Consider the following 56821-nt stretch of genomic DNA (forward strand, 5'->3'; position numbering starts at 1 on the left):
CGGCCGCAAAAGACAGCTGGCCGAGCAAAAGCCCGGCCAGCAGGACGACAGTGGAAAAAAATCTTGCCCGCATGGAAAACACCGAAACGCAGAACCCCAGTAGAGCGCGAGTCTGATGAACTTCGATGATTCGCGCTGCCACAGTTGCGTGACAGTTTGATGAAGTTTGCCCAGCGGTCGTGATCCAGTCGATCGCGCTCCCGGCCCTCAGCAGGAGATCAGTGGGGCTGGATGATCGACAGGCCGGCCAACATGAGACAAACTCAACACTTTTATGCCGATCACAAAATTCATTCATGGAGAGCCTGGTGCTAGAGATCCGTCACCTGAAGACCCTGCACGCCTTGCGCGAAGCCGACAGCCTGGTGGAAGCCGCCGAACGCCTGCACCTGACCCAGTCCGCCCTGTCTCACCAGTTCAAGGAACTCGAAGAGCGCCTGGGCATGCCCTTGTTCGTGCGCAAGACCAAGCCGGTGCGCTTCACCAGCGCCGGCCTGCGCCTGCTGCAACTGGCGGACGCGGCCCTGCCGCTGCTGCGGGGCGCCGAGCGCGACATCGCCCGGCTGGCCGGCGGCACCGCCGGGCGCCTGCACATGGCCATCGAGTGCCACAGCTGCTTTCAGTGGCTGATGCCCACCATCGACCAATTCCGTGACGCCTGGCCAGAAGTGGAGCTGGACCTGGCCTCGGGCTTCTCGTTTGCCCCCTTGCCGGCCCTGGCGCGGGGTGACCTGGACCTGGTGGTGACCTCCGATCCCCTGGAATTGGCAGGCATCACCTATGTACCGCTGTTCACCTACGAGGCGATGCTCGCGGTGGCCAACCAGCACGCCCTGGCCAACAAACCCTACATAGCCCCGGAAGACCTGCTCAGCGAAACCCTGATCACCTACCCGGTGGAACGAGACCGCCTGGACATCTTCACCCGTTTCCTCGAGCCCGCGGACATCGAGCCGGCCCAGGTGCGCACCTCGGAACTGACGGTGATGATGATGCAACTGGTAGCCAGTGGTCGTGGCGTCTGCGGCATGCCCCACTGGGCCCTGCACGAATACAGCTCGCGGGGTTATGTGAAGGCCAAGCGGCTGGGGGAAAAGGGGCTGTTCGCCACCCTGTATGCGGCAATTCGCGCCGACATGCTGGATGCGCCCTACATGCGCGACTTCCTGCTGACGGCCAAGGACACTTCATTCTCGACCCTGGACGGCGTCAGCGCGGTGCGTTGAAGCCGACACCCGGCCGCCCTATCGGCGGCCAGTGCAGGGCCTGGGCGCCGGCGACCACCGCCCCGGAGCGGGTCGAGCCTGGGGCGAATACACCCCATAGCCGTGGCGGCAACAGTCAGTTGATGGGCGATGCTGCTCAGGTTTCAACAGGCACTTCGCGCCACATGTGGATCTTGTCGAAGTAGTCCTCGCCCACCCTCACTGCCTGGGGTTCAAGACCGAACTGGACAAAGCCGCAGCGCTGGTACAGCGACAGTGCCGCGTCGTTGCCTGCGGTCACGGTCAGTTGCACCAGGCGCAGCCCTTCGCAGCGGCCGGCATGCACCAGCAATTCCTGCAGCAGTCGATAGCCCACCCCGCTGTTGCGCTGCCCGCCGGTGACGTAGAGCCCGAAGAGGGTTGCCTTGTGCCGGGCCTTTTCCCGCAGCTCGAAGGCCAGGCCGACGATGCCCAGCAGGCGCCCCTCGGAAAATGCCCCCAGCAGCAGGTCCAGTTCGCCATCCAGGCGCGAAGCCCACCAGGCCAGGGGTAGTTTTTCCCGCTCGGTGACACTGGAAGTGAACGCCTGGGGATGGCGGTCATAGGCTTCGAGCATCAAGGCCCGGTACTGCTCCACGTCGTCAGGGGTCAAGCGTTGGATCTGCATGTTCAGTCGAGGGTCTTCTGTCCGGTGATGAATGAGGCGGACTGGATCTTGCCCGCCTGCACTTCATAGATAGCCACGGTTTCCAGGGTCCCGCTGCCTTCCGCGAAGGTCCGGCTGATCAGCTCATGATCGACCACCACATTGCCCATCACGCTGCGCTGCAGCAGCCGGGCATGCAGGTTGGGCTCGCGAAAGCGTACCTGCGCTCGGGCGCCAAGTTCCTCATGGCCCTTGGCCAAGAGCGTTGCCGGGTGCTCGTATTGCCGGGCATCCGGCGCATAAGTCGCCAGCCAGGCCGACAGGTCCTTGCGGTTATAGGCCTGCAATTGCTCCTCGACCACCGCTTCGGGACTGGGAAAACCAGACATGGGATGACTCCTCGATCAATTGACTCGGCGCTGTTCGAACATCAGCCGTACAGCCAGCGCCGCCAGCACGAACCCCATGAAATAGCGCTGCACCGACAGCCAGGTGGGGTTGCTGGCGAACCAGGAAGCGATACCCGCGGCAAACAGCGCGATCAGCAGGTTGACCGAGAAGCTCACGCTGATCTGGGTCAGGCCGAGGATGATGCTCTGGGTAAACACCGAGCCGTGCTCAGGCTGGATGAACTGTGGAAACACCGAGAGGTAGAACACCGCGATCTTGGGGTTCAGCGCACTGGTGAGAAAGCCCATGGTCACCAGCTTGCGCGGCGAGTCCGCAGGCAGCTGCTGGGCCTCGAAAGGCGAGCGGGCACCCGGCTTGAGCGCTTGCCAGGCCAGCCACAACAGGTACAGGGCACCGGCCCACTTGAGCACTTCATAGGCCATGGGCACCGCCATGAACACCGCGGTCAGGCCCAGCGCAGCGGCGAACAGGTGAACGAAGAACCCCGCCACCACCCCCAGCAACGACGTCACTCCAGCCTTGCGCCCCTGGCAGATCGAACGGGAAATCAGGTAGATCATGTTCGGCCCCGGGGTCAGCACCATCAGCAAGGAAGCGGCGGCGAAGATCAGGTAGTCGTGGAGTGGGATCATGGCAGTCCTTGGCGGTGCGGGCAGTCAGGCTGGGGTGGTTGGCAAAGTGCGATAGAACGGCAAGATCAGATCCCGTGTCAACGGCGCCAGGAACAAATCACCGTCGCCGGCCGGATCGATCCAGCGCACTTCTTCGATCTCTGCCGCGGGGGTCACGGGCGTGTCGATGCGAACCAGAAATACCTCGGCTTGCACCACATGCCCCGGCTCATTGGCCGCCGGGGCGGAGAACTGCTGCAGGTAACGCGCCTGGGCCGGATCGATGCGCAGGCCCAGTTCTTCCTCCAGCTCGCGGGCCAGGGCCTGCACCGGCTGCTCGCCGGCTTCGATCTTGCCGCCCGCTTGCATGAAGGCCTGGGTGCCGCGCTTGCGCACCAGCAGGGTGTGTCCGTCGGCACCGATCAACAGCGCGGCAGCAATACGAATGATGGAAGGAACAGCAGAGCAGGACAGTGACATGGGCATCGGGCAACCTTGAAAACGAAGGCGCAAGGATCACATGTCCGGCAGTGGCACGTCATCCGTCAAAGCTCTGCTTGCTCCTGGCAGATGCCTGGGATCATGGGTTCGCTTGGCCTTTATCGGGTAGTTTGACGAACACGCTGTAGCGAGCGCCCTCCATGGTTTCGAAGGCTATCAGCTTGTCCACCAGGGGCAGGTTGAGCACCTTGCCGGCATTGAGCAGCAGCATGCCGTTGTCGGCATTCAGGTTGCGCGCCAGGATCATCCCCGCCATCAGTTCCCGGGTACCCAGGACCTTGACCGACGGATCCCCCAGGGTCACGTCGCTGAGGTACACCGAACAGACCTGGATGAAGCCTTCCACCAGTTGCGGATCGTACAGACGGCCAGCGTACTTGCGAATGAACACCAGGGCCTCGTCGCTGTTCATGTGTCGCTCAAGGACCAGCCCGCATTGCAGCTCGATGAAATCCACCGCCAGCTTGAGCAGACGCGACCCCAGGGGAATCGCCTCGCCCTTGAGGTGATCGGGAAAGCCGCTACCGTCCCAGTGTTCCTGATGATGACGGATCAGCCGCGCGGCATCCTGCACCGGCTCCAGGGTCATCAACAGCGATTCGCTCTGTGCCGGATAGGCCCGGTAGCGTTCACGCTGGTGATGATGCAGCAAGTCGGCCGGGGTGATCATCATGCTGTCGCTCCAACTCAGCTTGCCGATGTTGTGCAGTGCCGCGGCCATGGCCAGGTCGCGCTGGATCGGCGCCTCCAGCCCCTGGATCTTGCCGTAGGCGCGCACCAGCTCGATGATCCGCCGGTTGGTCTGCTTCTCCGGCGGCAAGCGCTGGTTCACCAGCAGCGAGAACAGCTCGGCTCCTGTGGCATAGCTGTGCTTGAGCTCCTCATAGGCCAGGTCAAGCATGTCGGCTGTCTGTTGCAGCTCGGCGGTACGGGCCGCCACGCGTTTTTCCAGCAGGGCGTTGAGCGTCTTGAGTTCGTTGTTCTGCTGTTGCGCCAGGCTGTCCAGGCGTCGGCGCTCACGTTCGGAATGCTGATGCTCCAGAGCCTGGCGCAAGGTCAGCAGCAGTTCCTGATCATCCCAGGGCTTGCTCAGGTAACGGTAGATTCCCCCTTCGTTGATGGCCCGGGCGATCAGCTTCGGGTCCGGATCGCCCGTCAGCAGAATGCGCGTGGTGGCAGGGTAATGCTGATGAATGCGCGCCAGCAGGCTCGGGCCGTCCATGTGCGGCAAGTGGGCGGCGCTGATCACCAGGTCCACCTCTTCGGTGGCCATGATGCGCAAGGCCTCGCTGCCGTCATGGGCGCAGTGCAGTTGATAGGGATGGGGCACGAGCAACTGGCGCAGGCGCTGCAGGATCGCGTCCTGGCCATCCACCAGCAAGACTCCGGGTTGGCGTGTGACAGTGGCAACGTTCAGCTCACCCATGAGACACCTCGGGTCAACGTCGATGAACGCGTCCTTCATTTTGTAGATGGGCAACGGCATTCCCTGTTGCCTGATTCAAGACTAGAAGAATTTCCAATCGAGATGATGGCTTTTTAATGCCATCGGTCCGCTGAAAGGGTTCCAGCGGGCCCGCAAGGCGAACGCAGCCTTGTGCCAACGTTCGCCGGCAATGGCATCACTGAGCGGCTTTGGCACTGGAGCCGAAGGATGCAAAACGCTTGTTGAAACCGGCAATGCGGCCTTCGGACTGGGTCTTGCGCTGCTGCCCGGTGTACACCGGATGGGAGGCACTGGACACGTCCAGGGCGACGTAGGGGTAGGTCTTGCCGTCGCTGTACTGCTGGGTGCGGTCGGTGTCGACGGTGGAACCGATCAGGAAGTACACATCAGCGGCGGTATCGTGGAACAGCACGGTGCGGTAGTCGGGATGGATATTGGGCTTCATGGGAACCTCCAGCGGATTGGGATGGCAACAATTGTTATACAGTAACAATAAATCTCGATTTAAACGAGAACTTATCGCAATAAGGTTATTCCCCCAAGGTCCCGGCCAGTTGCCACTCCTCGGTTTCAGGCTTGCCCACACGGCGCTGGCGGGCCAGTATGCTCAGCTGCAACGCTCTCACACTGCCGTGAATTCCTATAAGAAATGCCTGTGCAGCCTGCCGTTCCAGCCGTTCGGTGCCGCTGTGTATTACCCGTTTTCCAGGCATCCGCTGCCTGAATGACCTGATGAATCCGAACCAAGGAAACCGTATGAGCCTGTCACTCCTGAGCCGCTACGCCTTCTTTGCCGCCTGCGTGATATTCACCCTCGCCAGCCTGCCCTTTCTCGACAATGACTGGCTCTGGCCATTCACCCTGGTCACCCTGCTGTTGAGCTTGCTGGGGATCTTCGACCTGCTGCAGAGTCCCCATGCGGTACGCCGCAACTACCCGATCCTGGGTAATATCCGCTACCTGGTGGAAGGCATCCGCCCGGAAATCCGCCAGTATCTGCTGGAGTCCGACAGCGACGCGCTGCCGTTTTCCCGGGCCCAGCGTTCCCTGGTGTATTCCCGCGCCAAGAATGAAAGCGCCGACAAACCCTTCGGCACCCTGATCGACGTCTATCAGTCGGGCTTCGAATTCATCGGCCACTCCATGCGCCCCGCGCCCCTGAGCGATCCCAACAGCTTCCGGGTGATCGTCGGCGGCCCTCAGTGCACCCAGCCCTACTCCGCCTCGGTGTTCAATATCTCGGCCATGAGCTTCGGCTCCCTGAGCGCCAACGCCATTCGTGCCCTGAACCAGGGAGCCAAGCTCGGCAACTTCGCCCACGACACCGGTGAAGGCAGCATCAGCCCCTATCACCGCGAGCATGGCGGCGACCTGACCTGGGAGCTGGGCAGCGGTTACTTCGGTTGCCGCACCAGCGACGGCCACTTCGATCCCGAGCGCTTCGCCACCCAGGCGCAGAACCCGCAAGTGCGGATGATCGAGATCAAGATGAGCCAGGGCGCCAAGCCGGGCCACGGCGGCATCCTGCCCAAGCACAAGGTGACCCAGGAAATCGCCGACACCCGGGGTATCCGCATGGGCGAGGACTGCATCTCGCCCTCCAGCCACAGTGCGTTCTCCACCCCCCTGGAAATGATGCATTTCATCCAGCAGCTGCGTGAGCTGTCCGGCGGCAAGCCCGTGGGCTTCAAGTTCTGCCTGGGCCACCCGTGGGAGTTCATGGGGATTGCCAAGGCCATGCTGGAAACCGGCATTCTCCCGGACTTCATCGTCGTCGACGGCAAGGAAGGCGGCACCGGCGCGGCGCCGGTGGAGTTCACCGACCACATCGGCGCGCCGATGCGCGAAGGCCTGCTGTTCGTGCACAACACCCTGGTGGGCCTGAACCTGCGAGACAAGATCAAGCTCGGCGCCAGCGGCAAGATCGTCAGCGCCTTCGACATCGCCAGCGTGCTGGCCATTGGTGCCGACTGGGCCAACTCGGCCCGGGGCTTCATGTTCGCCATCGGCTGCATCCAGTCGCAAAGCTGCCACACCAACAAGTGCCCGACGGGCGTGGCCACCCAGGACAACCTGCGCCAACGCGCCCTGGTGGTGCCGGACAAGGCCCAGCGGGTATTCAGCTTCCACCGCAACACCCTCAAGGCCCTGGCGGAAATGCTCGCGGCCGCCGGCCTGCAGCACCCCTCGCAACTGGAGGCCAAGCACCTGGTGCGACGCATGTCGGCCACGGAGATCAAGCTGTTCTCCCAGTTGCATGTGTTCCTCAAGCCCGGCGAACTGCTGACCGGCGAGGTCAACGGCGAGTTCTACTCGCGCATGTGGCAACTGGCCCGGGCCGACAGCTTCGAACCCAACACCGAAGCCGCCGCTTAAGCCCCATTGCCCAGTGCTCCCCGGTTGCCGGGGAGCGCCGGGCGTCACCCAAGGAAGATTCGAATGCTCAAGGTCATCGCTGAAGATTTCATCCAGCCCGAACACCTGGACACCGTACGCCCGTGGTACGCCGAACTGGTGGAGAAAACCCGCCAGGAACCGCTGTGCATCGCCTACGATCTGTTCGTCGATCAGAAAGACCCGGGGCATTTCATCTTTGTCGAACAGTGGCCGGACCGCGCCGCCCTCGACGCCCACTGCCAGACCGAGCACTTCACCCGTCTGGTGCCGCAGATCAACGCCTTCCAGAGCCGCGAATGCCGCGTGCTGCTGATGGACGAATTCTAGCCCCCCCACAACCAAGCTGACCGGACCACCGAAAGCAGAACGAAACCCCGCTGACGCCTGGGAGATTCGCCATGCCATTACTGCCCTTCGAGTTGCTGTCCCCTCCATTGCCCGAGCCCTGGCAATCCTCGCTGGTGGGCCGGATAGGTCCGGCCCGCATCAAGGTCCTGCGCATGAGCCCGCAGTCCTATCCGGAAGAAACCCATGACTACGACGAAGGCCTGCTGGTGAGCCAGGGTTGCCTGCGCCTGGGTATCGGCCAGGCCACCGTGGAAGTGCAGGCCGGACAGATGTACCTGGTGCCGGCCGGCGAGGCCCACTGCGTGCTGCCTGGCAGCCACGGCACCCTGGTGATCTTCGATGTCGAGCCCCCCAGCGCTTGACCCATAGACGCAAACACCCCAACCACCCGCCCCGGCTCGATCGGGGACCTTTGCACGGAGAGGCTCATGGCTCGTCTACTTGCAGCGCTCGCTCTATTGATCTCCTTCACCAGCACCGTTGCCAGCGAACGCTGGCAAACCCTGCCCCCCACTCCGGCCCCGGTGCCCGGGGCGCAATCGGCCCACGCCGAGGTCAACGGCATCCGCCTCTACTACAGCAGGATCGGCCACGGCTCGCCGGTGGTGCTGCTGCATGGCGGCCTGGGCAACGCCGACTACTGGGGGCATCAGGTCCAGGCCCTGGCCACCCGGCACACGGTAATCAGCATCGACAGCCGCGGTCACGGGCGCAGCAGTCGGGATGCCCGCCCCTACGGCTACGACCTGATGGCCGACGACGTGATCGCCCTGCTCGACCAATTGAAGATCCCCCGCGCCGATTTCGTCGGCTGGAGTGACGGCGCGATTCTCGGCCTGGACCTGGCGATGCGCTATCCGCAACGGGTGGGCAAGGTCTTCGCCTATGCCGCCAACACCCGGACTTCCGGGGTCAAGGAGGGGGTGGAGCAGAACCCGACCTTCGCCGCCTACATCGAGCGCGCCGGCCAGGAATACCGCCGCCTGTCAGCGACGCCCGGGCAGTACGACGCTTTCGTCGAGCAGATCGGCCAGATGTGGGCCAACCAGCCCAACTGGAGCGATGCCGACCTGGCCCGGATCAAGGCCCAAGTGCTGATCGTCGACGGTGATCACGACGAAGCCATCAAGCGCGAGCACACCGAATACATGGCCGCAGCCATTCCTGGCGCCGGGTTGCTGATCTTGCCCAATGTCAGCCACTTCGCCTTCCTCCAGGACCCGGGGTTCTTCAACGCGGCTCTTGAGCACTTCCTCGACGACCAATAGGCCCAGGCCGCCTGAGGCGGTTCAGCCAGGCGATAGGGCGAGCGCAGAGTCACCTGTGGCGAGGGCAGGTGCTCGCCCATGGCCGGCCTGATGCCTCAGCCCACAGCTGCCGCAAAAATGGGGCGGCAACCCAGTCCTGGGCGAACCAGTAAAGCCTTCGACCTCAGGTAATCGCCATGCCCTGGAAGGCCCCTTTTCCGGGGACATTTCGGCCCGTCATAATGCATTTATGCATATTTTAATTGCATTGACGCATGAAGTGTCTAAGGTTGGTTTCAGGCCCACCCGGCGCTCGCCATCGAGGCTGGCACAGCAGCGCGCCTGGCATCAGGGCCGAATGATCCAGTTGATCGAAACACGCAACAACGACTCAAGCCACAGGCTTGTTTTCATTCATGGAGGATGAACATGTTAAGCACACCCTTGACCCACACCGACATGCCGCAGGCTCTGCCCCAGTGCCTTGCCGGCGCGCTGCTCGACCTCGAACTGGCCGAGGCCGGTTTGAGCGCCGAGCCGGCTCCCCTGGCCGGCACCCGGCTCAACTTCAGCGTGCAGCAGCAGACCATGAGCAACTGGTGCTGGGCCGCCCTGTCCGCCTCGGTGGGCAATTACTACGGCACCGGTTCCTGGACCCAGTGCGGCGTGGCCAACGCCGAGCTGGGCCGCAACACCTGCTGCGGCCAGCCCGGCCCTTGCAACGTCTATGGCTACCTGGACTCGGCCCTGCGGACTACCCGCAGCTATGGCGGCATGCGCGAGGACCGGATGCAGATGCCGGCCATCGAGAACCAGCTCGGCATGGGGCGCCCTGTTGGCCTGCGCTGTGCCTGGTACGGCGGCGGCGCGCATTTTTTGACGATCTACGGCAGCGACGGCGGCTACATCCTGGTGGCGGACTCGATCTACGGTTACTCGACCCGTGCCCTGAACAACTTCCCCGGTTCCTACAACGGCGGCGGCAACTGGACCCACACCTACTTCACCCGGAAAAACTAGGAGGCGTCATGCAACTGACTTACCCCAAGGCGCCTGCCACTGGCGTCCAGCAACTGCAACCCGCGCTGCAGGCAGCCCTGCAAACCCAGGGCTTCGGCGTCAACCATGGTTTTACCCGTGCCCGCAGCGGCCACTTGAGCTTGTCCCAGGGGTTCCGGGGCTACGCCCTGAGCCTGGAAGACCTGAGCAGTGGCCATGGCCTGGCCCAGGCCCAGATGGGCGACTGGCATTACCTGGTGTTCGCCGGCGGCCTGTCGATCGCCGATGCACAGTTGACCGAGGCCGCCGGCACGCTGGATTTCTCGGCGCTGAACCACGGCGCCCTGGCCACGTCGGCGGTCAGGGCCCTGAACCTCGCGGAAAACACCGCCTCGTTGCAGGGCAAATCCTATGAGCTGCGCTTGCTGTTCGTCCCGGCACTGCAGGTCACGGCAATCTGGCTGCACGCAGACGCTGAAGATGTGCTGCTGCCCATCGAACCCACCCCGCCGCAGCTGGCGTCCCGGCCATTGCATGACGAGGCAAGCTTGCTGGCCTTGCTGGCCCCCCTGGCCCGCCAGGCCAAGGCGGTCTTCGACACCGACACCAGCGGCACCCTGGGCGGCTGACCGGGGAGCAAAAAAAATCCGGCGGCCCTTGCGGGGCGCCGGATTCTTCATCCCAGGCTTCAGCCCGGGCGGCTCAAACCAGGAGCCTCTGCGGGCCGCCCGTTACGACGCCGAGCGCGCTGGCTGGGCATTGGTCGGCTGCAGCTTGAACAGGTAGAACAACGCCGTCAGCAGCACCAGGAATGCCGGGCCGATGTACAGCGCCACGCGGGTATCCGGGAAGTAGGCCATCAGCCCCACCACCAGCACCAGGAACGCCAGGGCCAGGTAGGAACTGATCGGGTACAGCCACATGCGGTATTTCAGGCCGGCACGCTCGGCCGGGCTCAGCCCCTTGCGGAACTTGAGCTGGGCCAGAAGGATCATCACCCAGGTCCAGATCGCACCGAAGGTGGCGATGGACGTCACCCAGACGAACACCTTCTCCGGCACCAGGTAGTTCATCAACACCCCCAGCAACAGGGCGAAGATCGACAGCAGCAGGGCCCGACGCGGCACGCCGTTGCTCGAGGTCTTGGCAAAACCGGCCGGGGCCTGGCCATTCTGTGCCAGGCTGTAGAGCATGCGCCCGGTGCTGAAGATGCCGCCGTTGCAGGACGACAGCGCCGCAGTGATCACCACGAAGTTGATGATCCCGGCGGCGGTCTTGATCCCCAGACGCTCGAAGGTCATCACGAAGGGGCTGCCCTGGGTGCCGATTTCGTTCCACGGGTAGATCGACAGGATCACGAACAGCGCGCCCACGTAGAACAGCAGGATGCGCCAGAACACCGAGCCGATGGCATTGGGAATGGTCTTCTGCGGGTTGCGCGCTTCACCGGCAGTGAGGCCGATCATCTCTACGCCCAGGTAGGCAAACATCACCATCTGCAGGGACATCAGCACGCCGGTCACGCCATTGGGCATGAAGCCGCCGTGGGTCCACAGGTTGGAAATCCCCAGGGCCACGCCGTCATTGCCGAAACCGAAAGCGATGATGCCGATGCCGCCGACCACCATGGCGATGATGGTGACAATCTTGATCAGGGCGAACCAGAACTCGAACTCACCGAAGGCCTTGACCGCGATCAGGTTGATCGAGCCCATGCTCACCAGGGCCGCCAGGGCCCAGATCCAGCGCGGCACATCAGGGAACCAGATGCCCATGTACACCGCCACCGCGGTGATTTCCGCGACGCAGGTCACCAGCCACAGGAACCAGTAGTTCCAGCCGGTGAGAAAGCCCGCCAACGGGCCCAGGTAGTCCTGTGCGTAGCGACTGAAGGAGCCGGCGACCGGGTTGTGCACCGCCATCTCGCCGAGAGCGCGCATGATCACCAGGATCGCCAGGCCGCCGATGATGTAGGACAGCATGATGGCCGGACCGGCCATCTCGATAGCCTTGGCCGAGCCGAGGAACAGGCCGACGCCGATACAGGCGCCAAGCGCCATCAAGCGAATATGCCGTTCGCCGAGTTCGCGTTTCAGCGGGCCGCCGTTAGCGGTCTCGCCGTGGGGCAGTTGGTTGCCAACTGGCATAGAGATACAACCTCATTTTGTTATTGGATATGAACCACCGAGTCTTCGAAGCCACGGCGGATAGCCGAAGCCTGCTCAACCGGACCGGCCTTGTGGGACGGTGCGTCTGTAGGACAAAACCTGCCAGATCAGCGGGGTGCGCAGTATAAAAAGCTCCCGACAGGGCTTTTCACTCTATAAGCAGCTAAATTCAGAGAGAAATCTCGGCAAATACCGCTTTCGCGGAGAAGCATTACCTGCTTTTTGCCCTGAAACCTCACTCGGAAAGGGCCGCGAGTATTGCACAGCCCCGGTGCATCGTCATGCCCCTACCTAGGGCGTATTTACCTGGCAAAAGCCTCTAGCCTGTGGCCAGGGAGCGTGTTCCCGTTCGGCTGCGCAGCAGGCGCAAACCTGAGCGCGCGTTCTGTCGGGGAGACCACGCTGGCTGGCTTCAGGGCCGCTGCGCAGGCCGGCGGGAGCACGCTCCCTGGCCACAGCAGCAGGGCCGCGTCGTTTTCACAATTTATTCACCGGCCGCCAGCACCGTCTAAGCTTCAGGCAAGTCCGATCAATCTGCGTGAATGGATCAATCGACTATGGGCGCTTTGTGGCAGACCGATTCGCGTAAGAACGCAGCGCCAGACCACAGCGAGGACGAAGCGCCTTCACCCAAAACCTCCAAACCCCGGCGGTACGCCTGGCGCCTGTTCTGGCTGTTGCTGCTGATCGCGCTGATTGCCCTGGGTGTCGCCGCCACCCGCGAAATGCGCACCTCGAAACTCCAGGCCCGGGAGTTCAGCAAGCTCGCCAGTGAGCTGAGCTACTCCCTGCAACCAGGTCCCAGTGATGCCATCTTCTATCCGGGAGCCGGGCCCTTCGATCGGCGCCTGGGCTATAGCGCCCTGGGCGAGTTCCTGCCACGCCTGCTCAAGCGTGGTTACCTGATCGACGCCCAGACGCGTTTTTCCCCGGCGCTGATGGACTACAGCAAGAGCGGCTTTTTCGTGCCCTATACCGAGAAGATCCAGGCTGGCCTGTCCATTACCGATTGCCGCGCCGCACCGCTGTACCAGTTCAAGTACCCGCAACAGCTGTATTCGACCTTTGCCAGCATTCCACCGCTGGTGGTGCACAGTCTGCTGTTCATCGAGAACCGCGACCTGCTGGACCCCAGACTGGGCCAGGCCAACCCGGCGGTGGACTGGCCGCGCTTCGCCAAGGCGGCCTGGTCCCAGGTGGCCAGGCTCCTGCACCTGCCCGGGCAGACCGCCGGCGGCAGCACCCTGGCCACCCAGCTGGAAAAATACCGGCATTCGCCGGATGGCTTGACGGCGTCTGGTGGCGAGAAAATCCGCCAGATGATCTCCGCCAGCGTGCGCGCCTACCAGGACGGCCCCGAAACCCTGCAAGCCCGACGCCGGATCGTCCGTGACTACCTCAACAGCGTGCCGTTGTCGGCCGTTCCCGGACACGGCGAAGTGCATGGCATGGCCGAGGGCCTGCGGGTCTGGTACGGCGCCGACTTCGATCAGGTCAACCAGGCCCTGGCCAGCACCGCCAGTGACTCGAAGAGCCTGGCTCAGCGCGGGCTGGCCTTGCGCCAGGTGCTGTCGCTGATGATCGCCCAGCGTCGTCCGTCCCATTACCTGGCCAAGGGGCACGCCGAACTCGCCGACCTGACCGACAGCCATATCCGCCTGCTGGCGCAGAACAATGTCATAGAGCCCGCCCTGACTGCCGCAGCCCTGGCCAGCAAGGTGACGTACCGCGACTGGCAGCAGCAGCCGACCCTGCAGCCGATCGAGACCAACAAGGGCATCAGCGTCGCTCGCAGTCGCCTGGCAGCGCTGCTCAATCGTCCGCTGTATGACCTGGACCGTCTCGACCTCTCCGCCACCAGCACTTTGCAGAGCGACCTGCAACGCCAGGCCACCGAGTACCTCAAGCACCTCGCCGATCCGGCTTTCGCCGCCCAGGTCGGCGTGCTCGGCGAACGGCTGCTGACGCCTTCGAGCACCACCCAGGTGCGCTACAGCTTCACTCTGTTCGAACTCACCCCCGACGGCTCACGGGTGCGGGTACAAACCGACAGTACCGACCAGCCGTTCGATATCAACGAGGGCAGCAAACTGGAGCTGGGCTCGACCGCCAAGCTGCGGGTGCTGACCACCTACCTGCAGATCATTTCCGAACTGCACGACAAGTACGCCGGGCAAACACCCGCACAGTTGAAAAAGGTAGCGGTGAACGATCAGGACCGCCTGAGCCGTTGGTCCCTCGACTACCTGATGCAGAACAGCGACCGCAGCCTGCCGAAAATGCTCGATGCGGCCCTGAACCGCACCTATTCCGCCAGCCCCGGTGAGGCCTTCTTCACCGGCGGCGGGGTCCATCACTTCCACAACTTTCGCAATGAGGACAACGGCCGTAGCCCTACCCTGCGCGATGCCTTGCGCGAATCCATCAACCTGCCATTCATTCGCCTGATGCGTGACCTGGTGCGCTACAGCACCTATGGCGGCGACAGCAGCAGCGCCGAACTGCTCAAGGACGACCAGGACCCGCGGCGCCAGGAATACCTGGCACGCTTCGCTGACCGCGAAGGCACTTCGTTCCTGCTGCGCTTTTGGAAAAAGTACCGCAACAAGGACACTCAAGCGCGCCTGGAAACCTTCCTCGACAGCCTGCACCCCACGGCGATCCGCCTCGCCGCCGTGCACCGCTACCTGCTGCCGGACGCCAGCCAGGAGAGCTTCAACCGCTTTGTCCGAGCCCACATGAAAAACGCCAAGGTCAGCGAAAAGCTCACCGATGAACGCCTGGACAAGCTCTATGCCAGCTACGGCCCTGGGGCCTACAACCTGCCGGACCAGGGCTACATCGCCAAGGTCCACCCCCTGGACCTGTGGCTGCTGGGCTACCTGATGAGCAACCCCGACGCCACCTTCAGCCAGATCGTCAAGGCCAGCGAGTTCGAGCGCCAGGAGGTCTACAGCTGGCTGTTCAAGAGCCGCCACCGCAGCGCCCGGGACAGCCGCATCCGCACCATGCTGGAGATCGAAGCGTTCCTCGATATCCACCAGCGCTGGCAGAGCGTCGGTTATCCCTTCGACCACCTGGTGCCCTCCCTGGCCACCGCCATCGGCAGCTCCGGCGACCGTCCGGCGGCCCTGGCCGAGTTGGTGGGGACCATCCTCAACGACGGCGTACGCCTGCCGACCTTGCGCATCGACAGCCTGCATTTCGCCGCCGGCACACCCTATGAAACCCGCTTGAGCAACGACCCGGACAAAGGCAAGCGAGTGATGCCCTCGGAGGTGGCCACAGCGTTACGCGGAGCCCTGTCGCAAGTGGTGGATGCCGGCACCGCGAAACGCGTGGCCGGGAGCTTCAAGCTAGCCGACGGCACCGCGCTGGCCATGGGCGGCAAGACCGGCACCGGCGACAACCGCATCGAGGCCATTGGCGCCGGAGGCCGGGTACTGAGTTCGAAGTCGATCAACCGCACCGCCACCTTCGTGTTCTATATCGGTGAGCACCATTTCGGCACCCTCACCGCCTATGTCCCTGGGGCCTCGGCCCAGGCCTTCAAGTTCACCTCGGCATTGCCGGTGCAAGTCCTCAAGGGCATGGCACCGATCCTCATGCCCTACCTGCAGCCAGGCAGCGCCACTCAATGCCTGGGGAGCCTTGCCCAGCGCTGAACCCTGGACTGTCTCGTAGCCAAGGGATCGTGCGGTTCTTGAAAATCTGCCGAGCCCCTCCGGGGCCCGGCAGTACGCCATGCCTGCAGCGGTCTGGAGGCCGCAGCCTGCCTGAGGCCTGGCGTTCCTTGCGATAACACCCTCGGCCTTCACTCCTTCCTCTGCGCTTTTTCGTCTCCGACAAACGGCAGCCTCGCTCGGCGTAGAACTGCTTGCGTCGCCAATAAGATATATCTTAAGTTATGTCTAAATCACGACGGAGAAGAGAAAATGAGAGAGCACCACCCCCATTCCCACCGCGAACACGGTGACAGCCACGACGGTTTTGAACGCCGCCCCGGTCGCGAACGCGGCGGCCGCGGTCCCCGGGTGTTTGCCCCCGGTGACTTGAAACTGCTGCTGCTGGCGTTGATCGCCGAGCAGCCTTGCCACGGCTACGACCTGATCCGCCAGATCGAAGGCATGTTCGATGGGGCCTACAGCCCCAGCCCCGGAGTCATCTACCCGACCCTGACCTTTCTTGAAGAAAGCGAAATGATCCAGGGCGATGCCGCTGGCGGAAAAAAAAGCTACAGCGTGACCGACGCCGGTCGTCTGTCCCTGCAGGAGCAGGCGATTGCCCTAGAGGGTGTGCGGATGCGCATCGAGGTCAGCAAGCGTTCCCTGGGCGGCCATGATCGTCCGGCACAAATCCATGAGGCGGTGCACAACCTGCGCCATGCCCTGCACATGCACCACGGCCGCTGGACCCCGGAAGAAATCCTCCGGGTGCGCGACCTGCTCAACAACACCGCCAAGGCCATTGTCGATGGTCCTGTCAGCCACTCTGCCCAGGAGAAATCCGAATGACTGCAACCCCAGAACTGTCCATTCACCGGGTCATGCACGAGATCAAGCGCCGGCGCCTGAAGGTCTTGCGCGTTGTCGACCTGACCCCGCGCATGCGCCGCATCACCCTTGGCGGGCCAGAGTTGGCCGGGTTCATCAGCCTGGGCAGCGACGATCATGTGAAGCTGCTGTTCCCCGAGAACGCCGAACAGCAAGCCGCCCTGGAAACCCTGGTACTGGGCCCGGGCAAGGACAGCGGGCCAATGCCCGCCATGCGCGACTACACCCCGCGGCGCTATGACCTGGAACTGGGCGAGCTGGACATCGACTTCGTCCTTCACGGCGACGGTCCTGCCTCGACCTGGGCCGAGCAGGCCGAACCCGGCCAGTACCTGCACATCGGCGGCCCACGGGGCTCGATGGTGGTGCCGGATATCTTCGACAGCTATTTGCTGATCGGCGATGAAACCGCCCTGCCCGCGATTGCCCGGCGCCTGGAGGAACTGCCGGCCGGACGCCAGGTACTGGCGGTGATCGAAGTGCAGGACAGGGCCGAACGCCAACTGCTGCAGAGCGCCGCCGAGGTCGAGGTGATCTGGGTCGAGCGCACTGGCGGCGGCCAGGATCTGATCAGCACCGTGCGTCAGTTGCAGGTCCCGCCAGGCAAGCTGTACGCCTGGGTAGCCACCGAGAGCAAAGTTTCGCGCCAGGTTCGTCGAGTGTTGCTGGATGAGCACCAGCTCAACGACGAATTCGTCAAGGCTGCCGGCTACTGGCGCCTGGACGGCAGCGAAGAGGAATAACCCCGCGCCGCTGCAGACGCTGGCGAAAGCGAAGGTGATCGCAATGGCCCCTTCGCCGGCAAGCCGGCTCCTACGGGATCGCGGGAATGCCTTTCTTGTAGGAGCTGGCTTGCCAGCGAAAGCGATCGCACGGCCCCCTTCGCCGGCAAGCCGGCTCCTAAGGGATCGCTGGGATGCATTTCTTGTAGGAGCTGGCTTGCCAGCGAAAGCGATCGCAAGGGCCCCTTCGCCGGCAAGCCGGCTCCTACGGGATCGCGGGGATGCATTCTTGTAGGAGCTGGCTTGCCAGCGAAAGCGGTCGCAAGGCCCCTTCGCCGGCAAGCCGGCTCCTACGGGGCTCGGCGGGGGCGTTTGCCCAGCCGGCGGTCCAGGTCCAGCAGTATCAGGGACACCAGGACGAATCCCGCCAGTATCCCCAGGGCATTGAGCAATACCTGGGGGTAGCCCAGCCGGTCCACGGCAAGAAAGGGATAGGGGTACAACCCCAGCAAGTGCCCGCGCAGCAGCAAGTAGGCGAAATACACCACCGGGTAGAGCATCCACCACCCCAGGTGCCTGAGGCGTAACCGGCCCTTGGGTACGCAGCACCACCAATAGACCAGGAACAGCAGCGGCATCACATCATGCAGCAGCTCGTCCGCCAGCCATTGCCAACCCTGGGGATGCCACAGGTGACGCAGTAGCAGGCTATAGGCCAGGCCCACCAGCACAATACTCGCCGCCACCCCGCCACTGACCCAGGGCTGGAGCATGAAGGCCTGCCCCCGGGACAGCCGCAGGTTCAGGGCACAGGTCAGCACACTGGCCACCAGGGTGTTACTGAGCACGGTGAAGAAACTGAAGAAGTTCACCAGCCCGCCCAACAGGCTGGCCCCGGCGTCCCAGCGCACCAGCAGGATCAGGTACAGCTGCACCGTCAGCCCCAGCCAACCCAGCACTGCGGCAATGGCAATCAGCCCGCGCCGGCTGAACAGCCCCTGCAGCGATACACCGGCCATGGGATTCCTCAGAGTGGACGCTTGGTGCGCTGCAACTTCACATAGAGCTTCTCGACTTTCTCCCGGGCCCAGGGCGTCTTGCGCAGGAAGGTCAGGCTCGACTTGATGCTCGGATCGCTCTTGAAACAGCGGATATCGATGCGCTCGGCCAGCCCCGACCATTCGTAGTGTTCCACCAGCGCCTTGAGGATCTGTTCCAGGGTCACGCCATGCAGCGGGTCGGTGTGGGTGTCGGTCATGCCAGGCCTTTGCGCAAAGAAGTTGGGAAAGCCGCGCACCTTAGCCGAGGGCATGCGCCCGCGCCAGCGTGCCTGGATAACTGTAGTCGCTGCCGAAGGCCGCGAGCGCTCCGACAAGATGCCCCCTGGCATCTCCTGTTGCCGCCAGTGCTGTCGGCCCGGCGCCCGAACACTACCCAGGCTGGCAACAATGGCGACAGAAAACACGTGCGGCATGAAAACAAAAAAGTTCCTGGCTTTTCGAAATAAAAGTGATGTTATATTGTATCAATAAATATCACTCAGCTCGCACTTCAGGCACCCCCGTGCCTCGCCTGTTTTCTGACTCAAAGCGCTCTGCGCAACGCTTGCCAAGGAATGATCGATGTCCCTCTTCTACCCTCGCCCTGCTCGCCCCCTGCTGTGGCGCCTGTCGCCGTTGTCCGCCGCCTTGCTGATCGCCTCCCAGGCCCACGCCGTGGAATTGCCGCAGCAGGTCATCACCGCCAACCCCCTGGGCAGTACGCAACTGGCGGCGCCCGCTACGGTGCTGGAAGGCGACCAACTGACCCTGGAGCAGAAAGGCAGCCTGGGTGAGACCCTGAACAAGCAGCCGGGGGTGTCCTCGTCCTACTTCGGTCCTGGCGCCAGCCGTCCGATCATCCGCGGCCTGGACGGCGACCGCATCCGCATTCTGCAGAACGGTGTCGGCGCCCTGGATGCGTCCTCGCTGTCCTACGACCACGCGGTGCCCCTGGATCCGGTCAACGTCGAACGCATTGAAATCGTCCGCGGGCCGGCAGCCCTGCTGTACGGCGGCAACGCCATCGGCGGAGTGATCAACAGCTTCGACAACCGAATTCCCACCGAGGCCATCGAAGGCATTCATGGCGCTGGCGAACTACGCTATGGCGGCGCCGACACCACTCGCAGCAGTGCCGGCAAGCTGGAAGCCGGTGACGGCACCTTCGCCTTGCACCTGGATGCCAACTCACGGCAGTTCAACGACCTGAAGATCCCCGGCTACGCCCGCAGCCGCCACGCCCCGGAAAGCGAAGACGGCGCCGGCAAGAAAGGCCGCCTGGGCAACAGCGACGGACGCCAGGACGGCGGCGCCATTGGCGGCTCCTACACCTGGGACGACGGTTACGCCGGGCTGTCCTACAGCAACTACGACTCCAACTATGGCTCCCCGGCCGAAGAAGACGTCCGCATCCGCATGAAGCAGGATCACTACGCCTTCGCCTCGGAGCTGCGCAACCTGCAAGGCCCGTTCAGCTCGGTGAAATTCAACGCCGGCTACACCGACTACGAGCACCGCGAAATCGAAGGCGGCGAAACCGGCACCACCTTCAAGAACAAGGGATACGAAGCGCGCATCGAGGCCCGGCACCTGCCCATCGGCCCACTGGAAGGGGTCGTCGGCGCCCAGGTCAATCGCAATGAATTCTCTGCCCTGGGTGAAGAAGCCTTCGTCCCACAGACCGATACCAACAGCGGGGCCTTGTTCATCCTCGAAGAACTGCAAGCCACCGAGCGCCTGAAACTCAGCCTCGGCGGCCGCCTGGAACACACCACGGTGGACCCGGACGCCAAGGGCAACGAGCGTTTTGCCCAGGCCGACAAGTCCAGCAGCTTTACCGCCGGCAGCCTGTCTTCCGGTGCCGTCTACACCCTGACACCGGTCTGGTCCCTGGCCGCCACCCTGGGCTACACCGAACGCGCCCCGACCTTCTACGAGCTGTATGCCAACGGCGCCCACGTCGCCACCGGCACCTACGAAGTAGGCAACGCCAAGCTGTCCAAGGAAAAGGCCGTGTCCAGCGACCTGGCCCTGCGCTTCGACAACGGCACCCACAAAGGCAGCGTTGGCGTGTTCTACACCCACTTCTCCAACTACATCGGCCTGCTGGGCAGTGGTCGGACCCTGAACGACGAGGGTGATGAAGACGCCGATGGCATCCCGGAATACACCTACTCCGGCGTAAGGGCGCGTTTTACCGGGATCGAAGCCCAGGATCGCTGGACCCTGGGGGAAGGCGCCTACGGCAAGTTCGCCCTGGACCTGTCCGGCGACTACACCCGGGCCAAGAACCTCGACAACGGCCAAGCCCTGCCGCGCATCGCGCCACTGCGCCTGAACAGCGGCCTGCTGTGGGAACGGGATCGCTGGCAGGCACGCCTGGATGTGCAGCATGCCGCCAGCCAGGGCCGGGTACCGGACCACGAAAGCGGCACCGATGGCTACACCACCTTTGGCGCCAGTGCCGGCTATCGCTTCGATATCGGCCGTAGCCAGTGGCTGGCCTTCGTCAAGGGCGAGAACCTGACCAACCAGACCGTGCGCTACGCCAGCTCGATCCTGCGGGACATCGCGCCGGCGGCCGGGCGCAGCGTGGAAGTGGGGTTGCGGACCACTTTCTAACCCTTCGCCGGCAAGCCGGCTCCTACAGATCCGTGTAGGAGCCGGCTTGCCGGCGAAAGCGGTCTCAGCGATAACGCCGCGGATCAGCCTCGATCAGGCTCGCCAGCTGGGTCAGGGCAAAACGCAATTCGTCCTGGGTGGTGGGCGACATCAGCACCACCCGTACACAGCGGGAGTGGGCGTCGCGCTCCACCGCAAATTGCGTCCCGCTCATCACCAGCACCCCGTGGGCCCGGGCCAGGGTGGCGAACTCGTCGCCGGTCCAGGGCTCCGGCAAGGTCAGCCACAGGTGATAGCTGTGGGGCTGGGTCTTGACCTGCATCCCGGCGAACACCTGCCGGGCAATCGCCTGGCGCGCCGCCGCTTCCGTACGCTGGGTCTGCACCAGCTTGCGGTCCAACCCTTCGACAATCACATTGCTGGCCAACTGCGCGGTCAGGGGCGATGGCATCCACACGCTGCTGCGGACCATCGAGCTCAGGCGCGACAGCAGCTTGGGCGGGCTGTAGAGATAGCCAATCCGCAACGCCGGCATGATCGCCTTGGACAGGCTGGTGAGGTACACCGAACGCTCCGGCGCGTAGGTCGACAACGGCTTGATGGCAGGATCGGTCGCGAGAAAGCCGTAGATATCGTCGTCGATGATCAGAAAGTCGAACTCTTCGGCAAGCGCCGCGATCTGTGCCCGACGCCGGGGCGACATGATCGCCGTGGTGGGGTTCTGACAGCTGGCGACACACACCAGCAACGCCGGCTTTTCCTTCAGGCACTGCTCGCGCAATGCCTCGGGAATCATCCCCTCCTCGTCCATCGCCACGCCCTGCAGGCGCCGCTCCAGGCCACGGGCCACGGAGATGATGCCCGGGTAGGCCAACGACTCGCAAAGCACCAGGTCACCGGCATTGCTCAAGGCGCTGATGGCCACCATCAGCCCGTGCTGGGCACCGCTGGTGATCACCACCTGCTGCCAATGAGCCTCGGGCAAGGCGTGGCGCAACCACTGCGCCCCGGCTTCGCGGTGGGCCGGATGCCCGCCATCGGGGGCGTAGTCCAGGGCCCGGCCGAAGTCGCTGCTGCGGGCCATGCCCACCAGGGCACCGCGCAGCCAGTACTCCAGGGTCTCGCTGTAGGGCTTGATGATGGACAGATCCAGGGTTTCGGACTGCCCCAGGGACAGCGAAGGCGCGCTGGAGCCTGGCGGCACCTCCATCGCGGGTTGCGCCAGGACGTAGGTGCCACGTCCCACTTCGCCCTGCACCAGGCCGCGCCGCTGGGCCTCGCTGTAGGCGCGGCTGATGGTGCCGGGCGTGACATTCAGGGTCACCGCCAGTTCGCGCAGGGTGGGCAGGCGATCACCGTCATTCAACAATCCGCTGCTGATATCCCGCGCCAGGGCGTCGGCGATGGACAGGTAGACCGGCTGGTTGAATTCGCTTAACTGGGGAACCCACATGGAGACTGATGACCGTCGGCTGCATTGAAGTGCACCGGAGCTTATCACAGGCCCGACGGGACCATTAACATCGACTCAATCCTGCCATTGCCTGGCTCAACAATAAGGTGAACGTCATGGTCTCGCTGCCTAAAAACTCCAAAAACCAACAATAAATACTTATAAATCATACACTTGATATTGAATTTACAAGACTCTGAAAGTGCTTCGGCAATGACTGGGCGCAGAAATAATTGAATCGATTCAATTTTCTGAAATACACTGAAACACCAGCAACTCAATCGACTCAATCCTTCCCACCCCTGCCCAGTCGAGATGCCATGCACAGTCTCAGAAAGGACCTGTCCCTCTCCGCCGTGATCGCCGGCCTGATCGCCGTGATCATTTCCTACGCCGGCCCGCTGATCATCGTGTTTCAAGCCGCCCGCGAAGCCCATCTGCCCAGTGCACAGGTGTCGTCCTGGATCTGGGCCATTTCCATTGGCAGCGGCCTCACCGGCCTGCTGCTCTCCTGGCGCCTGAAGGTGCCGGTGATCACCGCCTGGTCGACCCCCGGCGCGGCGCTGCTGGTGTCGATGCTGCCCACGGTGTCGCTGCCCCAGGCCATCGGTGCCTATATCGTCGCCTCGCTGATCATCGCCGTGATCGGGCTCTCCGGCCTGTTCGACAAGCTCATGGGCCACCTGCCCAAAGCCATCGCCGCCGCCATGCTGGCGGGCATCCTGTTCCGTTTCGGTGCCGGACTGTTTACCTCGGTGACCCTGCAACCGGCCCTGGTACTGGCAATGATCGGCGCCTACCTGCTGGGCAAGCGCCTGTCGCCGCGCTACACGATTCTCGCGGTGCTGCTGGTGGGCTGCGGCGTCGCCGCTGGCCTGGGCGAGTTCAACAGCGGCGCCATCACCCTGGCCGTGGCCGAGCCGGTGTTCATCGCCCCGCAATGGAGCTGGCACGCCATCATCAACCTTGGCCTGCCCCTGGCCCTGGTGACCCTAACCGGGCAATACGTGCCGGGCATGGCGGTGATGCGCAGCGCCGGCTACAACACCCCAGCGCGCTCGATCATTTCCTGGACCGCCATCACCTCCGCGCTGCTGGCGCCCTTCGGCTCCCACGGGATCAACCTGGCGGCCATCACCGCGGCCATCTGCACCGGCCGTGAGGCTCACGAAGACCAGGGCAAGCGCTACATCGCCGGGATCGCCTGCGGCCTGTTCTACATCCTCATGGGCATCTTCGGCGCGACCCTGGCCTCGGTGTTCGCCGCGCTGCCCAAGGAGCTGATCGCAGCCCTGGCCGGCCTGGCCCTGTTCGGTGCCATCAGCGCCGGACTCAGTGGCGCCATGGCTGACGAGAAACAGCGGGAAGCGGCCCTGATCACTTTCCTGGTCACGGCCTCGGGCATGAGTTTCCTCGGCCTGGCCGCCGCGTTCTGGGGGCTGATCTTCGGCCTGGTGGCGCACTTCGCCCTCAGCTACACCCGGCACAAACCGGCCCTGGCCGAGGCCACAGCCCCGCGCTGAACCCGCTCCGGCCCGGTGACTGTTACCGAATCCGAAACTGTTCATGTCGATAAAAGCGCTTTCTCTTGATGAGACGGCGCTTTATCCTTAGCCCCCTAATAAAGCTGAACCGTTTCATCTTTCCCTTTGAAATCAGCGGCCTGCCGTCCTCGATCAACCTGCATCGATGCCTCGCGCCGTGCCCTTGCTTCTGCCTACTCCTAGAAAAAGACCTGACTCGAATGCCTATGCCCGTTTTCCAGCGTTTAAAAGACAGCGCTGTCCTGACTCCCGTCGCCTTGCCCAAGACCCTGAGCCTGCTCGGCGCCCTCGGGTTTGCCGCTTGCGCCCAGGCCGTGCCGGCCTTCGACAGTGATTCACCCTGGATGCTCGGCGACTGGAACGGTACGCGCACGGAACTGGCCAACAAGGGCTACGACTTCAAGATCGACTACGTCGGCGAGATGGGTGCCAACCTGCACGGTGGCTACGACCACGACCGTACTGCGCGCTACAGCGACCAGTTCGCCTTCGGCAGCCACCTGGACCTGCAGAAAATCCTCGGCTGGGACAACGCCGAATTCCAACTGACGGTGACCAAGCGCGACGGCGACAACATCAGCAACGACCGGATCAACGATCCGCGGGTCGGCGGCTTCACCTCGGCCCAGGAAGTCTGGGGCCGCGGCCAGACCTGGCGCCTGACCCAGATGTGGTACCAGCAGAAATTCTTCGACCAGAAACTCGACATCAAGGCCGGCCGTTTCGGCCAGGGCGAGGACTTCAACAGCTTCCCCTGCGACTTCCAGAACCTGGCGTTCTGCGGCTCCCAGGTGGGCAACTGGGCCGGCAGCGTCTGGTACAACTGGCCGGTCAGCCAGTGGGCCCTGCGGGTCAAATACCACCTGACGCCAGAGGTGTATGCGCAGATCGGCGCCTATGAGCAGAACCCCTCGAACCTGGACCGCGACAACGGCTTCAAGCTCAGCGGCAGCGGCACCCAGGGCACCCTGTTGCCGGTGGAACTGGTGTGGACGCCCAAGCTCAACGGCCTGGCCGGTGAGTACCGCGCCGGCTACTACTACAGCAGCGCCAAGGCCAGCGACGTGTACAAGGACAGCAACGGCCAGCCTGCCGCGCTCACGGGCGAGGCCTATCGCAGCAGTTCGAGCAAGCACGGCCTGTGGTTCGGCGCCCAGCAGCAGGTCACCAGCGTCGCCAGCGACCAGTCCCGCGGCCTGAGCCTGTTCGCCAACGTCACCGCCCATGACAAGAAGACCAACGCCATCGACAACTACGTCCAGGCCGGCCTGGTCTACAAGGGCCTGTTCGACGCCCGGGCCAAGGACGACATCGGCTTCGCCCTGGCGCGGGTTCACGTCAACCCGGCCTACCGCAAGAACGCCCAGGCCAGCAACCAGGCCCGGGCGCTCTACGATTACGACAACCCCGGCTACCTGCCGCCCCAGGACACCGAATACAGCGCCGAGTTGTACTACGGCGTGCACCTGGCCAACTGGCTGACGGTGCGCCCTAACCTGCAATACATCCGCCATCCCGGCGGCGTGAGCCAGGTGGATGACGCGCTGATCGGCGGGATCAAGCTCCAGAGTTCGTTCTGAGCCCCTGCGGCACAAACCCAGCCGATTCAGACTTTTTCGCTGAACCAAGCCCGCGCCTGATCGTCATCTACAGTGAACATGCGCGGGAACACTCTAAACGTCACGGAGAACCACACTATGAGCACTGAGGGTGCTTCAAGTCCGAGCCGCTTGCTGCCAAGCCTGCTCGGGATCTTGCTGCTGCTAATGGGCCTGGCCTTGCTGGCCGGGGGGATCAAGCTGAGCATGCTCGGCGGCTCGCTGTACTACGTCCTGGCCGGTATCGGCCTGACGCTGACGGGCCTTCTGCTGCTGGCCGGCAAGCGTTCGGCGCTGGGGTTGTATGCCCTGGTACTGTTTGCCAGCACCGTCTGGTCGCTGTGGGAAATCGGCCTGGACTGGTGGCAACTGGTGCCGCGCCTGTCGCTGTGGTTCGCCCTCGGCGTGGTCCTGCTGCTGCCCTGGTTCCGCCGCCCGCTGCTGCGTGACGGTCCGGCACCAATGGGCACCGCCGCACTGAGCGTGGCCGTGGTCCTGGCCGGTGGCGCCGCGATTGGCAGCCAGTTCACCAACCCTGGGGAAATCTCCGGTGACCTGGGCCGCGACACCGCGGACATGGCCAGCACCGCCCCGGCCATGCCCGAGGGTGAATGGCAGGCCTATGGCCGCACCGAATTCGGCGATCGCTACTCGCCGCTGAAGCAGATCACCCCGTCCAACATCGGCAAGCTGCAGGAAGCCTGGCGCATCCGCACTGGCGACATGCCGACTGCCAAGGACCCGGTGGAAATCACCAACCAGAACACCCCGCTGAAGGTCAACGGCATGCTCTATGCCTGCACCGCCCACAGCAAGGTGCTGGCCCTTGACCCGGATACCGGCAAGGAAATCTGGCGCTTCGATCCGCAGATCCAGGGCCCCAACGGCGACGATTTCCGTGGCTGGGCGCACATGACCTGCCGTGGCGTGTCGTACTACGACGAAGCCAACTTCAAGAACACCGACGCCATCAGCCAGCCGGCCAGCCTGTCCCCTGCCGGCCAGGCCATCGCTACCAGCTGCCCGCGCCGGCTGTTCCTGCCGACCGCCGATGCGCGCCTGATCGCCATCAACGCCGACACCGGCAAGGTCTGTGAAGACTTCGGCAACAAAGGCGCCGTGGACCTCAAGGCCGGCATCGGCCCGTTCACTCCGGGCGGCTACTACTCCACCTCGCCGGCGGCCATCACCCGCAACCTGGTGATCATCGGCGGCCACGTCACTGACAACGAGTCGACCAACGAGCCGTCCGGGGTGATCCGCGCCTTCGACGTGCATGACGGTCACCTGGTATGGAACTGGGATTCGGGCAACCCCGACGAAACCACGCCGCTGCCGGAAGGCCAGACCTACACCCGCAACTCGCCGAACATGTGGTCCCTGGCCAGCGTCGACGAGAAACTGGGCATGGTCTACCTGCCCCTGGGCAACCAGATGCCTGACCAGTGGGGCGGCAACCGCACCGCAGGCGCCGAGAAATTCAGCGCCGGCACCGTGGCCCTGGACATCGACACCGGCAAGCTGCGCTGGAACTACCAGTTCACCCACCACGACCTGTGGGACATGGACGTGGGCAGCCAGCCGACCCTGGTCGACATGAAGACCGCGGACGGCGTCAAGCCGGCGCTGATCCAGCCGACCAAGCAGGGCAGCCTGTATGTACTGGACCGTCGCGACGGCACCCCGATCGTGCCGATCCGCGAAGTACCGGCCCCCACCGGCGCGGTCGAAGGCGACCACACTGCACCGACCCAGGCCCGCTCGGACCTGAACCTGCTGCCACCGCCACTGGACGAAAAAGCCATGTGGGGCGCGACCCCGTTCGACCAGATGCTGTGCCGCATCCAGTTCAAGGAACTGCGCTACGAAGGCCAGTACACCCCGCCGTCGGTGCAGGGCAGCCTGATCTACCCGGGTAACGTCGGCGTGTTCAACTGGGGCAGCGTCTCCGTGGACCCAGTACGCCAGTTGCTGTTCACCAGCCCGAACTACATGGCCTTCGTGTCCAAGCTGGTGCCCCAGGCCGAAGTGGCGGCCGGCAGCAAGCGCGAAAGCGAGACCTCGGGCGTGCAGCCCAACAAGGGCGCCCCTTACGCGGTGATCATGCACCCCTTCATGTCGCCGATCGGCGTGCCTTGCCAGGCCCCGGCCTGGGGCTACGTGGCCGGTATCGACCTGACTACCAACAAGGTGGTGTGGAAGCACAAGAACGGCACCAGCCGTGACAGCTCGCCGATCCCCATCGGCCTGCCGATGGGCGTGCCAAGCATGGGCGGCTCCATGGTCACCGGTGGTGGCGTGGGCTTCCTCAGCGGCACCCTGGACCAGTACATCCGCGGTTATGACGTGAAAAACGGCAAGGAACTGTGGAAATCCCGCCTGCCAGCGGGCGGCCAGGCCACGCCGATGAGCTACACCGGCAAGGACGGCAAGCAATACGTCCTGGTGGTGGTGGGCGGCCACGGCTCCCTGGGCACCAAGATGGGCGACTACATCATTGCCTACAAACTGTCGGAATAAGCTTTACCGACGGATATAAAAAGGGCGGCTACCTTGGGGTAGCCGCCCTTTTTTATGCCGTTCGCACTCCCCGTAGGAGCTGGCTTGCCAGCGAAGGCGTCGGCCCGGGCACTGCATGGCTTGCGGACCTGTTCGCCGGCAAGCCGGCTCCTACAAGGTGCCTGGCGTTCGATCTTGCTCGACCGGCAACCTCTCACATTGCGATCACCGAAAATTCCTACAACTCGCGTCGAATTGCATCACCTTGTCCATTCAGGACTCAGCCTTTAAGGTCTGACCTGTCACCGGCAAGACCGTGACAGGGTGTGGAAGCCCCTATCTCGTTAGGCGTAAACAACGCCACCTAGTGGCCAATCCGATTCCTGCGAGAGGGACCCACAGCAATGAACAACAACGCCGCTGACCCGCCCGAACAACGCCATATGCCCCTCACCAGCAACGATTACAACATCCCCGCCCTGCTGGTGGACACCCAGGCCCCGCTGGACGCTCTCCACGAAGCCGCCGCGCACCGCATCCGCGCGGCCACCCAGTTGCTGGAGAACATCGCCAGCCACGACAACCTGCAGAGCAACCCGGCCCTGCTCCAGGATTTCGCCCAGCTGTGCGTCATCCCCCTGCGCGATGGCTGTGACCTGCTGGACGTGCTGGGCCGTCGCCTGCAGGAACAACTGCTGAGCTGAACTCCCGGACACGGCGCCATCCAGCCGGGCCCATCAAACCCCGGCCTCACCTCGCCATTCCCCGCCCCCGTAATTGCAAAAAGACACTAGCCCATTTGTGCTAATCGACCCTCCCTGTCCTGCGGCGATATAGTGCCCACCCACCACCCGTTCCTCTCGATACCGCCGTTTGCGGCGTGGGGAGCGGCTGCGCCGTAGAAAGCACAACAACACCAAGGAAGAGTCATCATGAAACTCCACTCCAGCATCCGCCCTCTCACCCTGCTCAGCATCCTGGCCCTGGCACTGGGCGGCTGCGCCATTGCCAAACCCAGCAACGACGACCTCAAGAACCGCGCCCAGACTACCCTCGGCAAGCCCGTGACCACAGTCTCCAATGTGCGTAGCGATGCTTCCCAGACCTACTTCACCGCCAGCACCAGCAATGGCGAATACAACTGCGTATTGCCCAGTGGCGGCATGGTCGCCTTAGCCAGTATGGGCGGAGTGGTTGCACTCCCAGCCGAGTGCAACAAACAGTAAATCGCTCCCGGCGACCCAGGTTCGCGCCTCGGACTGTCCGCTCTGACTGCCGGACAGCATCACCGCGGACAGGGCAAACACCTGTAAAGGCCCCGATGCTATGAAATCCCGCTTATACATGGCGACAGGCCTGGCCCTGCTCGCCTGCGCCCTGAGTGCCTGTGCACCACGTCAGGGGCGCACCCTGGACGAATACCCGCCGGTCAAGATTTCCACCGTGCAGTACCCCGACGCGCCCTTCGACACCCAGGCCGCGCGCGCCGCCCTGCAACCCGGCAGCGCAACGCTCACCGGCAAGTTCTGCATCGTCGGCAACGACGGTATCGAGGACAGCCGCGACGTCAAGATCTATCTCTACCCGGTCACCCCGCACTTGCAGGCCTGGCATAAATTGCGCTCATCCCAGCCCGAAGGCGCGCCGGTGAGCATGCTTCCCGAGGCCGTGGCCGTGCACCGGGTAACCCGGACCAACGGCAACGGCATCTTCCAGTTCACAGGCTTGCAACCGGGCCGCTACTTCGTCCAGGGCCAGGACATGGTGTACGGCACCAGCCGCTGGAACGAGTACGTGGGCACCGGCCAGAGCAACACCAACTACGGACCGGTGACCACCCACTACTACACCGAGCGCAGTTCGACCTCTTCATACTCGGGCATGCTCGACGAGTTCGTCGACCTGGCCAGTGGCGAGAACAAGAAGCTGACCATGACCAACTACCCCCTGCTTATCCCGTGCCGGACCTGGTAGCGGCCTCTGGCACCTGCGCCCTGTGAGCGGACGCCATTGGCGTCTCGCGCAGGGCTCGCAAGGTGCTGCGCAGTTCCACCGGCCGCACCGGCTTGGACAGGATCGCGATGTTGCGGTCGTGCAGGGCCGCGTGAATTTTCTCGATGTCGTGCCCGGTAATGATCAGCGCCGGCACTTCCCAGCCCCGCTGCCGGCGGATGCTGTCGATGCATTCGATACCCGAGGCCCGGGTGCCCAGGTCATAGTCGACGACAATGATGTCGCAATCGGTCAACAGATCCTCCCCGCTCGATTCGGCCTGGACCACGCAGCCCCAGCGCTCCAGCAACGCCGAGGTGGCCAGCAGTACGTTGCGATCATCCTCCACCAGGCAAACCCGCAACCCGGTCAGCAAACCGCTCTGGATCGCCTCGTCACGGCTGCGCAAACGCTGCGGCGCCGCCACTGACAAGCCATGGAGACTGACAGCGGTGCCGCGGTCGACCCGCGAACGGATGCTCACCTGCAGATCGATCAACTGCCCCAGGCGCTTGACGATGGACAGGCCCAGGCCAACGCCCTCGACGTCCTTGTCGCGCACCTGGCGGACCCGGTAGAACTCATCGAAGATCTTCGGCAGGTGCTCCTCGGCAATTCCCCGGCCCTGGTCATAGATAACGATGGCCAGCCCCTGGCCACGTCGCCGCACGCCAATCAGCACCGGCCGTTCCGCCGCGTACTTGAAGCAGTTGGACACTACGTTCTGCACCATGGTCGCCAACAGCCCCGGGTCGACCCGCACCCACTGGGCACAAGGCCGCAGCCGCAGCTCGACACCCGCCCAGCGCGCCGCTTCGGTGTTCTGGCGCACCAGATCACGCAAAAACTCGCCCAGGTGCACGGTTTCGTACTTGGGTTGCACCCGCCCGTTGTCCAGGGTGTAGAGGTCGAGGATGGAACGGAACAGCTGCGAGACGTTGAGCAGCGAGCGGTCGATGTTGTCCACCATGCGCCGCTCGTCGACGCCCAGGCTGGCTTCCCGCAGGCAGGCGGTGAACAGGCCGATGGAGTGGATCGGCTGGCGCAGGTCATGACTGGCCTGGGCCAGGAAGCGGGACTTTTCCAGGTTGGCGGCAATCGCCTCTTCCGAGGCCAGGCGGGTGCGCTTGAGCAGGATATGGGCATACACCGGAATCACCGTACTGGTGATCATCAGCATCAGCACCATGTAGGGCTGGGCCTGCCAATAGGGGGTCAGCAGGTAGACCATGAACAGCGCGAACAGCGCCAGAACAGTGGCAATGGCCAGGTAACGCGAGCCGAAGCGCATGCCATTGCCCAGGTTGACCCAGACCATCACGGCATAGATCGGCAGCGCGCCCTCCCCCCCTACCACCAGGCCGTAGCAGGTGCCGCTGTAGTCGTAGACCATGCCCAGGATGCGCCGCGCCGGGTAGTGCCCAGGCCAGCGGGCAATGGCCATGCGCAGGATGATCGAACCCAGCATGAACACGGAGATATAGATGATCACCGGCACATAGGTCGCCATATCCTGCCCCGGCAGAAAGCCGATCACGGCAAACCAGAGCAGGGCGCATCCGGCCACTATGATCCGCAGGGTGGCCTGGTCCAGCTCGCTGTCCTTCTCAACTTTCATGCCGTCACCTCCTTGTGCAATATGCGTTGGCGTGGTCTTTTGCCGTTCTGCACGGCTGCGTTCCGGACACGACCAGCGGGCAGTTACAACGCCACGCGCCAAGTTAGCATGCTCACAGGATTGGATGTTTCAAGGAGTTTCACCACATGACCTGCCGGATTATCGTCGCCGACGACCACCCGCTGTTTCGCGAGGGCATGCTGCGCACCATCCAGCGCCTGCTGCCCGAAGCCCTGCTTGAAGAGGCCGGCAACCTCCCGGCGGTGCTGGAGCTGGCCCGGACCGGCGAGGAGCCGGACTCGCTGATTCTCGACCTGCGCTTTCCCGGGCTGACCTCGGTGAGCATGATCGCCGACCTGCGCCGACAACTGCCTCGCACCTCGATCATCGTGGTGTCGATGATCGACAACCAGGAACTGATTGGTGAAGTCATGGCCGCCGGGGCGGACGGTTTCATTGGCAAGAGCATTGCCCCGGATGAAATCGGCCAGGCGATCCAGGCCATTCGCCAGGGCGAAGTGGTGGTCAAGTACGCGCCCTCCGGCCTGCTGCTGACCCTGGATGCCTGCGCCGAAGTGAGCCAGCTGACCACGCGCCAACAGGAAGTGCTGCGCCTGATCGCCCAGGGCAAGACCAACAAGGAAATCGCCCGGGAGCTGGATATCTCGCCATTCACCGTGCGTATCCATGTGTCCTCCCTGCTGCACACCCTCAAGGTGTCGTCACGGGCCGCCGCCGCGGTGAAATTCGCCGGGAACTGGTAAACCGGGACAAACCCTCTCCCGCGCGCGGGCGGCATCCCCGCGGATGTCCGCGCCCTGTTTCCCCCTGCGACACCAATAGCACTGGGAAGCCTGGGACAAATGAGGCAGCATCGGTCCTGGCACGCCTGTACAAACGCCATGGCATTGGGCGGCACGCCAGGAACAGCGTGCTGGCGCGACCGCCCCACGCAGGAGAAAAAACATCATGAATACGGATAAACGTGATGAGTTGTTTGATCGGTTGCACCACTGGTTCGGCGACTCGGAAGCCGCCAACTGGAACGAATACACCGCCGAACAGGTGGCCCTGGGCGTCTTGCACGGCTTTACGCCGACGCAATGGCAGCGGCTGGGCGAGACGCTCTTGTCACGCCCCGAATACTGGCAGCACCGCTGCGCGGTATCCCTGGGAGAATTGCGCAGCCCCCCGGCCATCGAGTTGCTCAAGCGCCTGCTGGCAGACTCGCCCTACCTGGATGTGCGGGTCATGGCGATCTATGAACTGGACTGGGCCGAAGCCGCGATCGAGCATCGCTATGCCCCGTGCATCCTGGAAATCATGGACAACCTGACGGAAGAAGGCATCGAACCGGAGTTGCAGAGCCTGCTGGCCAAGGCCGAAGCCGCCGCCCCCTGAAACCAGCCAGCCCCGGATGCCCGAGCCTCGCGGCCGGGCACCCAGGCACCTTCAGGTCGAAACCCGGGAGGTCATCATCCAGCGCTCAAATGCCTCGGTCGGCAAGGGCCGGCTGATCAGGTAACCCTGCACCGTGTCGCAGCGCCAGCTTTCCAGCAGCTTCAGGCAATGCTCGAACTCCACCCCTTCGGCCACCACCTTGAGCCCCAGCTTGTGGCTCATCTCGATGGTCGAGCGCACGATCACCGCATCACCGCTGGTCTCGTCCAGGTTGCGGATGAAGGACTGGTCGATCTTCAACTCCTGCACCGGCAGGCGCTGCAGTTGCGCCAGGGAGGAATAGCCGGTGCCGAAATCATCCACCGACAGGCTGATGCCACAACTGCGCAGGCGCTGCAGCACTGCCAGCGACTGCTCCGGATGGCGCATAATCGCGCTCTCGGTAATCTCGAACACCAACTGTTCGGCCGCCACCTGGTAGCGCTCCAGCCACTGGCTGACCCGGACTTCCAGGCTGTCGTCCTCCAGGTCGCTGGCGGAGATGTTGAGCGACAGGCGCACCGGCAGGGCCCGGCGATTCCACTCCGCCAATTGGCGGATGCAGGCCTCGATGACCCAGGACGTCAGGCTGTGCATGCTGCCGGTACGTTCGGCCAGGGGAATGAACTCCGCCGGCGACACCACGCCGAACACCGGGTGCTGCCAACGCAGCAGGGCTTCGGCCTGGTGCAGGTAATCTCGGCGCAGATCCAGCTTGGGCTGGTACAGCAGGAACAGCTCGCCTTCGGCGGCGGCGCGACGCAGGTCACGGATCAGGCTGATCTGTCGTTGATGGGCCAGATCGCGGTCCTGCTGGTAGACCTGCAGGTAGCCAGGCTGCAGCGAAGCATCATGGCGAGCGATGGCCGCACGGCTGATCAGCTCTTCGGCCGACTTACCATCGGCCGGGTACACCGCCACCCCCATGCAGATCTGGCGCCGGACCTCATCCCCCTGGATCAGTTGCGGCCGGCTCAACAGGCCATGGAGCCGGTCGGCCATGGCGATGGCGCCCTCCAGTTCGGTGTTTTCCAGCAACAGCAGGAACTCGCTGGCGGTGATCCGCGCCGCGGTGTCCCCCTGGGACAGGACCTCGCGCAGCCGGCGACTGAGCTCGCCCATCATCTGCTCCAGCCCTTCCGTGCCGAAGCCTTCGTTGATCGCCCGGTAGTTGTCGATCCCCAGGTACAACAGCACCACGTTGCGCCGGGCCGCGATGGCCTTGCCCAGGCGCTCGATGGCCAGGGCACGATTGGGCAGGCCGGTCAGCGGATCATGCAGGGCGTTGTGGGCCAACTGGCGCTCGCGGGTGGCAATGGCGCTCTGCATGGCGTTGAAGGCATCGGCGAGCACCCCGAACTCGTCGCTGCGCTTGATGCTCACCGGGGCCTGATAGTTACCGGCACCAATGCGTCGGGCGGCCTGGGCCAGATCCTCCAGGGGCCGCGAGACACGCCTGGCCATCAGCAGGGCAAAGGCCAGGGACACCACCAGCGCCACCAGGGCAATCCACAAAAACTCCCGATCCAGTGGGGTAAAGGCTTGCAGCGCCTGCTCCAGCGGGCTTTGCAACAGGGCCATGACCCGCGGATCTTCGGCGTCGCCGGTGTTGGCCAGTTGCAGGGCCTGGTTGAGGAACCGCTGGCCGTGGGTTTCGCTCAGCTGGGGCAGGGATTGCCACAGCGAATCACCCAAGACCTTGATGATCGGTGACCAGAAGAACTCCGGCTGGGTGCTGAACAACTCTCCCGGATCCTGGCCGTCGACCGTCAGGAATGACACCTCGAGGTTGCTCATGGAGCGCAGCTCCCGGGCAAACAGCTCGTCCATGGGAAAGCCCATCACCACCCGGGCAATGGGCAACGACTCCAGCACTTCGCCCTGGACCAGCAGATAGGGGCGCCCCTTGATCGCGACAAACAGCATGTGGGTGTTGTGCCGCAGCGCCCGGCGCAACGCCTGGTCATAGGGAAAGTGCTGGTCCCGGGCGATGTCCGCCAGGGTGCTGGCGATGACCCGGCCCTCGGGGCTGAGCACGAACATCTCGCTGGAACGGATACCGCCCCGGTGCTGCGCGAGGGCGGCGAGGATATCCACCGGCTTGCCGCTGACCACCGCGCGACGAAACTCCGAATCCACCACCAGCCAGTCGACCCCGTACTGCAAATTGCGGCCCCGCAGGTCCAGCAGGCGCTCGAACACCCGAGTGCCGATCTTCAATTGCAGTTGCGCCTGGCGTTCGACCGCCTGGGTAGTGGCGGTCTTGACCGCGAAATACACCGCCCCAATCAGTACCAACAGCAACAGCGCCAGCACCCCGACAATCCTTGCCTGAAAGGTTTGGCGCCACTTCACGAGGCCGCTCTCGCCAACTCCGATCGACCGGTGGACCCTGAAGACGCCAGCGCGACTGACGGCCGCCGAGAGCTGAAAAATCCGTTCCTCATACCCATCCCTCTGACAAGCTGAATGCGTGCGTCAAATAAATGCCAGATTCATTCCGACATTCCAGGCACTCAGATTAATCCTCAAATTACAGAAGATCACGCAATAAAACAGGTGATTGCGCAGTCATTTTATTGACAAAAAACAACAAAACAGCCCTAAAAGTACAGGGGCAAGCCTTGTTCCCACGACCTTGGCAGCGCCTGGAAACAGCCTGAGGAGCCGCTGGCTGCACGCTCGGCGGCATCAGGCCAGCCAACTGAAGCCGCACCGTACCCGCTGCCCTGGCACCTTGAAAAATGCTGAAACCAGTCGCCCATTGAAACCCGCCGCGACCTGCCCCATCTAACCTGCATAGCCCATCGTGCAGGAGCCTCCATGAGCGACCAGCAAGAATTTCCCGAAGACCTGCGTGACTACGTCGATCCGGAAAATACCGAACACCCGGCAGCCCAGGGCACCGGCCTGGCCCTGCCCGGGCAGAATCTGCCGGACAAGGTCTACATCATCCCGATTCACAATCGGCCGTTCTTCCCGGCACAGGTGCTGCCGGTCATCGTCAACGAAGAGCCCTGGGCCGAAACCCTGGAGCTGGTGAGCAAATCCGATCATCACTCCCTCGCCCTGTTTTTCATGGACACCCCCCAGGAAGACCCACGGCACTTCGATACCTCCGCACTGCCGGAGTACGGCACCCTGGTCAAGGTCCATCACGCCAGCCGCGAGAACGGCAAACTGCAATTCGTCGCCCAGGGCCTGACCCGGGTGCGCATCCGCACCTGGCTCAAGCATCATCGTCCGCCCTACCTGGTGGAAGTCGAATACCCGCACCAGCCCAACGAGCCCACCGACGAGGTCAAGGCCTACGGCATGGCGCTGATCAACGCGATCAAGGAACTGCTGCCGCTCAACCCGCTGTACAGCGAAGAGCTGAAGAACTACCTCAACCGCTTCAGCCCCAATGACCCGTCGCCCCTGACCGACTTCGCCGCAGCCCTGACCTCCGCCACCGGCAATGAACTGCAGGAAGTGCTGGACTGCGTGCCGATGCTCAAGCGCATGGTGAAAGTCCTGCCGATGCTGCGCAAGGAAGTGGAAGTCGCACGGCTGCAGAAAGAGATCTCCGCCGAGGTCAACCGCAAGATCGGCGAACATCAGCGCGAGTTCTTCCTCAAGGAACAGCTCAAGGTGATCCAGCAGGAACTGGGGCTGACCAAGGACGACCGCAGCGCCGACCTAGAACAGTTCGAGCAGCGCCTGCAGGGCAAGGTCCTGCCGCCCCAGGCGCAAAAGCGCATCGAAGAGGAGATGAACAAGCTGTCGATCCTCGAGACGGGCTCCCCGGAATACGCCGTCACCCGCAATTACCTGGAATGGGCCACCGCGGTGCCCTGGGGCGTATTCGGCGAAGACAAGCTGGACCTCAAGCACGCGCGCAAGGTGCTGGACAAACACCACGCCGGCCTCGACGACATCAAGGACCGCATCCTCGAATTCCTCGCGGTGGGTGCCTACAAGGGCGAGATCAGCGGCTCCATCGTGCTGCTGGTGGGCCCGCCCGGCGTCGGCAAGACCAGCGTCGGCAAATCCATCGCCGAATCCCTCGGGCGGCCGTTCTATCGCTTCAGCCTCGGCGGCATGCGCGATGAAGCCGAGATCAAGGGCCACCGCCGTACCTACATCGGCGCCCAGCCGGGCAAGCTGGTGCAGGCGCTCAAGGATGTGGAGGTGATGAACCCGGTGATCATGCTCGACGAGATCGACAAGATGGGCCAGAGCTACCAGGGCGACCCGGCCTCGGCGCTCCTGGAAACCCTGGATCCGGAACAGAACGTCGATTTCCTCGACCACTACCTGGACCTGCGCATGGACCTGTCCAAGGTCCTGTTCGTGTGCACCGCCAACACCCTGGACTCGATTCCCGGGCCGTTGCTCGACCGCATGGAAGTGATTCGCCTGTCGGGTTACATCACCGAGGAAAAACTCGCCATCGCCAAGCGCCACCTGTGGCCCAAGCAGTTGGAGAAAGCCGGCGTGGCCAAGAGCAGCCTGAGCATCAGCGACAGCGCCCTGCGCACGGTGATCGACGGCTACGCCCGGGAAGCCGGGGTGCGCCAGTTGGAGAAGCAACTGGGCAAGCTGGTGCGCAAGGCCGTGGTCAAGCTGCTGGATGAACCGGACGCGACCCTCAAGATCGGCCCCAAGGACCTGGAAGCCTCCCTGGGCATGCCGGTGTTTCGCAACGAACAGGTGCTGAACGGCACCGGGGTCATCACCGGCCTGGCCTGGACCAGCATGGGTGGCGCCACGTTGCCCATCGAGGCGACACGCATCCACACCCTCAACCGTGGCTTCAAGCTCACCGGGCAGTTGGGTGACGTGATGAAGGAATCGGCGGAAATCGCCTACAGCTATGTCAGTTCCCACCTCAAGCAGTTCGGCGGCGACAGCGGTTTCTTCGATGAAGCCTTTGTCCACCTGCACGTGCCGGAAGGCGCCACGCCCAAGGACGGCCCCAGTGCCGGGGTGACCATGGCCAGCGCACTGCTGTCCCTGGCGCGCAACCAGCCACCGAAAAAAGGCGTGGCCATGACCGGCGAGCTGACCCTCACCGGCCACGTGCTGCCGATTGGCGGGGTGCGCGAGAAAGTCATTGCAGCGCGGCGGCAGAAGATCCACGAGCTGATTCTCCCGGAGCCCAACCGCGGGCATTTCGAAGAGCTGCCGGACTACCTCAAGGAAGGCATCACCGTGCACTTCGCCAAGCGCTTTGCCGACGTGGCCAAGGTGTTGTTCTAAATCCCAGCGTCGGCCAGCCGGCTCCTACCTTGAACTTCGGTAGGAGCCGGCTGGCCGGCGACAGGCCATAACCGCCAACCTCCATCCCTCCCCTACACCGCCCATCATCTTCAGTTATGCTCGCCGTTCGTCACGAATGATCGGAGCTTCCTGACCCATGCCTGCACACCGCCTTCTTGCCCTACTCAGCCTCGCCCTGCTTGGCGCCTGCGCCAGCCAGCCCAAGCAGAACGTCACCGTGGAAAACTCGAACCAGTGCCCCCTGCAACTGCACAACGGGCAAACCCTGACCCTGACCCTGCCGAGCAACCCCACCACCGGCTATCGCTGGGCCATCCAGGATTCGGCCGGCGGCATCCTGCGCAAGGTCAGCCCCGAGGTCTACAGCAACCCCGAAGACACCGGACTGGTGGGCAGCGGTGGGCAATCGACCTGGCGCTTCCAGGCCTTCGCCACTGGCACCGGGCGCCTGCTGCTGACCTATCAGCAACCCTGGGCACCGGAAGAAGCCCCGGTGAAGGCCTTCGACTGCTCGATCACGGTGAATTGACATGGGCTGGCTGATCCTCGCGCTGATGGGCGCCGCCACCTTCCTCTACGGGGTCAGCGTGCATGCCACCCTGCTCTGCCTGCTGGTCAAGCCACTGCCGGTGCTGGCCCTGCTGGGCTGGTTGCACGATGCGCCGCCCGGGGACTACCGGCGCTGGATCATCATCGGGCTGCTGTTTTCCGTGCTCGGCGACACCTTGCTGGCCTGGCCCACGGACCTCTTCGTGTTCGGCCTCGGGGCCTTCCTGGTGGCGCACCTGGCCTACCTCAAGGCCTACCTCAGCGACTGCCGGCGTATCGCCCTGCTGCCTCTGGTCGTGGCCCTGGCCATTGGCGCAGTGCTGCTGGGCATCCTGATCTCCCACGGCCTGGGGCCGTTGCTGATCCCGGTGATCGTCTATGCCCTGACCATCAGCGCGATGCTCTGGCGGGCCCTGGCGCGCCTGGGCAGTGAAGTGCCCAAGCGCTCTGCGCTGCTTGCGGCAGTGGGCGCCTTGAGCTTTGCCTTCTCCGACAGCCTGATCGGTATCAGCCGCTTCGTGGTGGCCTTCGATGCCGCGCCGTACCTGATCATCATTTTCTACTGGCTGGGCCAGTGGGGCATTGCCGCTTCGGCGTTCAGCCAGAAGCCGCGCTGAGGCGCCTGCGCCGGCAGGCCGGTCCCTGCAATCTGCAGGAGCCGGCTTGCCGGCGAACAGCCGCACACCTTGTGTCGCCCTGGCGCCCGTGAAGGCCCTGCGGGCCTTATCGTCGCCAGCGTCAGCGGCTACAATGCCGGCCTTTTTATTTCTCCACCGCCGGAACCGCCGTGAGCAAAGAACCCGACCGCCTTTTCGCCCAGCCCCTGGCCCAGGTGCCTGACTTCGCCTTCAACGAGGACGTGGTGCGGGTGTTCCCGGACATGATCAAGCGCTCGGTGCCGGGTTACCCGACCATTGTCGAAAACCTCGGGGTGCTGGCGGCGCAGTTCGCCCAGCCACACAGCGTGCTCTACGACCTGGGCGCGTCCCTGGGCGCGGTGACCCAGGCCCTGCGTCGCCATGTGCGCACCGATGGCTGCCGGGTGATCGCCGTGGACAACTCGGCGGCCATGGTCGAGCGCTGCCGCGAGTACCTCAACGGCCAGGATTCGATGTTCCAGGAGTTGCTGCCGGTGCAAGTGATCGAGGGCGATATCCTCGCCCTGGAATTCCAACCGGCCTCGGTGGTGGCGCTGAACTTCACCTTGCAGTTCATCGCCCCGGAGCAGCGCCTGGCCCTGCTCGGTCGCATCCGCCAGTCGCTGCTGCCCGGCGGCGCGCTGATCCTCTCGGAGAAGCTGCGCTTCAACGACAGTGAAGAACACGCGCTGCTCACCGACCTGCACATCGCCTTCAAGCGCGCCAACGGCTACAGCGAACTGGAAATTGCCCAGAAGCGCAGCGCCATCGAAAACGTCATGAAGCCCGACAGCCTCGAAGAACACCGTGAGCGCCTGCTGGCCGCCGGGTTCTCGAAAGTCGTGCCGTGGTTCCAGTGTCTTAACTTTGCCTCGTTGATTGCCTTGCCATGATTGATCTGTCCCCCCTCGCCCGCCGCCTGGCGGGCACGCCCCTGGCCGAATGGGCCGCCGGCCTGCAAGCCCAGCTCGATGCCAAGATGGAAAAAGGCCACGGCGATCTCGAACGCTGGCAGAGCGCCCTGGATGCGCTGCCGAAGATCCAGCCCAGCGAGGTCGACCTGATCAATGGCCTGCGCCTGGACACCGAGTGCGACGACGCCACCCGGGCACAGATGCATGACGCGCTGATGGGCCTGTCGCCCTGGCGCAAGGGCCCCTTCGACCTGTTCGGGGTGCATGTGGACACCGAATGGCGCTCGGACTGGAAGTGGTCACGGGTGGCACCGCACCTGGATCTCAAGGGCAAGCGCATCCTCGATGTCGGTTGCGGCAATGGCTACTACATGTGGCGCATGCTCGGCGCCGGCGCCCACAGCGTGATCGGCGTCGACCCCAACTGGCTGTTCTTCTGCCAGTTCCAGGCGGTACAGCGCTACCTGTCGGAGCCCTCGGTGTGGCACCTGCCGTTCCCCTTCGAAGACCTGCCGCCCAACCTGGAAGGCTTCGACACGGTATTTTCCATGGGGGTGTTCTACCACCGCCGTTCGCCCATCGAACACCTGCTGGCGCTCAAGGACTGCCTGGTCAAGGGCGGTGAACTGGTGCTGGAAACCCTGGTGGTGGAAGGCGACCAGCATCAGGTGCTGGTGCCGGAGGACCGTTACGCGCAGATGCGCAACGTGTGGTTCCTGCCATCAGTACCGGCCCTGGAACTGTGGCTGCGACGGGCCGGTTTCAGCGATGTGCGTTGCGTGGATGTCAGCGTGACCAGCATCGAGGAACAGCGCGGCACCGAGTGGATGAAGTATCAGTCCCTGAGCGACTTTCTCGACCCGAATGACCACAGCAAGACCATCGAAGGCCTGCCGGCACCGATGCGTGCCGTGATAGTCGCCAGAAAATAACCGCGCCACGCCCTGTAGGAGCTGGCCGGGCGGCGTTCCGTTTGCCAGCGAAGGCGCCCGCCAAAGCGGCAAGGCTCGAGGGCCTCTTCGCCGGCAAGCCGGCTCCTACGGTTCTTTGTAGGAGCGAGCTTGCTCGCGAAAACCGCAGACGCGTTGGAGATCAGCGCGCCCTGCGCGCCTTGAAGAACTCGCTCAGCACCGCGCCGCACTCCTCGGCCAGCACTCCACCCTCGTACAGCACCCGATGGTTGAGAAAGCCCTGGGTGAAGAACTGGCCCTGGCTCTGCACGATGCCGGCCTTGGGCTCCAGGGCGCCGTACACCACCCGGGCAATGCGCGAATGCACGATCAGCCCGGCGCACATGCTGCAGGGCTCCAGGGTCACGTACAGGGTGCTGCCGGGCAGGCGGTAGTTGCTCACCGCCTGGGCAGCGGCACGGATCGCCACCATCTCGGCGTGGGCGCTGGGATCGCTGCCGCTGATGGGGCAGTTGTAGCCGCGGCCGATGATCTCGCCGTCCAGCACCAGCACCGCCCCCACGGGCACTTCTCCCAGGGCCGCGCCTTCGGCGGCCAGGGCCAGGGCCTCGCGCATGAAGTCCTGGTCACGACTGCGGTCGATGATCGACGCGGGGCGAATCTGGCGCATCACACCACCTCGATTGCGGCCATCAGGCCGGTTTCCATGTGGTCGATCACGTGGCAATGGAACATCCAGACCCCCGGGTTATCCGCCACCAATGCCACCCGGGCACGCTCGTTCTTGCCCAACAGGTAAGTGTCGGTGAAGTACGGGGTGACCTTGTGGCGGTTCGAGGCAATGACCTTGAAGCTCATGCCATGCAAGTGGATCGGGTGCTGGTACTGGGTCATGTTCTTCAATTCGAAAATGTAGCTCTTGCCCTTTTTCAGCGTGGCAATCGGGCGGTCGGCGCAGGTCTTGTCGGTGATGTCCCAGGCCTGGCCATTGATCTGCCACAGGCTCGGCGGCTTGCCGTTGTCCACATTCACCGAGACCGAGCCCACCCACTCGAAATTGAAGTTGAGCTTCTCGGCGTTGTCGAGATCCGGCTCGGCCACCGGGTTGGCCGGCAACGCGGGCGGCCAGGTCGTGGGCGCGTCAGTATTGGCCACCGAGCGCAAGGTGCCCAGGCGCACCGGGCCGTTGCGCAGGGACAGCTCTTCGCCTGCCGCCGGGGCCTTGATCGCCAGGCAGATGCGCATGCCCGGGCCCAGCCAGTATTCCTTGCCCAGGGGCCGCGGTTCGATGGGGTTGCCGTCCAGGGCGTAGATCTGTGCCTCGACGTCGGGAATGTTGATGCGGTAGGTCAGGGTGTTGTCGAGGTTGAGCAGGCGCACCCGGGTGATCTGCCCGGCCGGCAGGTCGATCACCGCCTGGGGCACGCCATTGATGGTCGACAGGCGCCCGGCGGTGCCACCCCGCGCCGCTTCCCGGGGGATGCTGAAGGGCAGGAAGGCGCCCTCTTCGTCCACGTGCCAGTTCTTCAGGCTCAGGGTGCGCTCGTACTTGAACCCGGTAGGCTCGCGCTCTTCGACAATCAGCGGGCCCACCAGGCCACGGCCCAGCTCTTCGCTGCTGCTCACGTGGGGGTGATACCAATAGCTGCCGGCATCCGGCACCCGGAACTTGTAGTCGAAATACTCACCGGGCAGTACCGGCAACTGCGAGACGTAGGGCACGCCATCCATTTCCAGCGGCAAGCGGATACCGTGCCAGTGGATGGTGGTGGCCACCGGCAGGTGGTTGATGAAGCGCACCCGCAGCCATTCGCCCTGGCGCACCCGCAGCTCGGTGCCCGGAGCCGAGGGGCCGAAGGCCCAGGCCTCGGTCTTGTGGCCCGCTACCAGCTCCACATCCAGGGGCGCCGCAATCAGCTCGTAGTCATGCCCCGCCTCAGCGTCGGCCCTCTTTCCCAGCCAGTAGCGCGAGGCGCCTCCCGCGCCCACGCCAACCACCACCAGACCGGCCAGACCACCGAGTATTTGTCGACGGGTAAAGGACATGGACTCAACTACCTCACGTATCCGCGGCGGACCCAGGCCCGCAAAAGGCGAATACGATACACCTGCAGTTGGGAAACAGTAAGGCCGGCGCGGCGACGGGACGCAGCTGCGCGGCTAAGCAAATGCCCAGGCCGCCGGCCAGCCAGCGCTGGCGCGGCTTGCTTGCAGGCACACTGGGCACCTCATTCCTGCAACCCCACCAGCAGGTGCAGCACCCCGCCCGAGAGTGTCATCACCGCCGGCACTCCGGCCACCCGCAGGGCACTGGCGTCCAGCAACTGCGAATCGTGCAGCTCCACCCGTACCCGAGTCAGGGCCAGGCGTTGCTGGCTCTTGATGTTGGCCCTGCCCCCCAGCGCCGCAAGCTTGGCTTCGTCCAGCAGGTTGTCGCCAGCCCTGGCCTGGGGCGCTTTCGGCGAGTCGGGCACCAGGTCGGGAGTCAGGGCCTTCCAGAACGCACGCTGCAATTTCTCGAACATCTTCAGCTCTCCAGAACCGGTGAAGCGGTGGCCACAGCGGCCTGTTGTTGATGCAGGTATTCACGCACCTGCGCAGCGTCTTCCAGTTCGACAATACCGGCGGCCAAGGCCTGGCACTGGGCCAGATCCAGCTCGCGCACCCGTGCCTTGATGGCCGGGATCAGCGGCACGCTCACCGACAGCTCATCCACGCCCAGGCCCAGCAACAAGGGCACCGCCAGGACCTCCGAGGCCAGTGCGCCACAAACGCCGACCCATTTGCCGTGGGCATGGGCCGCCTGCACCGTGCTGGCGATCAGGCGCAGGACCGCCGGGTGGAAGCTGTCGGCCTGGCTGGCCAGGCGCGGATGGTCCCGGTCCATGGCCAGGGTGTACTGGGTCAGGTCGTTGGTGCCGATGGAGAAAAAGTCCACCTCCGGGGCAAAGCGATCCGCCATCAGGGCTGCCGAAGGCACCTCGATCATGATGCCCAGCTTCGGTCGCTCCGACAGCCCCAGGGCCAGGACCTCTTGATCAAGGATCTGCCGCGCCTGGCGCAGCTCCGCGAGCTGGCTGACCATGGGCAACATGATGTGCAGCCGTGCCTGCCCGGCGCTGGTGAGTATCGCCCGGAACTGCTCCCGCAGCAGTTCGGGACGCTCGAGGCACAGGCGGATACCACGCAGACCGAGGAAAGGATTGGCCTCGCTGTCCATGGGCACATAGGCCAGGGGTTTATCGCCACCGACATCCAGGGTCCGTACCACCAGATTGCGCCCGGGGCCCAAGGCGCGGGCAATCACCTGGTAAGTACCGGCCTGCTCTTCAAGGCTCGGGGCGTGACTACGGTCCTGGAAGAGGAACTCCGAACGCAACAGGCCGACGCCTTCGCCTCCCAGTCTCATTGCCTGCTCGGCCTCCGCCAGGGACGCGATGTTGGCCGTGACTTCCAGATGATGGCCATCACGGGTCACCGCAGGAAGCGTCGCCTGTGCCAGGTCCTGCTGCTGGCGCTGGCGTTGCTGCTGGCGCTGGGCATCGAGTTGCTGGAGCAATTGCGGGTCCGGATCGGTATGCAGCTCGCCACGCTCGGCATCCAGCAATACCCGGGTACCGTTGGCCAGGGCCAGAACCTGGGGCGACAGGCCGCAGATCGCCGGCAGGCCCAGGGCCCGGGCGAGGATCGCCACGTGGCTGGTGGCGCCCCCGCCGACGGTGGCAAACCCCAGCACCTTGGCCGTGTCCAGGCTGGCGGTCTGCGAGGGGGTCAGTTGCTCGGCAATCAGAATTGCCTGGTCCGGCAAGCTCAGGACATGCTCCTGCACCCCGAGAATCAGCTTGAGCACCCGTTGGCCGACGTCCGCCAGATCCACCGCGCGCTCAGCCAGCAGCGCACTGCCCAGGCCCTTGAACAGCTCGGCGGTGACCTCGATGGCACGGCTCCAGGCAAAGGCGGCGCTCTTGCCGGTGACAATCAGGGCTTCGGCCTGCTCCAACAGGCTCGGGTCGTCGAGGAGTTCCTGGTGGGCACGGAAGATTTCCTGCTGTGCTTCACCCGGGGCATTGTCCCGCAGCCGTTGCAGGCCCCGGAGCGCCTCTAGCAAGGCCCGCTCAAGAATTTCGCGCTCCTGCTCCGGGTTCGCCGCCAACTCGCTTATCTGCAGGTGTTGCTCAGCCACCTGGACCACCTGGCCGACCGCCGAACCCGGTGACGCACAGACACCCCGCAGAACCGTCTCCAGCGACTCATCCCGCGCCGCTACTGGCTCAGGACTCGGCGCCGCAGCACTGCCTTTCTCGCCACAACCCGAGACCAGCAGCGCCACCAGAACCTGGATCGCCTGCTCGGCATCCGCCCCCGCAGCACTGACCTGCAAGACATCGCCCTGCACCGTCTGCAACGCCATGATCGACACCAGGGACTTGGCATTGGCCGAGTCCTGGCGCCGGTGCAGGCAGATATTCGCGGCAAAGCCCTTGGCGGCCTGGGCCAGCAACGCCGCCGGACGTGCGTGCAGCCCCTGGGGGTTGCCCAGGACCAGCGGTTTGGAAAACAGCGCCTCTGCTTCAGCGCCTTCGGCCTTGGCCCCCTCCTCTGCGAAGGCGGGCTCGATCTGCAACACTGGCTGTCCCAGTTCCACCAGCAGGCTGCCGGACACCAGCCCCGTCACTGCCTCGCCACTGACCACCAGCATCAGGGTCAACAGGCTGCGCGCGTGCCGGGCCAGATAATCAGCATCGAACTCGATCAGCGGCTGGCCTGCCGAGACCTGCTGACCCTCCTCGACCAGACAGGTGAAGCCCTTGCCCGCGAGGTTCACTGTGTCCAGCCCGATGTGCATCAGCACCTGCTGGCCCTGTTCACCCGTGATGCTCACCGCATGGCCGCTGTGCTGCAGGTTGCTGACCACTCCGGACAGAGGTGCGCAGAGGGTCTGGGAAGTCGGGTCGATGCACACGCCGTCGCCGATCACCCGGCTGGAAAACACCGGGTCGGGCACCTGCTCCAGGGGCAGTAGCACCCCGGACAGGGGCGCGAGCAATTGCAAAGGTTGGGTTATGGCCATGACGTCACCTGCTAATGATTCCTTGAAGTGCCGATGGAGCGCGAGCCCCGACAGCATCGCTTATTTCCACCAGTACTCGACCTGCAAACCGACGTTCGCACCGTGCCGCGCGGTGCCGAAGACACCACTGTCAGACAGCGCGGAGCCGGCCGCCAGTTCGTTGGCCGCGCGTTTGGCGGCCTCGTTCCAACTGGCATAGGTGTAATACAGGCGCACCTCGGGCCGCGCCCAGAACTCCGGCCCCTTGGGTGACCAGGTGGGCGCGAAGGTGAACTTGCTGAGTTTGCGGGTGCCCCCGGGCGCCTCCACCTGATCATGACCAAACTCGGTCACCAGCTTGAACTGTTCGGTGATTGCATAGGCCGGGCGCACCCCCAGGGAGATCCAGTTCTGGTCCTGGCCGTCGGGGCGGATGTCCTTCTGATAGACCGCCTCTACCTGGCCGCCAAAGCGCGGGGTGACCTGCCAATCGAAGAACTCCACCAGGCGATAGCTCTTGTTGCCGTCATCCAGGTAGGGATTGCCGGTGTAGCCCAGGCCGGTACCGGGCCCCTCACCGTATTGCAGGGCCAGTTTGTTTTTGCCGCCGAAAAAGTCTTTCTGCACATGCTGGGTGGTGATCGCCCAGCCATTGTGGGCACCACGGCGATCGGGCTTTTCCAGGTAACTCAGGCCCAGCTCCAGCTCGCCGCCGGGGTTGGTCTGGAAACCGGCAACGTTGAAGTCATGACGGCTCACGGCCTGCTTCTGGTAGAGGTTGTCCTTGCGGGAAAAGGCGTAGCTGTATTTCAGATCGCCGATGCGCACGTCCTCGATGCCGCCGCCGGTGGCACTCTGGTTCCAGTAGTAGAAGTCAGAGATATGGATATCGTTACGCTTGTAGTAACGGCGCCCGGCCCACAGCGAGCCGCCATTGAGGCTGGGCAGGTTCGACCACTGGGCGTACATCTGCGGCATGCGCGCCGAGCCGTTCTCGCCCTGGAAAGTCAGGTTGCGGTCGTAGCGGTTGTAGAGCGAGGCCATGCCGTCGACGCTGAGTACCGAACCGTCCTCCAGGGTGTACAGGTCCTGGCGCAGCTCAAGCTCGGCGTACTGCTCGCACTCGTTGCCCAGGCGGTACTTGGAGGGCGCGCCAGGTAGCTGAAAGCAGGATTGCGGGCCGCTGTTGACCGAAGTGCCAAGGCCGCTGCGCAGGTAGCCGGCGAACTCCAGGGCCAGGGCCGGAAAGGGCAATGCCAGGCACAGGCAGGACGCCGCCAGGCCGCGATTTATTGTTGTTTTCATAAGCCACCCCATTATTTTTATTGTGATATTTCGATCCGCAGAAGCCGGCTGGCCGACGAACGAAGCCCTGCGCTGTATCTGCAACAGCGCATTCACGGCAGACGGAAACCGCCCGGCAGCTTCTGCGAGGATTGTCAGCAGTCGGTCAGGTGCAGGACGAAGGACTCATAGGGCCGCAGCAGCAAATGCCGGCTGCGGGCGCCATCACCCGGGTAGTTGCTGATCAGCAGACGCTGCTGCATGCCCGGGTCGATGACCTCCTGCGGCAATTCAACCTCGCACGGCGAACCGTAGAAGTTGTTCACCACCAGCAGTCGCTCGCCCTGCCCTTCCCGTACGTAGGCCCAGACCTGCGGATGCTCGGGCAGCAATTGGCGATAGACGCCGTGCTGGATCAAACCCTGCTCACGGCGCAACGCGATCAATTGGCGATAGTGGTGCAGCACTGATTGCGGGTCGTCGAGCTGTGCCTGGACATTGATCTGGCCAGCGTTGGCCGCGACCTCGATCCAGGGGGTACCGCTGCTGAAACCGGCATTGGCCCCGGCATTCCACTGCATTGGCGTACGCCCGTTGTCCCGGGACTTCTGCTGGATCGCCGCCATGATGGCCTGCGGCTCTTCACCGGCCTCGCGCTTGAGGCGGTAGATGTTCAGGGTCTCGACGTCGCGATACTGCTCGATGCGTTCGAAGTGAGGATTGGTCATGCCCAACTCTTCGCCCTGGTACACGAAGGGCGTGCCCTGCAGCAGGTGCAATGCGGTGGCCAGCATCTTCGCCGACACCACCCGGTGTTCGCCGTCGTCGCCAAAGCGCGATACCACCCGGGGCTGGTCGTGGTTACACCAGAACAGTGCATTCCAGCCGCCGCCGGCCTGCATGCCGCACTGCCAGTCGGAGAGGATGCGCTTGAGTTCAAGGAAGTCGAAATCGGCCCGCAACCACTTCTGCTGATTGGGGTAATCCACCTTCAGGTGATGGAAGTTGAAGGTCATGGACAGCTCCTTCGACTCCGGGTTCGAGTAGCGGATGCAGTGTTCCAGGCGGGTGGACGACATCTCGCCGACATTCACCAGGTCATGGCCGGCGAACACTTCCCGATGCATTTCCTGCAAGTACTCATGAACGTTCGGGCCGTCGGTATAGAAGCGCCGGCCATCACTCTGGTCCTCGGGAAAATCCGCCGGCTTGGAGATCAGGTTGATCACATCGAGACGGAATCCGCCCACCCCCTTGTCCCGCCAGAAGCGCATCATCTTGAACACTTCGGCGCGCACCCGGGGGTTGTCCCAGTTGAGGTCGGCCTGGGTGTGGTCGAACAGGTGCAGGTAGTACTGGCCGGTCTGCGCTTCGTATTCCCAGGCCGAGCCGCCGAACTTGGACTCCCAGTTGTTGGGCTCATCGCGCCAGATGTAGAAGTCCCGGTAGGGGTTGTCCAGGCTGCTGCGGGCCTGCTGGAACCACTCGTGCTCGATGGAAGTGTGATTGACCACGATGTCCAGCATCAGCTTGATGCCGCGCTTGCCGGCTTCCTCGATCAGCCGTTCGCAGTCGGCCATGCTGCCGTAACTGGGGTCGATGGCGTAGTAGTCGCTGATGTCATAGCCGTTGTCCCGCTGCGGCGAGCGCAGGAATGGGGTCAGCCACAGGCAGTCGACCCCGAGCCACTCCAGGTAGTCGAGCTTGTCCACCACCCCCAGCAAATCGCCGGTGGCCTGGCCTGAATGGCTGTGAAAACTCTTGGGGTAGATCTGGTAGATCACCGAACGCTGCCAGTCTTGCATTGCAAATTCCTTTGAAAATGACGCGGCCTTGACTAACGCCCCGCCTCCGGGCGACGAGCCCGGAAGCCGAAGGGCCAGGGACTTCAGGCCACGCGGTAGCCAGGACGGATGATCTTCATGCTCAGGCCGCAGGTCAGGACGAAGGGCACGACCAGGGCGATGACCATGCCGATCACGAACATCGGGATGTACTGCGGGATGATCGAGATGAACCCCGGTAACCCGCCGACGCCGATCGCCGAGGCCTGGACCTTGTTCAGCGAGAGGAAGATGCTGCCCAGCGCCGAGCCGATCAGGGCCGCGTAGAACGGGAACTTGTAGCGCAGGTTGACGCCGAACATCGCCGGTTCGGTGATGCCGAAATAGGCCGAAATGGCCGAGGTCGAGGCCATGCTGCGGTCCCGTGCGTTGCGGCTCATGGTGAACACCGCCAGGGCCGCGCTGCCCTGGGCCAGGTTGGACATGACGATCATCGGCCAGATGAAGGTGCCGCCCTGGGTCGAGATCAACTGCAGGTCGACCGCCAGGAACATGTGGTGCATGCCGGTGATTACCAGCGGCGCATAGAGCAGGCCGAAGATCGCGCCACCGATCATCGGCGCCAGGTCGAACAGGTTGACCACGCCTTCGGTGATGAGGATGCCCAGGTGGCGGGTTACCGGGCCGATGATCGCCAGGGCCAGCACCCCGGTGACCACGATGGTGGTGATGGGCACCACCAGCAGGGTGATGGCATTGGGCACCCGGGCCCGCAGCCATTTCTCGATCACGCTCATCACATAGGCGGCCAGCAGGATCGGCAGGATCTGCCCCTGATAGCCGACCTTTTCGATCTGGAACAGGCCGAGGATGTCGAAGTACGGCAGGCGCTGGCCGTCCAGCCCGGCCACCGCCTTGCCGTAGTTCCAGGCATTGAGCAGGTCCGGGTGCACCAGCATCAGGCCGAGGACGATACCGAGGATTTCACTGCCACCAAAACGCTTGGCCGCCGACCAGCCCACCAGGGCCGGCAGGAACACAAAAGAGGTGTTGGCCATCAGGTTGATCAGGCTCCAGAGCCCGTCCAGATCCGGGTAGGCCTCGAGCAGGGTCTGGCCCTGGATGAACATGCCCTTGGCGCCCAGCAGGTTGTTCACCCCCATCAGCAGGCCGGCAATGATCAGGGCTGGCAGGATGGGCATGAACACATCGGAGAACACCCGCACCAGACGCTGCATCGCATGAGCCTTCTGTGCGCCCTTGTGCTTCACGTCGGCAATGGTCGAGGCCGCGAGGCCGGTCTGCTGGCGCAACGCCGCATAGACCTTTTCCACCTCGCCGGGGCCGATCACTACCTGATACAGCCCGCCAGTGAAGAACGAGCCCTTGACCAGGTCGATCTGGTTCAGGGTGGCGCTGTCGACCCGGCTCGGGTCCTTGAGGGCCAGGCGCAGGCGGGTCACGCAGTGGGCGGCCTGTTCGAGGTTGTCAGCGCCACCGAGGCTGTGCAGCAACTCGCTGGCGATCGTTGAATAGTCGTGGCTCATGCTCGTTCTTCCACCTGAGTTTTTTGTTATTGGCAGCACGCCGAGGGAGGAAACTACTCGTCTGTACGAGTTAAATCAACAACTCGTACAGACGAGTTAGGATTTTTCTTCCGCCAACGCCCTGCCCCGCCCTTTTCAACTCGCGAACCACACGCCTGCCGCATGGACAAATGTACCGTCCAGCCCTTAAGGTGCCTGCCTTGAGCACAGTCCGGCACAGAGCCATTCCATGAGCAAATACAACCAGATCTACAGCGATCTGCTTGCCAGCATCACCACCGAACGCCTGGAGCGCGGTGCCCGCCTGCCTTCGGAAAGCGAGCTGATGGAGAGTTATCAGGCCAGCCGCGGCACTGTGCGCAAGGCCATCGAACTGCTCCAGGAGCGCGGCTTTGCGCAGAAGATCCACGGCAAGGGCACCTTCGTCCTCTCGCCCAACCCCATCGAGTTCCAGCTGGGCGGCATCGTCAGCTTCCAGGAAACCTACCCACGGCTGGGGGATGACGTCAGCACCGAAGTGGTGGAGTTCAGCCAGTTCCCCCTGCAAGGCGCATTGAGAAACCACCTGCAGGCAGAGGAAGGCAGCCTGGTCACCCGGATCAAGCGGGTGCGGCGCATCGATGGCAAGCGGGTGATTCTCGACATCAACCACTTCGTTGCCGAACTGATCCCGGGGCTGGACCGGCAGATCGCCGAGCACTCGATCTACGCCTACATCGAACAGACCCTGCAACTGAACATCAGCTATGCCCAGCGCACCATCGAGGCTAGCCCGCGCAGCAAGGACGACCAGCAACTGCTCGACCTGGACGGCCAGAGCCATGTGATCGTGGTGAGCAACCAGACCTTTCTCCAGGATGGCCGGCAGTTCGAATACACCGAATCACGGCACACCCTGGACAAGTTCTACTTCTCGGACGTGGCCCGGCGCTAAGCCCCGTCCCTCCCCGTCAGCCCAACAGGGCCACCAGTTCGCCGCTCAAGGGGCCGATGCGCTTCGACTCCTTGGCGGTGTTCACCTGCTGTGCCACCCGCGCCACCTCGATCACCGGGTGCTTGAGGGCGTAGCCGCCCTTGCTGTCCAGCCAGCTCAGAACCTCCGCCAGATGCCACAGCGAGGTACTGCCCTCATGGATCGCCAGGGGAAAGCTCTCGGTGTGGGCGAGCATCAGCTTGCGCATGTTCTGCCGCGACACGCCGACTATTTCGGCAATCTCGCTGAGGCCGACGACATCCGGGCTGGCCTCCACCAGCCGCGCTTCGGGGATGATCCGCTTGATATCCGCCAGGGCACTGAGCAGCGCCGCCTCGGCGCTCTCGGCTTCGCGGCTGAACTCCAGGGCCAGGCGCCCGGCCAGGCCGGTGCCCACCAGGGCGTCGGTGCACCCCGCCGCACCGAGGCGCTCCACCAGTTGCAGCGGATCACAGCCCTCCAGCGGCAGCAGGTAGTTGAGGGTGAACAGGTATTCCATGGTGCTTACTCCTTGCGGGCTGCCGGCGCCTTGGCCCCACGCAGCTGGTTCAGGGTGCAGTTGTCGATCACCCGACATAGCGCCCGGGCGTGCTGGGTCGAATTCTTCGGCGTGCGCCAGACACTGGTGATGCAGAACTCGCCACAGCGGCACACTTCGTTGTTGTACGGGCAGTAGATCCGGCCCCAGGCATGACCACCGCCAACCTCGATGCGCCAGCCCTGCCATTCGGCGTAGCGCAGGGCCATTTCAATGTCCTTCTTGGGATGAATTGCACGAGCCATCCATAGCCTCCAGTATCACCAGCCAAACAAGGTTGTCAATCGACAACCAAGAACAATCCGATCAACGCCGCTCAGCAGATATTGCGCTGCAAGGACAAAACACTGAGATGCAAACGAAGGGTACACGGCGCCCCCGAGGCTAAACGGGGCAATGTCTTTCCCGGTATTGCCTGAGCGCGAAAAAGCCGGGGTTTCCAATACCTGGACATACAAATGGCGATCCACCCCAGGTGCGATCGCCATTTGTATTGCCACGCAGAGACATCAATCGACAAATCGGCTGAGACGCTCCGCTCCCTCCTCCGTCACTCGGACCATGGCACTGACCACCACCCCGTCGCACCGATCGTGAGCGACCACATTCCAGCCATTGGGCATCACCCGGACCTGTGGGGTTCCGGCCTTGGCCAACACTTGAACATTCAATACCTGGCCGGCCACCATGGGTTCGCAATGCCCCTCAACGCGGTAACCCAATACCTGAGGCGCCTGGATCCGCTGCCTGCCCATACCATGACCGCAGTATTCAACCACTGCACTGAATCCCTGGGCATCCAATACCTCCTGGATCGCACTGCCGATGGCCCCCAGCGACTCACCACCGCGTACCTGTCGCAAGCCCTGCTCCAGAGCACTCTTGGCAGCGCTCAGCAAACGCCGTTGTTGCTCATTGGCACCCGGCGTGGCAAAGGTCCAGGACTGCGCACCATAGCCCTTGCGGGATGACACCATGACCTCGACCTTGACCAACGCACTGGCCGGCAAGAGCTTCTCCGAGGGCAGGCAACTGATCAGCTCTGCATTCACCGAAACAGGAACGGCCGCGGGGTATCCCTTATAGCCCACCAGCGCAGGCAGCAACTGACGGCTATCGAGTTGCTGGAGCACATGTTCCTGAATCTCCAGACGCGACACCCCCTCCACGATAAGCGGCTTGAGCGACAGCAGAATCTCCGTCACCTCGCCAGCAAGACGCCTCTCTTCAGCCACAAGCTCCTGCTCCGGCAAGGCACCGATCAGCGCAAAAGCCTCGCGATTGTCCGCGGCAAAGCGATCAAAACGCGACAATGGCGGTGTCTTCACGCTCGGCAGTTCCGGCGTTTCTGCCGCCAACCCAAAGGTTCGCAGCAACTTGCCAAACACACTCATCTCAACCTCCCTATTCGATGACCGCCTCATAGGGCCGCCGGCTTTCTTTAACAAAAAGGCCCCTGATCTTGCGATCAGAGGCCTTCTTAACGGACTAGAAAACGCCCGTCCGTTTCACCACAGCTTCACAAACGTAAGGCTGCGCGAATCATTCCCACTCGATGGTCGCCGGCGGCTTGCTCGACACGTCGTAGGTGACGCGGGAGATGCCTTCGATCTCGTTGATGATGCGGCCGCTGACGGTTTCCAGCAGCTCGTAGGGCAGGTGCGCCCAACGGGCGGTCATGAAGTCGATGGTTTCCACGGCACGCAGGGCCACGACCCAGGCGTAACGACGGCCGTCGCCCACCACGCCGACGGATTTCACCGGCTGGAACACCACGAAGGCCTGGCTGACCTTGTGGTACCAGTCGGCCTTGCGCAGTTCTTCGATGAAGATGTGGTCGGCGCGACGCAGCAGGTCGGCGTATTCCTTCTTCACTTCACCGAGGATACGCACGCCCAGGCCCGGGCCCGGGAACGGGTGACGGTAGACCATGTCGTACGGCAGGCCCAGTTCCAGGCCCAGACGACGGACTTCGTCCTTGAACAGCTCGCGCAGCGGCTCAACCAGCTTGAGGTTCATTTCTTCCGGCAGGCCGCCCACGTTGTGGTGCGACTTGATCACGTGGGCCTTGCCGCTTTTCGCGCCAGCCGACTCGATCACGTCCGGGTAGATGGTGCCCTGGGCCAGGTACTTGATGTTTTCCAGCTTGCAGGATTCGGCATCGAACACGTCGATGAAGGTGCGGCCGATGATCTTGCGCTTCTTCTCCGGGTCGGCTTCGCCGGCCAGGTTACCCAGGAACTGCTCCTCGGCGTTGGCGCGGATCACCTTGACGCCCATGTTCTCGGCGAACATGGCCATCACTTGCTCGCCTTCGTGCAGGCGCAGCAGGCCGTTGTCGACGAAGACGCAGGTCAGTTGGTCGCCGATGGCCTTGTGCAGCAGGGCCGCGACCACCGAGGAGTCAACGCCGCCGGACAGGCCCAGCAGGACGTTGTCGGTGCCGACCTGGGCACGGATCTGGGCAATCGCGTCTTCGGCGATCTTCGACGGCGTCCACAGTGCTTCACAGCCGCAGATGTCGAGGATGAAGCGCGACAGGATGCGGCCGCCCTGCTTGGTGTGGGTCACTTCCGGGTGGAACTGCACGCCGTAGTAGCGCAGGTCGTCGTTGAACATGCCGGCAATCGGGCAGCTCGGGGTGCTGGCCAGGATGTGGAAGTCTTCCGGCATCTTGGTGACCTTGTCACCGTGGCTCATCCATACGTCGAGGCCGAACAGGCCGTCGGCGTCGACGTGATCCTCGATGCCGTCCAGCAGGCGGCTCTTGCCGACCACATCAACCCGGGCATAACCGAATTCACGCAGCTCGGAACCTTCAACCTTGCCACCCAGTTGCTCGGCCATGGTCTGCATGCCGTAGCAGATGCCGAAGACCGGAACGCCCAGGTCGAACACCGCTTGCGGGCAGCGAGGGCTGTTGGCTTCGTGCACGGACTCGGGGCCGCCGGCGAGGATGACGCCTTTGGGAGCGAATTCGCGGATCGCTTCGTCGTCCATGTCGAACGGATGCAGTTCGCAGTACACGCCGATCTCGCGCACGCGGCGGGCGATCAGCTGGGTGTACTGGGAACCGAAGTCGAGGATCAGGATACGGTGAGCGTGAATGTCGAGGGCCATGGTCAGTCTCGTCTAATTTCAGAAACGACACGGGGCTGAAAAACACAGCCCCGGTTACTAAATTCGTCAATCGCCTCCGGGCCTGGGCCTGGAGGCGATCACTATCAACCTACGCGATAGTTTGGCGCTTCCTTGGTGATCTGCACGTCATGGACGTGGGATTCAGCCATGCCGGCGCCGGTGATGCGGACAAACTCCGGCTTGGTGCGCATTTCTTCGATGTTGGCGCTACCGGTGTAGCCCATGGAAGAACGCAGGCCACCCATCAGTTGGTGGATGATCGCGGTCAGGGTGCCCTTGTACGGCACACGACCTTCGATACCTTCCGGCACCAGCTTCTCGGCACCCGCGGAGGAGTCCTGGAAGTAGCGGTCGGAAGAGCCCTGGGCCTGGGACATGGCGCCCAGGGAACCCATGCCACGGTAAGCCTTGTAGGAACGGCCCTGGAACAGTTCGATCTCGCCCGGAGCCTCTTCGGTACCGGCGAACATCGAGCCCATCATCACGCAGGAAGCACCGGCGACGATGGCCTTGGACAGGTCACCGGAGAAGCGGATGCCGCCGTCGGCGATCAGCGGCACGCCAGTACCGACCAGCGCCGCTGCAACATTGGCGATGGCGCTGATTTGCGGCACGCCAACACCGGCAACGATACGGGTGGTGCAGATCGAGCCTGGGCCGATACCGACCTTGACGGCGTCGGCGCCGGCTTCAGCCAGGGCCTTGGCAGCAGCGCCGGTGGCGATGTTGCCGCCGATCACCTGCACTTCAGGGAAGTTCTCCTTGACCCAGCGAACGCGGTCGATCACGCCTTTGGAGTGACCGTGGGCAGTGTCCACCACCACCACGTCGACACCGGCATTGACCAGTGCAGCAACACGATCGCCCGTGTCCTTGCCAGTACCAACAGCAGCGCCGACGCGCAGGCGACCCTGGTCGTCCTTGCTGGCCAGTGGGTAGGCCTTGGCTTTTTCGATGTCGTTGACGGTCATCATGCCCTTGAGGGCGAAGGCGTCGTCGACGATCAGTACGCGCTCGATGCGGTGCTTGTGCAGCAACTCGCGGACGGCGGTCTTGTCGGCGCCTTCCTTGACCGTGACCAGACGCTCTTTAGGCGTCATCACTTCGCGGACGCTGACTTCCAGGCGGCTTTCGAAACGCACGTCGCGGGAAGTCACGATGCCCAC

Annotated in this window: 50 protein-coding genes (2 of these 50 running past the window's edge); 25 read left to right on the top strand and 25 right to left on the bottom strand. The window is 63.7% G+C overall.

The annotated features are described in order from the left end of the window. Positions 1-73, bottom strand: partial view of an alpha/beta fold hydrolase gene (locus ACZ5BO_RS27965; RefSeq protein WP_464697087.1) — the 5' portion only. 962 nt of this gene lie to the left of the window's left edge; only the first 73 of its 1035 coding nucleotides appear in the window; its start codon is at positions 71-73; its stop codon lies beyond the left edge, outside the window. Positions 74-308: 235 nt separating this feature from the next. Between ACZ5BO_RS27965 and metR the strand changes: the two genes are divergently transcribed. Then, positions 309-1226 (top strand): transcriptional regulator MetR, encoded by a 918-nt coding sequence (gene metR, locus ACZ5BO_RS27970; protein WP_025129619.1) that lies wholly within the window; start codon positions 309-311, stop codon positions 1224-1226. Positions 1227-1362: 136 nt separating this feature from the next. On the opposite strand, the gene ACZ5BO_RS27975 is transcribed toward metR, so the two are convergent. The 6 genes from ACZ5BO_RS27975 to ACZ5BO_RS28000 form a co-directional block, all read right to left on the bottom strand. Next, positions 1363-1872 (bottom strand): GNAT family N-acetyltransferase, encoded by a 510-nt coding sequence (locus ACZ5BO_RS27975; RefSeq protein WP_025129618.1) that lies wholly within the window; start codon positions 1870-1872, stop codon positions 1363-1365. Positions 1873-1874: 2 nt separating this feature from the next. Further along, positions 1875-2240, bottom strand: coding sequence for a nuclear transport factor 2 family protein (locus tag ACZ5BO_RS27980; protein WP_464697088.1), 366 nt, complete (start codon positions 2238-2240; stop codon positions 1875-1877). A 15-nt stretch (positions 2241-2255) separates the two neighbouring features. Continuing rightward, positions 2256-2894, bottom strand: coding sequence for a LysE family translocator (locus ACZ5BO_RS27985; RefSeq protein WP_025129616.1), 639 nt, complete (start codon positions 2892-2894; stop codon positions 2256-2258). 24 nt (positions 2895-2918) lie between these two features. Continuing rightward, a complete protein-coding gene (locus ACZ5BO_RS27990) occupies positions 2919-3353 on the bottom strand; it encodes an NUDIX hydrolase (protein WP_025129615.1) in 435 nt (144 codons plus the stop codon). 100 nt (positions 3354-3453) lie between these two features. Beyond that, complete coding sequence (gene nosR, locus ACZ5BO_RS27995; RefSeq protein ID WP_464697089.1) at positions 3454-4800, bottom strand: response regulator c-di-GMP phosphodiesterase, NosR family; 1347 nt, start codon at positions 4798-4800, stop codon at positions 3454-3456. A gap of 196 nt (positions 4801-4996) precedes the next feature. Beyond that, on the bottom strand, positions 4997-5266 hold the full coding sequence (locus tag ACZ5BO_RS28000) for a type B 50S ribosomal protein L31 (RefSeq protein WP_025129613.1): 270 nt from the start codon (positions 5264-5266) through the stop codon (positions 4997-4999). A gap of 311 nt (positions 5267-5577) precedes the next feature. On the opposite strand from ACZ5BO_RS28000, the gene ACZ5BO_RS28005 reads away from it, so the two are divergent. The 6 genes from ACZ5BO_RS28005 to ACZ5BO_RS28030 all read left to right on the top strand — a co-directional run bounded on the left by ACZ5BO_RS28005 (position 5578) and on the right by ACZ5BO_RS28030 (position 10441). Then, positions 5578-7197, top strand: coding sequence for an FMN-binding glutamate synthase family protein (locus ACZ5BO_RS28005; protein WP_025129612.1), 1620 nt, complete (start codon positions 5578-5580; stop codon positions 7195-7197). A 63-nt stretch (positions 7198-7260) separates the two neighbouring features. Next, positions 7261-7545, top strand: coding sequence for a putative quinol monooxygenase (locus ACZ5BO_RS28010; RefSeq protein ID WP_025129611.1), 285 nt, complete (start codon positions 7261-7263; stop codon positions 7543-7545). A gap of 71 nt (positions 7546-7616) precedes the next feature. Beyond that, positions 7617-7928: a cupin domain-containing protein gene (locus ACZ5BO_RS28015; RefSeq protein ID WP_025129610.1), complete on the top strand. Its 312-nt coding sequence runs from the start codon at positions 7617-7619 to the stop codon at positions 7926-7928. Between the two features lie 66 nt (positions 7929-7994). Beyond that, positions 7995-8834, top strand: a complete 840-nt coding sequence (locus ACZ5BO_RS28020) for an alpha/beta fold hydrolase (RefSeq protein ID WP_025129609.1) — start codon at positions 7995-7997, stop codon at positions 8832-8834. A gap of 408 nt (positions 8835-9242) precedes the next feature. Further along, positions 9243-9833 (top strand): papain-like cysteine protease family protein, encoded by a 591-nt coding sequence (locus ACZ5BO_RS28025; protein WP_025129608.1) that lies wholly within the window; start codon positions 9243-9245, stop codon positions 9831-9833. A gap of 8 nt (positions 9834-9841) precedes the next feature. Further along, positions 9842-10441: a hypothetical protein gene (locus ACZ5BO_RS28030; protein ID WP_464697090.1), complete on the top strand. Its 600-nt coding sequence runs from the start codon at positions 9842-9844 to the stop codon at positions 10439-10441. A gap of 102 nt (positions 10442-10543) precedes the next feature. Here ACZ5BO_RS28030 and ACZ5BO_RS28035 read toward each other — a convergent pair whose 3' ends face one another. Further along, positions 10544-11959: an amino acid permease gene (locus ACZ5BO_RS28035; protein WP_025129606.1), complete on the bottom strand. Its 1416-nt coding sequence runs from the start codon at positions 11957-11959 to the stop codon at positions 10544-10546. A gap of 578 nt (positions 11960-12537) precedes the next feature. Between ACZ5BO_RS28035 and ACZ5BO_RS28040 the strand changes: the two genes are divergently transcribed. The 3 genes from ACZ5BO_RS28040 (at position 12538) to ACZ5BO_RS28050 (ending at position 17276) form a co-directional block, all read left to right on the top strand. Next, positions 12538-15645, top strand: a complete 3108-nt coding sequence (locus tag ACZ5BO_RS28040) for a transglycosylase domain-containing protein (RefSeq protein ID WP_464697091.1) — start codon at positions 12538-12540, stop codon at positions 15643-15645. A 270-nt stretch (positions 15646-15915) separates the two neighbouring features. After that, positions 15916-16494, top strand: a complete 579-nt coding sequence (locus tag ACZ5BO_RS28045) for a PadR family transcriptional regulator (RefSeq protein WP_025129604.1) — start codon at positions 15916-15918, stop codon at positions 16492-16494. After that, entirely contained in the window at positions 16491-17276 is a 786-nt protein-coding gene (locus ACZ5BO_RS28050) for a siderophore-interacting protein (protein WP_025129603.1), read from the top strand. Before ACZ5BO_RS28045 ends, ACZ5BO_RS28050 begins: the two co-directional genes overlap by 4 nt. Before the next feature lie 329 nt (positions 17277-17605). Here ACZ5BO_RS28050 and ACZ5BO_RS28055 read toward each other — a convergent pair whose 3' ends face one another. Next, complete coding sequence (locus tag ACZ5BO_RS28055; protein ID WP_025129602.1) at positions 17606-18274, bottom strand: Pr6Pr family membrane protein; 669 nt, start codon at positions 18272-18274, stop codon at positions 17606-17608. 8 nt (positions 18275-18282) lie between these two features. Continuing rightward, the gene (locus ACZ5BO_RS28060; RefSeq protein ID WP_019093117.1) at positions 18283-18513 is read right to left on the bottom strand and encodes a VF530 family protein; all 231 of its coding nucleotides are present in this window, start codon (positions 18511-18513) and stop codon (positions 18283-18285) included. Positions 18514-18877: 364 nt separating this feature from the next. Here ACZ5BO_RS28060 and ACZ5BO_RS28065 point away from each other — a divergent pair, with 364 nt between their 5' ends. Then, the gene (locus ACZ5BO_RS28065; protein ID WP_464697092.1) at positions 18878-20917 is read left to right on the top strand and encodes a TonB-dependent receptor; all 2040 of its coding nucleotides are present in this window, start codon (positions 18878-18880) and stop codon (positions 20915-20917) included. Positions 20918-20981: 64 nt separating this feature from the next. Here ACZ5BO_RS28065 and ACZ5BO_RS28070 read toward each other — a convergent pair whose 3' ends face one another. Then, positions 20982-22370 carry an aminotransferase-like domain-containing protein gene (locus tag ACZ5BO_RS28070; RefSeq protein ID WP_025129600.1) on the bottom strand — a complete coding sequence of 463 codons (1389 nt, stop codon included), beginning with the start codon at positions 22368-22370 and terminating at the stop codon, positions 20982-20984. 320 nt (positions 22371-22690) lie between these two features. Here ACZ5BO_RS28070 and ACZ5BO_RS28075 point away from each other — a divergent pair, with 320 nt between their 5' ends. The 6 genes from ACZ5BO_RS28075 (at position 22691) to ACZ5BO_RS28100 (ending at position 29985) form a co-directional block, all read left to right on the top strand. Continuing rightward, on the top strand, positions 22691-23893 hold the full coding sequence (locus ACZ5BO_RS28075; RefSeq protein WP_464697093.1) for a benzoate/H(+) symporter BenE family transporter: 1203 nt from the start codon (positions 22691-22693) through the stop codon (positions 23891-23893). Positions 23894-24120: 227 nt separating this feature from the next. Next, on the top strand, positions 24121-25494 hold the full coding sequence (locus tag ACZ5BO_RS28080) for a carbohydrate porin (protein WP_464701395.1): 1374 nt from the start codon (positions 24121-24123) through the stop codon (positions 25492-25494). Between the two features lie 117 nt (positions 25495-25611). After that, the gene (locus tag ACZ5BO_RS28085; RefSeq protein ID WP_464697094.1) at positions 25612-28032 is read left to right on the top strand and encodes a glucose/quinate/shikimate family membrane-bound PQQ-dependent dehydrogenase; all 2421 of its coding nucleotides are present in this window, start codon (positions 25612-25614) and stop codon (positions 28030-28032) included. Between the two features lie 383 nt (positions 28033-28415). Further along, positions 28416-28715, top strand: a complete 300-nt coding sequence (locus ACZ5BO_RS28090) for a hypothetical protein (RefSeq protein WP_029978483.1) — start codon at positions 28416-28418, stop codon at positions 28713-28715. 228 nt (positions 28716-28943) lie between these two features. Continuing rightward, positions 28944-29237 carry a hypothetical protein gene (locus tag ACZ5BO_RS28095; RefSeq protein WP_025129595.1) on the top strand — a complete coding sequence of 98 codons (294 nt, stop codon included), beginning with the start codon at positions 28944-28946 and terminating at the stop codon, positions 29235-29237. A gap of 100 nt (positions 29238-29337) precedes the next feature. Then, complete coding sequence (locus tag ACZ5BO_RS28100; RefSeq protein WP_464697095.1) at positions 29338-29985, top strand: carboxypeptidase-like regulatory domain-containing protein; 648 nt, start codon at positions 29338-29340, stop codon at positions 29983-29985. On the opposite strand, the gene ACZ5BO_RS28105 is transcribed toward ACZ5BO_RS28100, so the two are convergent. Continuing rightward, entirely contained in the window at positions 29963-31621 is a 1659-nt protein-coding gene (locus tag ACZ5BO_RS28105; RefSeq protein ID WP_464697096.1) for an ATP-binding response regulator, read from the bottom strand. The two genes, ACZ5BO_RS28100 and ACZ5BO_RS28105, sit on opposite strands and share 23 nt — an antisense overlap. 146 nt (positions 31622-31767) lie before the next feature. Here ACZ5BO_RS28105 and ACZ5BO_RS28110 point away from each other — a divergent pair, with 146 nt between their 5' ends. Further along, complete coding sequence (locus tag ACZ5BO_RS28110; protein WP_464697097.1) at positions 31768-32385, top strand: LuxR C-terminal-related transcriptional regulator; 618 nt, start codon at positions 31768-31770, stop codon at positions 32383-32385. 205 nt (positions 32386-32590) lie between these two features. Then, positions 32591-33022: a hypothetical protein gene (locus ACZ5BO_RS28115; protein ID WP_025129591.1), complete on the top strand. Its 432-nt coding sequence runs from the start codon at positions 32591-32593 to the stop codon at positions 33020-33022. 51 nt (positions 33023-33073) lie between these two features. Here ACZ5BO_RS28115 and ACZ5BO_RS28120 read toward each other — a convergent pair whose 3' ends face one another. Beyond that, positions 33074-35416, bottom strand: coding sequence for a putative bifunctional diguanylate cyclase/phosphodiesterase (locus ACZ5BO_RS28120; RefSeq protein WP_025129590.1), 2343 nt, complete (start codon positions 35414-35416; stop codon positions 33074-33076). A 468-nt stretch (positions 35417-35884) separates the two neighbouring features. On the opposite strand from ACZ5BO_RS28120, the gene lon reads away from it, so the two are divergent. From lon to cmoB, 5 genes are all read left to right on the top strand, one after another. Beyond that, on the top strand, positions 35885-38305 hold the full coding sequence (lon, locus tag ACZ5BO_RS28125; RefSeq protein ID WP_025129589.1) for an endopeptidase La: 2421 nt from the start codon (positions 35885-35887) through the stop codon (positions 38303-38305). Between the two features lie 157 nt (positions 38306-38462). Continuing rightward, the gene (locus tag ACZ5BO_RS28130; protein ID WP_025129588.1) at positions 38463-38855 is read left to right on the top strand and encodes a protease inhibitor I42 family protein; all 393 of its coding nucleotides are present in this window, start codon (positions 38463-38465) and stop codon (positions 38853-38855) included. A gap of 1 nt (position 38856) precedes the next feature. Further along, positions 38857-39492 (top strand): lysoplasmalogenase, encoded by a 636-nt coding sequence (locus ACZ5BO_RS28135; protein ID WP_025129587.1) that lies wholly within the window; start codon positions 38857-38859, stop codon positions 39490-39492. A gap of 170 nt (positions 39493-39662) precedes the next feature. Continuing rightward, positions 39663-40406 (top strand): carboxy-S-adenosyl-L-methionine synthase CmoA, encoded by a 744-nt coding sequence (cmoA, locus tag ACZ5BO_RS28140; protein ID WP_025129586.1) that lies wholly within the window; start codon positions 39663-39665, stop codon positions 40404-40406. Continuing rightward, complete coding sequence (cmoB, locus tag ACZ5BO_RS28145) at positions 40403-41359, top strand: tRNA 5-methoxyuridine(34)/uridine 5-oxyacetic acid(34) synthase CmoB (protein WP_464697098.1); 957 nt, start codon at positions 40403-40405, stop codon at positions 41357-41359. The genes cmoA and cmoB overlap by 4 nt, the downstream gene beginning before the upstream one ends. A gap of 160 nt (positions 41360-41519) precedes the next feature. Here cmoB and tadA read toward each other — a convergent pair whose 3' ends face one another. The 7 genes from tadA to treP all read right to left on the bottom strand — a co-directional run bounded on the left by tadA (position 41520) and on the right by treP (position 51003). Beyond that, positions 41520-42008 carry a tRNA adenosine(34) deaminase TadA gene (gene tadA, locus ACZ5BO_RS28150; protein ID WP_025129584.1) on the bottom strand — a complete coding sequence of 163 codons (489 nt, stop codon included), beginning with the start codon at positions 42006-42008 and terminating at the stop codon, positions 41520-41522. After that, a complete protein-coding gene (locus tag ACZ5BO_RS28155) occupies positions 42008-43384 on the bottom strand; it encodes a multicopper oxidase family protein (protein ID WP_025129583.1) in 1377 nt (458 codons plus the stop codon). The genes tadA and ACZ5BO_RS28155 overlap by 1 nt, the downstream gene beginning before the upstream one ends. A gap of 182 nt (positions 43385-43566) precedes the next feature. After that, a complete protein-coding gene (locus tag ACZ5BO_RS28160) occupies positions 43567-43863 on the bottom strand; it encodes a PTS transporter subunit EIIB (RefSeq protein ID WP_464697099.1) in 297 nt (98 codons plus the stop codon). A 2-nt stretch (positions 43864-43865) separates the two neighbouring features. Continuing rightward, on the bottom strand, positions 43866-46409 hold the full coding sequence (gene ptsP, locus ACZ5BO_RS28165; RefSeq protein ID WP_464697100.1) for a phosphoenolpyruvate--protein phosphotransferase: 2544 nt from the start codon (positions 46407-46409) through the stop codon (positions 43866-43868). A 60-nt stretch (positions 46410-46469) separates the two neighbouring features. Continuing rightward, the gene (locus ACZ5BO_RS28170; RefSeq protein WP_464697101.1) at positions 46470-47693 is read right to left on the bottom strand and encodes a carbohydrate porin; all 1224 of its coding nucleotides are present in this window, start codon (positions 47691-47693) and stop codon (positions 46470-46472) included. Between the two features lie 134 nt (positions 47694-47827). Then, positions 47828-49477, bottom strand: a complete 1650-nt coding sequence (gene treC / locus ACZ5BO_RS28175; protein ID WP_464697102.1) for an alpha,alpha-phosphotrehalase — start codon at positions 49475-49477, stop codon at positions 47828-47830. A gap of 83 nt (positions 49478-49560) precedes the next feature. Then, positions 49561-51003, bottom strand: coding sequence for a PTS system trehalose-specific EIIBC component (gene treP, locus ACZ5BO_RS28180; protein ID WP_025129578.1), 1443 nt, complete (start codon positions 51001-51003; stop codon positions 49561-49563). 229 nt (positions 51004-51232) lie between these two features. On the opposite strand from treP, the gene treR reads away from it, so the two are divergent. Further along, a complete protein-coding gene (gene treR, locus ACZ5BO_RS28185; RefSeq protein WP_464697103.1) occupies positions 51233-51937 on the top strand; it encodes a trehalose operon repressor in 705 nt (234 codons plus the stop codon). 16 nt (positions 51938-51953) lie between these two features. Here treR and ACZ5BO_RS28190 read toward each other — a convergent pair whose 3' ends face one another. From ACZ5BO_RS28190 to guaB, 5 genes are all read right to left on the bottom strand, one after another. Continuing rightward, a complete protein-coding gene (locus ACZ5BO_RS28190; RefSeq protein ID WP_025129577.1) occupies positions 51954-52475 on the bottom strand; it encodes a helix-turn-helix transcriptional regulator in 522 nt (173 codons plus the stop codon). A 5-nt stretch (positions 52476-52480) separates the two neighbouring features. Continuing rightward, positions 52481-52759, bottom strand: a complete 279-nt coding sequence (locus ACZ5BO_RS28195) for a hypothetical protein (RefSeq protein ID WP_025129576.1) — start codon at positions 52757-52759, stop codon at positions 52481-52483. Between the two features lie 264 nt (positions 52760-53023). Then, a complete protein-coding gene (locus tag ACZ5BO_RS28200; RefSeq protein WP_464697104.1) occupies positions 53024-53908 on the bottom strand; it encodes a M24 family metallopeptidase in 885 nt (294 codons plus the stop codon). 148 nt (positions 53909-54056) lie between these two features. Next, positions 54057-55634: a glutamine-hydrolyzing GMP synthase gene (gene guaA, locus ACZ5BO_RS28205; RefSeq protein ID WP_025129574.1), complete on the bottom strand. Its 1578-nt coding sequence runs from the start codon at positions 55632-55634 to the stop codon at positions 54057-54059. A gap of 104 nt (positions 55635-55738) precedes the next feature. Further along, positions 55739-56821, bottom strand: partial view of an IMP dehydrogenase gene (guaB, locus tag ACZ5BO_RS28210; protein WP_025129573.1) — the 3' portion only. The gene runs 387 nt beyond the window's last position; the window shows 1083 of its 1470 coding nt (coding positions 388-1470); its start codon lies beyond the right edge, outside the window; the stop codon is at positions 55739-55741.

It is taken from the genome of Pseudomonas sp. FFPRI_1 (genome assembly GCF_055384485.1).

What these genes read in the sequence shown, in the direction of transcription:
- ACZ5BO_RS28075 (WP_464697093.1), top strand. Translation starts at nt 22,691, where the DNA reads ATGCACAGTCTCAGAAAGGACCTGTCCCTCTCCGCCGTGATCGCCGGC.
- ACZ5BO_RS28155 (WP_025129583.1), bottom strand. Translation starts at nt 43,384, where the DNA reads ATGTCCTTTACCCGTCGACAAATACTCGGTGGTCTGGCCGGTCTGGTG.
- ACZ5BO_RS28160 (WP_464697099.1), bottom strand. Translation starts at nt 43,863, where the DNA reads ATGTTCGAGAAATTGCAGCGTGCGTTCTGGAAGGCCCTGACTCCCGAC.
- ACZ5BO_RS28070 (WP_025129600.1), bottom strand. Translation starts at nt 22,370, where the DNA reads ATGTGGGTTCCCCAGTTAAGCGAATTCAACCAGCCGGTCTACCTGTCC.
- ACZ5BO_RS28090 (WP_029978483.1), top strand. Translation starts at nt 28,416, where the DNA reads ATGAACAACAACGCCGCTGACCCGCCCGAACAACGCCATATGCCCCTC.
- ACZ5BO_RS28005 (WP_025129612.1), top strand. Translation starts at nt 5,578, where the DNA reads ATGAGCCTGTCACTCCTGAGCCGCTACGCCTTCTTTGCCGCCTGCGTG.
- treC (WP_464697102.1), bottom strand. Translation starts at nt 49,477, where the DNA reads ATGCAAGACTGGCAGCGTTCGGTGATCTACCAGATCTACCCCAAGAGT.
- ACZ5BO_RS28095 (WP_025129595.1), top strand. Translation starts at nt 28,944, where the DNA reads ATGAAACTCCACTCCAGCATCCGCCCTCTCACCCTGCTCAGCATCCTG.
- ACZ5BO_RS27980 (WP_464697088.1), bottom strand. Translation starts at nt 2,240, where the DNA reads ATGTCTGGTTTTCCCAGTCCCGAAGCGGTGGTCGAGGAGCAATTGCAG.
- ACZ5BO_RS28050 (WP_025129603.1), top strand. Translation starts at nt 16,491, where the DNA reads ATGACTGCAACCCCAGAACTGTCCATTCACCGGGTCATGCACGAGATC.
- ACZ5BO_RS28010 (WP_025129611.1), top strand. Translation starts at nt 7,261, where the DNA reads ATGCTCAAGGTCATCGCTGAAGATTTCATCCAGCCCGAACACCTGGAC.
- ACZ5BO_RS28060 (WP_019093117.1), bottom strand. Translation starts at nt 18,513, where the DNA reads ATGACCGACACCCACACCGACCCGCTGCATGGCGTGACCCTGGAACAG.
- ACZ5BO_RS28020 (WP_025129609.1), top strand. Translation starts at nt 7,995, where the DNA reads ATGGCTCGTCTACTTGCAGCGCTCGCTCTATTGATCTCCTTCACCAGC.
- ACZ5BO_RS28195 (WP_025129576.1), bottom strand. Translation starts at nt 52,759, where the DNA reads ATGGCTCGTGCAATTCATCCCAAGAAGGACATTGAAATGGCCCTGCGC.
- ACZ5BO_RS28085 (WP_464697094.1), top strand. Translation starts at nt 25,612, where the DNA reads ATGAGCACTGAGGGTGCTTCAAGTCCGAGCCGCTTGCTGCCAAGCCTG.
- ACZ5BO_RS28045 (WP_025129604.1), top strand. Translation starts at nt 15,916, where the DNA reads ATGAGAGAGCACCACCCCCATTCCCACCGCGAACACGGTGACAGCCAC.
- ACZ5BO_RS28030 (WP_464697090.1), top strand. Translation starts at nt 9,842, where the DNA reads ATGCAACTGACTTACCCCAAGGCGCCTGCCACTGGCGTCCAGCAACTG.
- ACZ5BO_RS28100 (WP_464697095.1), top strand. Translation starts at nt 29,338, where the DNA reads ATGAAATCCCGCTTATACATGGCGACAGGCCTGGCCCTGCTCGCCTGC.
- ACZ5BO_RS28115 (WP_025129591.1), top strand. Translation starts at nt 32,591, where the DNA reads ATGAATACGGATAAACGTGATGAGTTGTTTGATCGGTTGCACCACTGG.
- ACZ5BO_RS28055 (WP_025129602.1), bottom strand. Translation starts at nt 18,274, where the DNA reads ATGGCCGGTGTATCGCTGCAGGGGCTGTTCAGCCGGCGCGGGCTGATT.
- ACZ5BO_RS28000 (WP_025129613.1), bottom strand. Translation starts at nt 5,266, where the DNA reads ATGAAGCCCAATATCCATCCCGACTACCGCACCGTGCTGTTCCACGAT.
- ACZ5BO_RS28110 (WP_464697097.1), top strand. Translation starts at nt 31,768, where the DNA reads ATGACCTGCCGGATTATCGTCGCCGACGACCACCCGCTGTTTCGCGAG.
- ACZ5BO_RS28040 (WP_464697091.1), top strand. Translation starts at nt 12,538, where the DNA reads ATGGGCGCTTTGTGGCAGACCGATTCGCGTAAGAACGCAGCGCCAGAC.
- ACZ5BO_RS28130 (WP_025129588.1), top strand. Translation starts at nt 38,463, where the DNA reads ATGCCTGCACACCGCCTTCTTGCCCTACTCAGCCTCGCCCTGCTTGGC.
- ACZ5BO_RS28015 (WP_025129610.1), top strand. Translation starts at nt 7,617, where the DNA reads ATGCCATTACTGCCCTTCGAGTTGCTGTCCCCTCCATTGCCCGAGCCC.
- ACZ5BO_RS28135 (WP_025129587.1), top strand. Translation starts at nt 38,857, where the DNA reads ATGGGCTGGCTGATCCTCGCGCTGATGGGCGCCGCCACCTTCCTCTAC.
- ACZ5BO_RS28035 (WP_025129606.1), bottom strand. Translation starts at nt 11,959, where the DNA reads ATGCCAGTTGGCAACCAACTGCCCCACGGCGAGACCGCTAACGGCGGC.
- ACZ5BO_RS28105 (WP_464697096.1), bottom strand. Translation starts at nt 31,621, where the DNA reads ATGAAAGTTGAGAAGGACAGCGAGCTGGACCAGGCCACCCTGCGGATC.
- ACZ5BO_RS28025 (WP_025129608.1), top strand. Translation starts at nt 9,243, where the DNA reads ATGTTAAGCACACCCTTGACCCACACCGACATGCCGCAGGCTCTGCCC.
- treR (WP_464697103.1), top strand. Translation starts at nt 51,233, where the DNA reads ATGAGCAAATACAACCAGATCTACAGCGATCTGCTTGCCAGCATCACC.
- ACZ5BO_RS27990 (WP_025129615.1), bottom strand. Translation starts at nt 3,353, where the DNA reads ATGTCACTGTCCTGCTCTGCTGTTCCTTCCATCATTCGTATTGCTGCC.
- tadA (WP_025129584.1), bottom strand. Translation starts at nt 42,008, where the DNA reads ATGCGCCAGATTCGCCCCGCGTCGATCATCGACCGCAGTCGTGACCAG.
- lon (WP_025129589.1), top strand. Translation starts at nt 35,885, where the DNA reads ATGAGCGACCAGCAAGAATTTCCCGAAGACCTGCGTGACTACGTCGAT.
- nosR (WP_464697089.1), bottom strand. Translation starts at nt 4,800, where the DNA reads ATGGGTGAGCTGAACGTTGCCACTGTCACACGCCAACCCGGAGTCTTG.
- ACZ5BO_RS28080 (WP_464701395.1), top strand. Translation starts at nt 24,121, where the DNA reads ATGCCCGTTTTCCAGCGTTTAAAAGACAGCGCTGTCCTGACTCCCGTC.
- cmoB (WP_464697098.1), top strand. Translation starts at nt 40,403, where the DNA reads ATGATTGATCTGTCCCCCCTCGCCCGCCGCCTGGCGGGCACGCCCCTG.
- ACZ5BO_RS28200 (WP_464697104.1), bottom strand. Translation starts at nt 53,908, where the DNA reads ATGAGTGTGTTTGGCAAGTTGCTGCGAACCTTTGGGTTGGCGGCAGAA.
- treP (WP_025129578.1), bottom strand. Translation starts at nt 51,003, where the DNA reads ATGAGCCACGACTATTCAACGATCGCCAGCGAGTTGCTGCACAGCCTC.
- ACZ5BO_RS27985 (WP_025129616.1), bottom strand. Translation starts at nt 2,894, where the DNA reads ATGATCCCACTCCACGACTACCTGATCTTCGCCGCCGCTTCCTTGCTG.
- ACZ5BO_RS28190 (WP_025129577.1), bottom strand. Translation starts at nt 52,475, where the DNA reads ATGGAATACCTGTTCACCCTCAACTACCTGCTGCCGCTGGAGGGCTGT.
- guaA (WP_025129574.1), bottom strand. Translation starts at nt 55,634, where the DNA reads ATGGCCCTCGACATTCACGCTCACCGTATCCTGATCCTCGACTTCGGT.
- ptsP (WP_464697100.1), bottom strand. Translation starts at nt 46,409, where the DNA reads ATGGCCATAACCCAACCTTTGCAATTGCTCGCGCCCCTGTCCGGGGTG.
- ACZ5BO_RS27975 (WP_025129618.1), bottom strand. Translation starts at nt 1,872, where the DNA reads ATGCAGATCCAACGCTTGACCCCTGACGACGTGGAGCAGTACCGGGCC.
- ACZ5BO_RS28170 (WP_464697101.1), bottom strand. Translation starts at nt 47,693, where the DNA reads ATGAAAACAACAATAAATCGCGGCCTGGCGGCGTCCTGCCTGTGCCTG.
- ACZ5BO_RS28065 (WP_464697092.1), top strand. Translation starts at nt 18,878, where the DNA reads ATGTCCCTCTTCTACCCTCGCCCTGCTCGCCCCCTGCTGTGGCGCCTG.